This is a genomic window from uncultured Kriegella sp. (genome assembly GCF_963975415.1).
GTDB lineage: Bacteria > Bacteroidota > Bacteroidia > Flavobacteriales > Flavobacteriaceae > Kriegella.
This window is the reverse complement of sequence record NZ_CAXBGN010000009.1, coordinates 57,672-115,342: the sequence shown is the minus strand read 5'-3', so window position 1 is coordinate 115,342 and position 57,671 is coordinate 57,672. Positions and strand designations below refer to the sequence as shown.

48 protein-coding genes (2 of these 48 cut by a window edge) are annotated in these 57,671 nt (G+C 40.2%); 32 read left to right on the top strand and 16 right to left on the bottom strand.

Going from position 1 to position 57,671, the window contains the following annotated elements; genetic code table 11:
• Positions 1–280 carry the 3' end of a lysophospholipid acyltransferase family protein gene (locus AACZ88_RS17945; RefSeq protein WP_339713219.1) on the top strand. The gene continues 536 nt to the left of window position 1, outside the view, so only the last 280 of its 816 coding nucleotides appear in the window; its start codon lies beyond the left edge, outside the window; the stop codon is at positions 278–280.
• 68 nt (positions 281–348) lie between these two features.
• On the opposite strand, the gene AACZ88_RS17940 is transcribed toward AACZ88_RS17945, so the two are convergent.
• Together AACZ88_RS17940 and AACZ88_RS17935 are read right to left on the bottom strand one after the other, a co-directional pair.
• The gene (locus tag AACZ88_RS17940; protein ID WP_339713217.1) at positions 349–993 is read right to left on the bottom strand and encodes a hypothetical protein; all 645 of its coding nucleotides are present in this window, start codon (positions 991–993) and stop codon (positions 349–351) included.
• Between the two features lie 4 nt (positions 994–997).
• Positions 998–1,492: an RNA polymerase sigma factor gene (locus AACZ88_RS17935; RefSeq protein ID WP_339713215.1), complete on the bottom strand. Its 495-nt coding sequence runs from the start codon at positions 1,490–1,492 to the stop codon at positions 998–1,000.
• A 195-nt stretch (positions 1,493–1,687) separates the two neighbouring features.
• Between AACZ88_RS17935 and AACZ88_RS17930 the strand changes: the two genes are divergently transcribed.
• Together AACZ88_RS17930 and AACZ88_RS17925 are read left to right on the top strand one after the other, a co-directional pair.
• Complete coding sequence (locus AACZ88_RS17930; protein ID WP_339713213.1) at positions 1,688–2,989, top strand: NAD(P)/FAD-dependent oxidoreductase; 1,302 nt, start codon at positions 1,688–1,690, stop codon at positions 2,987–2,989.
• Between the two features lie 103 nt (positions 2,990–3,092).
• A complete protein-coding gene (locus AACZ88_RS17925) occupies positions 3,093–3,593 on the top strand; it encodes a hypothetical protein (RefSeq protein WP_339713211.1) in 501 nt (166 codons plus the stop codon).
• 17 nt (positions 3,594–3,610) lie between these two features.
• On the opposite strand, the gene AACZ88_RS17920 is transcribed toward AACZ88_RS17925, so the two are convergent.
• The gene (locus AACZ88_RS17920) at positions 3,611–4,507 is read right to left on the bottom strand and encodes a site-specific tyrosine recombinase (RefSeq protein ID WP_339713208.1); all 897 of its coding nucleotides are present in this window, start codon (positions 4,505–4,507) and stop codon (positions 3,611–3,613) included.
• A gap of 351 nt (positions 4,508–4,858) precedes the next feature.
• Between AACZ88_RS17920 and AACZ88_RS17915 the strand changes: the two genes are divergently transcribed.
• The 4 genes from AACZ88_RS17915 (at position 4,859) to AACZ88_RS17900 (ending at position 8,022) form a co-directional block, all read left to right on the top strand.
• A complete protein-coding gene (locus tag AACZ88_RS17915; RefSeq protein WP_339713205.1) occupies positions 4,859–5,461 on the top strand; it encodes a porin family protein in 603 nt (200 codons plus the stop codon).
• Between the two features lie 203 nt (positions 5,462–5,664).
• A complete protein-coding gene (locus tag AACZ88_RS17910) occupies positions 5,665–6,180 on the top strand; it encodes an outer membrane beta-barrel protein (RefSeq protein WP_339713202.1) in 516 nt (171 codons plus the stop codon).
• Positions 6,181–6,580: 400 nt separating this feature from the next.
• Positions 6,581–7,006: a type II 3-dehydroquinate dehydratase gene (gene aroQ / locus AACZ88_RS17905; protein WP_339713198.1), complete on the top strand. Its 426-nt coding sequence runs from the start codon at positions 6,581–6,583 to the stop codon at positions 7,004–7,006.
• A gap of 209 nt (positions 7,007–7,215) precedes the next feature.
• Positions 7,216–8,022, top strand: a complete 807-nt coding sequence (locus AACZ88_RS17900; RefSeq protein ID WP_339713195.1) for a hypothetical protein — start codon at positions 7,216–7,218, stop codon at positions 8,020–8,022.
• A gap of 18 nt (positions 8,023–8,040) precedes the next feature.
• Here AACZ88_RS17900 and AACZ88_RS17895 read toward each other — a convergent pair whose 3' ends face one another.
• The 5 genes from AACZ88_RS17895 to lpdA all read right to left on the bottom strand — a co-directional run bounded on the left by AACZ88_RS17895 (position 8,041) and on the right by lpdA (position 13,061).
• A complete protein-coding gene (locus tag AACZ88_RS17895) occupies positions 8,041–9,171 on the bottom strand; it encodes a sialidase family protein (protein WP_339713192.1) in 1,131 nt (376 codons plus the stop codon).
• Positions 9,172–9,342: 171 nt separating this feature from the next.
• Positions 9,343–10,161 carry a glycoside hydrolase family 16 protein gene (locus tag AACZ88_RS17890; RefSeq protein WP_339713190.1) on the bottom strand — a complete coding sequence of 273 codons (819 nt, stop codon included), beginning with the start codon at positions 10,159–10,161 and terminating at the stop codon, positions 9,343–9,345.
• A 2-nt stretch (positions 10,162–10,163) separates the two neighbouring features.
• Positions 10,164–11,156: a hypothetical protein gene (locus AACZ88_RS17885; protein ID WP_339713188.1), complete on the bottom strand. Its 993-nt coding sequence runs from the start codon at positions 11,154–11,156 to the stop codon at positions 10,164–10,166.
• Between the two features lie 151 nt (positions 11,157–11,307).
• A complete protein-coding gene (locus tag AACZ88_RS17880; RefSeq protein WP_339713186.1) occupies positions 11,308–11,589 on the bottom strand; it encodes a DUF3817 domain-containing protein in 282 nt (93 codons plus the stop codon).
• A gap of 80 nt (positions 11,590–11,669) precedes the next feature.
• Entirely contained in the window at positions 11,670–13,061 is a 1,392-nt protein-coding gene (gene lpdA, locus AACZ88_RS17875) for a dihydrolipoyl dehydrogenase (protein WP_339713184.1), read from the bottom strand.
• 177 nt (positions 13,062–13,238) lie between these two features.
• On the opposite strand from lpdA, the gene AACZ88_RS17870 reads away from it, so the two are divergent.
• On the top strand, positions 13,239–13,460 hold the full coding sequence (locus AACZ88_RS17870) for a DUF2007 domain-containing protein (RefSeq protein ID WP_339713181.1): 222 nt from the start codon (positions 13,239–13,241) through the stop codon (positions 13,458–13,460).
• A gap of 163 nt (positions 13,461–13,623) precedes the next feature.
• On the opposite strand, the gene msrB is transcribed toward AACZ88_RS17870, so the two are convergent.
• On the bottom strand, positions 13,624–14,112 hold the full coding sequence (gene msrB, locus AACZ88_RS17865) for a peptide-methionine (R)-S-oxide reductase MsrB (RefSeq protein WP_339713178.1): 489 nt from the start codon (positions 14,110–14,112) through the stop codon (positions 13,624–13,626).
• 162 nt (positions 14,113–14,274) lie between these two features.
• The gene (locus tag AACZ88_RS17860; protein WP_339713175.1) at positions 14,275–14,817 is read right to left on the bottom strand and encodes a collagen-like protein; all 543 of its coding nucleotides are present in this window, start codon (positions 14,815–14,817) and stop codon (positions 14,275–14,277) included.
• 190 nt (positions 14,818–15,007) lie between these two features.
• Here AACZ88_RS17860 and AACZ88_RS17855 point away from each other — a divergent pair, with 190 nt between their 5' ends.
• From AACZ88_RS17855 to AACZ88_RS17830, 6 genes are all read left to right on the top strand, one after another.
• Positions 15,008–16,942, top strand: a complete 1,935-nt coding sequence (locus AACZ88_RS17855) for an alpha-1,4-glucan--maltose-1-phosphate maltosyltransferase (protein ID WP_339713172.1) — start codon at positions 15,008–15,010, stop codon at positions 16,940–16,942.
• A 3-nt stretch (positions 16,943–16,945) separates the two neighbouring features.
• Positions 16,946–18,580, top strand: a complete 1,635-nt coding sequence (locus tag AACZ88_RS17850) for a trehalose synthase (protein WP_339713168.1) — start codon at positions 16,946–16,948, stop codon at positions 18,578–18,580.
• Positions 18,581–18,745: 165 nt separating this feature from the next.
• Entirely contained in the window at positions 18,746–20,641 is a 1,896-nt protein-coding gene (gene glgB / locus AACZ88_RS17845) for a 1,4-alpha-glucan branching protein GlgB (RefSeq protein WP_339713165.1), read from the top strand.
• A gap of 336 nt (positions 20,642–20,977) precedes the next feature.
• Complete coding sequence (locus AACZ88_RS17840; protein ID WP_339713162.1) at positions 20,978–23,377, top strand: glycoside hydrolase family 31 protein; 2,400 nt, start codon at positions 20,978–20,980, stop codon at positions 23,375–23,377.
• 37 nt (positions 23,378–23,414) lie between these two features.
• Positions 23,415–24,224: a M48 family metallopeptidase gene (locus tag AACZ88_RS17835; protein ID WP_339713421.1), complete on the top strand. Its 810-nt coding sequence runs from the start codon at positions 23,415–23,417 to the stop codon at positions 24,222–24,224.
• A gap of 68 nt (positions 24,225–24,292) precedes the next feature.
• Positions 24,293–25,651: an MFS transporter gene (locus AACZ88_RS17830; RefSeq protein WP_339713159.1), complete on the top strand. Its 1,359-nt coding sequence runs from the start codon at positions 24,293–24,295 to the stop codon at positions 25,649–25,651.
• Positions 25,652–25,673: 22 nt separating this feature from the next.
• Here the strand turns inward: AACZ88_RS17830 and AACZ88_RS17825 are convergent, their stop codons facing one another.
• The 4 genes from AACZ88_RS17825 to AACZ88_RS17810 are packed head-to-tail and all read right to left on the bottom strand — an operon-like array spanning position 25,674 to position 28,632.
• Positions 25,674–26,399, bottom strand: coding sequence for a head GIN domain-containing protein (locus AACZ88_RS17825; protein ID WP_339713156.1), 726 nt, complete (start codon positions 26,397–26,399; stop codon positions 25,674–25,676).
• Positions 26,400–26,448: 49 nt separating this feature from the next.
• Positions 26,449–27,537 carry a hypothetical protein gene (locus AACZ88_RS17820; protein WP_339713153.1) on the bottom strand — a complete coding sequence of 363 codons (1,089 nt, stop codon included), beginning with the start codon at positions 27,535–27,537 and terminating at the stop codon, positions 26,449–26,451.
• Positions 27,521–28,084 (bottom strand): hypothetical protein, encoded by a 564-nt coding sequence (locus AACZ88_RS17815; protein ID WP_339713150.1) that lies wholly within the window; start codon positions 28,082–28,084, stop codon positions 27,521–27,523. The genes AACZ88_RS17820 and AACZ88_RS17815 overlap by 17 nt, the downstream gene beginning before the upstream one ends.
• Entirely contained in the window at positions 28,081–28,632 is a 552-nt protein-coding gene (locus tag AACZ88_RS17810) for an RNA polymerase sigma factor (protein WP_339713147.1), read from the bottom strand. The genes AACZ88_RS17815 and AACZ88_RS17810 overlap by 4 nt, the downstream gene beginning before the upstream one ends.
• Before the next feature lie 222 nt (positions 28,633–28,854).
• Between AACZ88_RS17810 and AACZ88_RS17805 the strand changes: the two genes are divergently transcribed.
• The 4 genes from AACZ88_RS17805 (at position 28,855) to cmk (ending at position 43,065) form a co-directional block, all read left to right on the top strand.
• The gene (locus AACZ88_RS17805; RefSeq protein WP_339713144.1) at positions 28,855–35,076 is read left to right on the top strand and encodes a galactose oxidase-like domain-containing protein; all 6,222 of its coding nucleotides are present in this window, start codon (positions 28,855–28,857) and stop codon (positions 35,074–35,076) included.
• A gap of 307 nt (positions 35,077–35,383) precedes the next feature.
• Positions 35,384–39,616, top strand: a complete 4,233-nt coding sequence (locus AACZ88_RS17800) for a PQQ-dependent sugar dehydrogenase (RefSeq protein WP_339713142.1) — start codon at positions 35,384–35,386, stop codon at positions 39,614–39,616.
• Between the two features lie 221 nt (positions 39,617–39,837).
• The gene (lon, locus tag AACZ88_RS17795) at positions 39,838–42,288 is read left to right on the top strand and encodes an endopeptidase La (protein WP_339713418.1); all 2,451 of its coding nucleotides are present in this window, start codon (positions 39,838–39,840) and stop codon (positions 42,286–42,288) included.
• 66 nt (positions 42,289–42,354) lie between these two features.
• Complete coding sequence (gene cmk, locus AACZ88_RS17790) at positions 42,355–43,065, top strand: (d)CMP kinase (protein WP_339713139.1); 711 nt, start codon at positions 42,355–42,357, stop codon at positions 43,063–43,065.
• A 35-nt stretch (positions 43,066–43,100) separates the two neighbouring features.
• Here cmk and AACZ88_RS17785 read toward each other — a convergent pair whose 3' ends face one another.
• Entirely contained in the window at positions 43,101–43,481 is a 381-nt protein-coding gene (locus AACZ88_RS17785) for a LysM peptidoglycan-binding domain-containing protein (RefSeq protein ID WP_339713136.1), read from the bottom strand.
• A gap of 263 nt (positions 43,482–43,744) precedes the next feature.
• Between AACZ88_RS17785 and rpsA the strand changes: the two genes are divergently transcribed.
• From rpsA to ppk1, 9 genes are all read left to right on the top strand, one after another.
• Positions 43,745–45,589, top strand: a complete 1,845-nt coding sequence (gene rpsA, locus AACZ88_RS17780) for a 30S ribosomal protein S1 (protein WP_339713133.1) — start codon at positions 43,745–43,747, stop codon at positions 45,587–45,589.
• Between the two features lie 132 nt (positions 45,590–45,721).
• On the top strand, positions 45,722–46,261 hold the full coding sequence (gene pyrR, locus AACZ88_RS17775; protein ID WP_339713130.1) for a bifunctional pyr operon transcriptional regulator/uracil phosphoribosyltransferase PyrR: 540 nt from the start codon (positions 45,722–45,724) through the stop codon (positions 46,259–46,261).
• A gap of 3 nt (positions 46,262–46,264) precedes the next feature.
• Positions 46,265–47,191 (top strand): aspartate carbamoyltransferase catalytic subunit, encoded by a 927-nt coding sequence (locus tag AACZ88_RS17770; RefSeq protein WP_339713127.1) that lies wholly within the window; start codon positions 46,265–46,267, stop codon positions 47,189–47,191.
• A 6-nt stretch (positions 47,192–47,197) separates the two neighbouring features.
• Positions 47,198–47,530, top strand: coding sequence for a ribonuclease Z (locus AACZ88_RS17765; protein WP_339713123.1), 333 nt, complete (start codon positions 47,198–47,200; stop codon positions 47,528–47,530).
• A complete protein-coding gene (locus AACZ88_RS17760) occupies positions 47,527–48,000 on the top strand; it encodes a DUF3291 domain-containing protein (protein WP_339713120.1) in 474 nt (157 codons plus the stop codon). Before AACZ88_RS17765 ends, AACZ88_RS17760 begins: the two co-directional genes overlap by 4 nt.
• Positions 48,001–48,012: 12 nt before the next feature.
• Positions 48,013–48,921 (top strand): ribonuclease Z, encoded by a 909-nt coding sequence (locus AACZ88_RS17755; RefSeq protein WP_339713117.1) that lies wholly within the window; start codon positions 48,013–48,015, stop codon positions 48,919–48,921.
• Positions 48,922–49,088: 167 nt separating this feature from the next.
• The gene (gene pdxH / locus AACZ88_RS17750; protein ID WP_339713114.1) at positions 49,089–49,736 is read left to right on the top strand and encodes a pyridoxamine 5'-phosphate oxidase; all 648 of its coding nucleotides are present in this window, start codon (positions 49,089–49,091) and stop codon (positions 49,734–49,736) included.
• A 137-nt stretch (positions 49,737–49,873) separates the two neighbouring features.
• Positions 49,874–50,362 carry a histidine phosphatase family protein gene (locus AACZ88_RS17745; protein ID WP_339713111.1) on the top strand — a complete coding sequence of 163 codons (489 nt, stop codon included), beginning with the start codon at positions 49,874–49,876 and terminating at the stop codon, positions 50,360–50,362.
• Positions 50,359–52,440, top strand: a complete 2,082-nt coding sequence (gene ppk1, locus AACZ88_RS17740) for a polyphosphate kinase 1 (RefSeq protein ID WP_339713108.1) — start codon at positions 50,359–50,361, stop codon at positions 52,438–52,440. The genes AACZ88_RS17745 and ppk1 overlap by 4 nt, the downstream gene beginning before the upstream one ends.
• Positions 52,441–52,854: 414 nt before the next feature.
• On the opposite strand, the gene AACZ88_RS17735 is transcribed toward ppk1, so the two are convergent.
• Complete coding sequence (locus AACZ88_RS17735; protein ID WP_339713415.1) at positions 52,855–53,436, bottom strand: tRNA-(ms[2]io[6]A)-hydroxylase; 582 nt, start codon at positions 53,434–53,436, stop codon at positions 52,855–52,857.
• Between the two features lie 158 nt (positions 53,437–53,594).
• On the opposite strand from AACZ88_RS17735, the gene AACZ88_RS17730 reads away from it, so the two are divergent.
• The 5 genes in view from AACZ88_RS17730 to eboE are tightly spaced (at most 2 nt apart) and all read left to right on the top strand, a layout consistent with a single transcriptional unit that may run on beyond the window.
• Positions 53,595–54,452, top strand: coding sequence for an EboA domain-containing protein (locus tag AACZ88_RS17730; protein WP_339713106.1), 858 nt, complete (start codon positions 53,595–53,597; stop codon positions 54,450–54,452).
• Positions 54,453–54,454: 2 nt separating this feature from the next.
• A complete protein-coding gene (locus tag AACZ88_RS17725) occupies positions 54,455–55,363 on the top strand; it encodes a TatD family hydrolase (protein WP_339713104.1) in 909 nt (302 codons plus the stop codon).
• The gene (gene eboC, locus AACZ88_RS17720; protein ID WP_339713101.1) at positions 55,363–56,253 is read left to right on the top strand and encodes a UbiA-like protein EboC; all 891 of its coding nucleotides are present in this window, start codon (positions 55,363–55,365) and stop codon (positions 56,251–56,253) included. Before AACZ88_RS17725 ends, eboC begins: the two co-directional genes overlap by 1 nt.
• Positions 56,250–57,416: a 3-dehydroquinate synthase gene (locus AACZ88_RS17715; protein WP_339713099.1), complete on the top strand. Its 1,167-nt coding sequence runs from the start codon at positions 56,250–56,252 to the stop codon at positions 57,414–57,416. The genes eboC and AACZ88_RS17715 overlap by 4 nt, the downstream gene beginning before the upstream one ends.
• Before the next feature lies 1 nt (position 57,417).
• Positions 57,418–57,671: the start of a metabolite traffic protein EboE gene (gene eboE, locus AACZ88_RS17710; RefSeq protein ID WP_339713096.1), read on the top strand. Its footprint extends 940 nt past the window's final position; 254 of the gene's 1,194 nt are visible here — the first part of the coding sequence; the start codon lies at positions 57,418–57,420; its stop codon lies beyond the right edge, outside the window.

Below are 57,671 nucleotides of genomic sequence, written 5' to 3'. Positions count from 1 at the left end.
GTATAGGCCAATTGTAGTGCCCGTGGTTATCGATGGTTTTAGGCGCTCGTTTGACAAAAAAGGGCTCCGAGTAAAGAAAAAGGGTATTTTGCAGTCGATGGTCATTAAAGAACCTCTAGAAATTGATTATGAGAACGAATCTTTTGATTCGATTATCGAAAAATTAGAATATGCCATAGAGCAACATCCTTCTTTCTTAAAAGTAATTTCGAAAGCCGATTTATTGGCTTATGAGCAAGAGAACGAACTGCGAAGATATCGTAACAGTAAGAAAATTTAATTTAATCTCTTTTGATATAACCTGCCTTCAACGGGTAGGTCGCTAAGTAATCTACTATATTTGAAAGCTTAAATTTCAAGTTGTCTTAATTCTTCATAATTCTTTTTAAGTCTTTTCAACAAAATACCATAAAGAAGTTTGTAAAATAGCCAGACCAAAAGCAGCAGTATCATAACCATTACCAAAGTGGCTCCAATAGTCAAAATCCAAAAAATAGTTTGGTTGCCTGCATGTTCTGCGGCATCAAGAATTTTTTTACTGTCGGGCCCATAGCGTACACTGCCGTAAAGACCTGTTACAAGCGATACGGTAAATATGGCAATATTGAACCAAACATACTGGGTGACCGTTCGCTTCACACTTAAAATGGTTTTCATTAACTTTTTTGATGAATCGGTGAACGAAATTTTCCGGTAGTTCGAATAGAACTTGAAAATAAAGTAGAGTAGCACCGCATAGTTGATCAAGGTAACGGTCAAGGTAATCTCATAAACATGTAGCGTTCTAAACAGTTCCCATGATTCGGCATCGGTGAATACCAAATTTATGGTTGCCCAAAACACGAATTCAATAATACTGATATAGAACATCCACTTTACAATGGAAGAAGATTTCTTCCAAATCATTTTGTAGATGTCTTCGTATGACAATTTAGGAAGGTGTTCTTCCTTTTTCTGCCAATCCTTTTTTAACAATTCTAACTCATCCATCATGTCATCAAGGATTCAAGATTGTTCGTAACTTATTTTTTATGCGGTTCATTTTTACACGGGCGTTTACTTCGGTAATTCCCAAGGTTTCTGCTATCTCGGTATAGTTTTTATCTTCGAGATAAAGAAAAATCAATGCTTTTTCGATATCTCCCAATTGTTTGACCGCTCCGTATAATAGTTTTAACTGTTGCTCTTCCGTTTCGTCATATGTGTCGGCCTTAATTTTAAAAACTACTGATTCATAGTCTTGCGTTTGAATGGTACGTTTTGATTTACGGTATAATGTAATTGCCGTATTTAATGCCACTCGATACATCCATGTACTAAACTTCGATTCACCCCGAAATTTTGGATACGCTTTCCATAATTGAATCGTTATTTCTTGAAACAGGTCTTGATGTGAATCCCTGTCATTAGTATACAACGTACACACCTTGTGAACAATGTTCTGATTGTTCTCCAGTTCTGTCACAAATTGATGTTCCAGTTTTTTGTTCACGTTAGTAGTTGTTCTCTATTAGTAGGTATAGTTCTTTTTTGTTACAAGAAATATAGATGTTTTTGATCACGATATCTTTTTTTTGATAACGTCGGTTGTATTTTTGGCGTAAATATAAAGAAGTGTTTTACAATTGAAATGGTCTTGTTTAGGCCGGCATTTCTTATTGTTTACTTTTATCGCTTAATTTGAAGTATGAATATACCAAGGTCTAGTTACCCAAGAATAGTGATTATAGGTGGTGGGTTTGCAGGTATTGCACTTGCAAAAAAACTCAGCAACAAAGAAGTACAGGTTGTACTTTTGGATAAGCACAACTATCATACTTTTCAACCACTTTTATATCAGGTTTCTACTGGTGGCCTTGAACCTGATTCTATTGCGTACCCCATTCGGAAAATTTTAAAAGATTACCCTAATTTTTTCTTTCGTTTGGCAGAAGTACAGCAGGTCATTTATGCCGATAAGACTCTTATAACGAATATTGGAACCCTACATTTTGACTATTTGGTACTTGCGACAGGATCGGAAACCAATTTCTTTGGAAATGTAGAACTACAAAGAAACAGTATGGCCATGAAGACCATACCCCAATCATTGAACCTTAGAAGTTTAATATTGGAGAACTTTGAACAGGCGTTGTTGACCGATGAGTATCATGAACGCGACGCACTCATGAATTTTGTAATCGTGGGGGGAGGGCCTACAGGAGTGGAATTAGCGGGTGCCTTGGCAGAGATTAAAAAAGGTATTCTTCCTAAAGATTATCCTGATTTAGACACGCGCAGGGTGCAGATCAACCTCATACAGTCGGGAGACCGAATTCTGAAAGAAATGAGCGAGAAAGCTTCTCAAAAGGCAGAAGATTTTTTGGAAAGTCTTGGTGTACAGATTTGGAAAAATGTTCGAGTGACCCATTACGATGGAAAAACGGTAAGCACCAAATCTGATGTCTCATTTGAATCGGCGACCTTGGTATGGGCGGCGGGAGTTAAAGCTGCATCGATTAAAGGTTTGGATGCAGAAGATTTATTGACAGGAGGCAATCGAATGAAGGTCAACGAGTTTAATCAAGTTGAGGGTTTCGAAGGTGTTTTTGCGATAGGTGATGTGGCGTGTATGCAAACAGAAGACACCCCAAGAGGTCATGCCATGATGGCTCAACCGGCCATGCAACAGGGGAGGCATTTGGGTGATAATATCCTCAAATTTTTAGAAAACAAGCCAATGCACCCCTTTGTTTACAAAGATAAGGGGAGCATGGCTACCGTAGGAAGGAATAAAGCGGTTGTCGATTTGAAGAATATGCGATTTCAAGGGGTTTTTGCTTGGTTTGTGTGGATGTTCGTTCATCTATTCTTTCTCATCGGGTTTCGAAACCGTATGGTAGTTTTTGTGAACTGGGTTTACAATTACATCCGTTTTGATCGCGAGGCGCGATTGATCATTCGTCCTTACCAACGCGATTACTCACAATTTAAGGAAGACGACAAATAAAATAGTCGACCAATACGATGTTAAAATTCTGATAATCTTTCAGGTACTTGCGGCTACTATATTTTCAATTGATAACTTTCAATCATTGTAGATTCGAATTGCTATGCTAAAAACGTGGACTATTCTTGCTTTTTTGATTTTTGGTGCTAACGTCTACGGTCAGCGGTCACATGTTGTTCTTGATAGTAAGGGCAAGCCTCAAAACAACCTTGATATTGATAGTTTTTCTTACCCAACTTTTTTGAACGGGGAACGGCATGCTTCTTTTTTAGTTGATTACGAGCTCTCTGAGGCACTTCGGGTAGAACTTGAAGGTTTTTATGATACGTATTTATTAGGTGATGTTTTTAAAGTATCAATAGCACCTAAATGGTATGTTTTTAAAAGAATGTATTTCTTTTCTGGCATGGAATTGGAAAAAGACTTGGATAAATATGGAAATGAACCGGCGCAGCCTCGTTTAGATTTGCTGAACGGCGTTGGTTATGATGTCGATGATAATTTTACAATTGAAGCTAGACACGATTTACAGTTCAATAAAACGGGTTATGGCCAGTTTACCACCCCCGTTATGTTCTCGGTCGGTGGAAAGTACAAGTTCTGATTTTTAGGCTCAACTTATTATTTCCTCGGATGGTATTTGTTCATCACCTCTGCCAAATGGGTTCTATCAACATGTACGTATACCTCGGTGGTTGTAATGCTCTCATGGCCCAACATTTGTTGAATCGCACGTAAATCGGCCCCGTTTTGCAATAAATGTGTGGCAAAGGAATGTCGAAATGTATGCGGACTTATACTTTTGCCCAATTCTATTTTTTCAGCAAGTTGTTTGATGATCGTAAATATCATGGCACGTGTCAATTGTCTGCCCCGTCGATTTAAAAAAAGAATATCTTCAAAACCTTTTTGAATTTTTTGATGTACCCGAACCTCATTACGGTAGATAGCTATGTATTTTTTGTTAATAGGGCTGATGGGAACAAAGCGCTGCTTATCACCTTTGCCGGTTACTTTAATAAAATCTTCATCGAAATACAGATCTGATATACGCAGACCGATAAGTTCAGAGACCCTTAGGCCACAACCATACAGGGTTTCCAGCATGGCGCGATTACGCTCTCCTTCGGGTTTTGATAAATCAATACCTCCAATGAGGTCATTGATTTCGGTTTCTGACAGGGTGTCGGGTAATTTACGTCCGATTTTGGGCGATTCTATTAAATCCATAGGATTATCTTTTCTGTAATCCTCAAAGATCAAATAATTGAAAAAACTCTTAAGTCCCGAAATTATACGGGCTTGTGACCTTGGGTTGACGATTCGGGCAATTTCATAAATGAATTGTTGTACCGTTTCCTTTTGTATTTGACTGGGGGTCTCGGTAATATTGTGGTGATACAGAAAAAACACTAGTTTTTCGACATCTTGTCGATAGTTAATTATAGAGTTTTCGGCGAGTCCTCTTTCTATTTTTAGATAGTGACCAAAATCCTGTAGTGCATGTTCCCATTTCATGAAGGCAAAGATACTTAGTATTGCCTTTCCATTATCGTACTTAAACACGCAACTTATAAATGTTGTCCAGGTTTTAGACCACCTATGAGGCCTACATCACAGAATGACTTTGTTGGTTGTTATCGGTCGAACGGGGCTGTCGGTTTACGACTGCTTTTTGAAAAGGTCATATACAATTTTAAATTGCAACATCACCCATTTCATACAGAAGAAATAGATTGTATCTAACGATTTTTTTATTAATTTTCACCCAAATTTCAGGGGTAAATTGAGACCTTTGATTAATGAGTAAAAAAGTACCTTTTATATATGAAAAAAAATATTATTACTAACAATCTAAAATTTAAGCGCATGAATAAGCAAAATTTTTGTTTCGTTATTGCCATTATTTTCTTCGGAGTACAACAGATGATGTCCCAAACCATTGTTCAAGGAACTTCTTCGATGAGCAGAAGTGATTTGGCATTCGCTGCAAAAGCGGGTTTTAACCTTTCTTCCTTAGGAGGGGATAGTAGGTACGACTACGCGGCTAAACCCGGTTTTCATATTGGTGGATTGGTAGAAATTCCATTTTCAGATGAAATCTTATTGCAGCCGGAGGCATTGCTGTCATTTCAGGGTAACGGTGCTTATTTCGATGAAGACATTAATCTACTTTATTTGTCAATACCATTGATTGCCAAATATAATGTTTGGGATGAGCTTTATGTTGAGGCGGGCCCACAATTAGGGCTTCTATTGTCAAATAATATTGATCGAGAGACTTATGGTAATTCCTATGTTAATGATCCCGATGTAAATTCTTTAGATGTAGGTCTAGCCATTGGGGCAGGTTATCGTTTAGATGAGAATTTTTACTTTCAGATTCGTTTTAATCCAGGCTTCGTTAATGTGATTGAAGACTTCAAGTCAAAGAACCGAGTGATGCAACTTTCGGCGTGCTACTTTTTCTAGTGAACTAATTTTCAAAATATAGAGAGAAGCCGCTTTAAGCGGCTTTTTTTATGACGTTGTTTGGGCAAATGCCTGAAACATTTGGGGCGACGTTTTTGCAAATAGGGCTTCCTACAACTGTTTTTTGTTCTTTTGCAACAAAAATTGTGGGAAATTTAATCAACGGGCTAGTTTTATCGTAACCAAACTTTAAGACTATACCCATGAAGCAATTGATTTTTGCATTGATTTTTACATTTTTGGGCACTTCCTTAAGTGCACAAGAAGGATTTAAGATTGGTGTCCAAGCCGGACTCCCTCTTGGTGATTATAACGATTTGGTCGGCGTCGTCATCGGAGCCGATATGGGTTACATGTGGGCCCCTAACAAAATATTCGACTTAGGAATAAAAGCCGGAATAATCCATGGATTTGCCGAAAGGTTCAAAGAAGAGGTCGTGACCGTAAAGTTACCTAGTATTCAGTTTGCACCATTGGCCGCTTCGGTACGTATTTGGCCCTCACGTTCTTTTTCTTTAGGAGGGGATATCGGTCAAGCCTTCGGTCTCAATGAAGGTAACGACGGGGGATTGTATTATCGTCCACAAATAGGCTTTCAAACAGGCGCTCAGTCTGAATTCAACTTCTCGTATACGGCCATTCAGAATGGTGATGATACCTGGTCGACCGTGACCATAGGATTTGTTTACACCTTTTTATCTGCACGGCATTTTAGGTAGTTTTTTAAATATTTTCAAACCCTCCGCCCCGACAAAGGGGTCGGGACACCTCCCTTTATTTTAAGGGAGGAGCCACTTGAGTTGAACTTTTGAACAGCTATAGATTTTAAGTCGGAATTCAGCTCCCCTCTTTTTAAAGTTAGGGATTGGTTTTCAGACGAGATTAGGGAGTTCGTTTTTTTAATCTGTTTTCTCAAACCCTACGACTCGACAAAGGGGTCGGGACACCTCCCTTTATTTAAAGGGAGGAGCCACTTGAGTTGAACTTTTGAACAGCTATAGATTTTAAGTCGGAATTCAGCTCCCCTCTTTTTTAAAGTTAGGGATTGGTTTTTAGAGGAGATTAAGGAGTTCATTTTTTAATCTTTTTTTATGGGTAAGTATTTGCTATTTTTATGGCATGAAGATTATAATAATTAATGGCCCCAACCTAAACCTACTAGGAAAGCGTGAACCCGAAGTTTATGGCAAGCAGACATTTGAAGACTACTTTTCACAACTTCAGTTTAAATTCAAAGATTTACAGCTCGAATATTTTCAATCAAATATAGAAGGAGAGCTTATTGGAAAGATTCAGGAAACGGGTTTTTCATACGATGGCATTGTTCTAAATGCGGCAGCATATACCCATACTTCCGTTGGGATCGGTGATGCTATAAAAGCAGTGGAAACACCAGTGGTCGAAGTACATATCTCCAATACTTTTAAACGTGAAGAGTTTCGGCACACTTCCTATATTTCACCAGGTGCAAAGGGTGTTATTTTAGGTTTCGGACTCCAAAGTTATGATTTGGCGATTCAAAGTTTTTTGGAAGGAGCCGAGTAGTCATAGCCATATGGTTTTCAGCAAGGACTGTTCTATGTGAGAGCATAAATATTCACTGATTGCAGCTGATTTTGCTTAAAGTCATTGAAGTGTTTTTACATGCTATGAAAAATAGAATGCTAGTAAAGAGTCTAAAAGTATTAAAATACCTCTGTATTTATTATCTATCTGCAAAGATGATCTGTTTTGCAATACCGAAGTTTCTTTTTATGCAATTCAGAATTTTACATTGGCAATCGTATGCCCCTTTGGTAGAGATTTCAAAGCACCAGCACATGTGGTCGTTTTTTGGTAGGTCGTATCATTATAATTTATTCATTGGCCTTACGGAATTCCTTATTGGCGTACTGATTGTTTTTAGAAGAACAAGGTTGATTGCTTTGTTGCTGGCACTTGGTGTTTGCCTTAATATCTTAGTTCTAAATATTGAATTTGACGCTGATTTTGCTATCAATCATGTATTGTTCGATTTGACAATAATTACAGTGCTGTTATACGATTACGGTAAAGGGTTATATAGATATTTTATACAAATAGGAGGGAAATTCGATAATTCGATGGTCGCATTGGAAAGTAAGTTTATGACACGACTTCCTTACTTATTTATTTTTTTTCTTTCGGTCTCGTACTTCATATTTGCGTTTGGTATCAAAAAAAAGTATGCTGTAAATGAGAATATTGTGGGTGCATATCACATACAGGATATAAAAATTAATGATTCAATACGGGACCTTGGTCAAGGATGGCAGACTAAAGATCCCATGCTTTTCATCGAGTATAACAATCAATTTGTATTGTCCATCACAGATACTTTAGTTATGGGCAGGTACATTCAGAAAGAGGATAGTATTACAATTTATATGGAATATCCCAATCAGTTCGATTTAAAATCAATAAAGGGTTTGATGAAAAATAGTAGTTCCATTATTGGAACAACGGGTAAGAATCAGACTTTTCAAATGATATATGAAAAAGTAGATGGCCGGAATAATTATTTAAATAATCTCTACGAATAGTTTTTAGTAGGGCACCATTTAAGGGGTTGTTGATTCGTTATAAATCCAATCTAAACTTAATCGAGTGATTTGAGTGGTCGACAGGCCGTTGCCCGTTTCTCTGTCTCCAGCGCAGTGGCCTAAAAGCACATGGTCATCAATAAAGTTGATAGCGGTGTAGCAGTACCAACCATTGGGGTCGTTCTCAAGGGTTTTACTATTTTCCCAACTTTTTCCTTCGTTTTTAGAAATGGCGAGATTAAATGGGGTACGTTTTCCTCCATTGCGGCCTCCCTCATAGTTGTTGTTCCAAACCAACAATAAATCCCCTGTTTGCGGAATTCGTTTAATGGAGGCTGGAGAAAGCGGCGATTTTATATTCCCAGCAACTATCGGGGACCAGGTTTCTCCCGAATCTTCGGAATACGAGAAATATTGAACGCCTGCATCCGTTCTGCAAAAGAGCATTAATTTGTTACCTTCCAATACGACCACCCCCGGTTCTTGTAAAACAACCCCTTCAGCATTAGATACCTGTGTCGATTTGCTCCATGTTTTTCCGAGGTCATCGGAATAATAGCTAAAAATTGCCGCTTTCGCCTTCAAACGTGAATTCTCAAAACTATGAAGTGCTGCGGGGTAGAGGATGCGGCCGCTAGGCAATTGTACAAACCTGTCATTGTTGACCACATGATACCCCTCGTCTTGCATACATCGAATAGGGTCGCTCCATGACAAAGCCTCGTCGGTTGAAATGCGCATATAGGGTATACAATCGGTTTCGGTATTCTTCTTCAAGTAAAACAGCGCGATATTTCCATTGGTCAATCGCAATAGGGAAACTGACATCACATTCATGCCCCCTTCGTTGGGAAGAATAGTTACATCGTTTTGCGTCCAGGTTTTACCGCCGTCATCGGAATATCTTCCAGCCAAATAGGCCTTGGCGTGATCACCGTCACCACTGGTAAAATGAGTATAGACGAATAATATACGGCCATCTTTAAGCTGTATGAAGTCGCCCTCGCTATTTCTTGGGTTTTCTGCCGATGGAAGCAATTGTAGGGCGATTTCCTTGCCCTTTTCTTTCGTTGGGCTGGTTTTGCAACCCATAAAAACTATGGAAATAAATAAGAGGAATAAAAATCGTTTGTTGGTATAGTTACGCATGAATCTATATTTTAAGGATACCTGTCTTGTTTTGGTCTTTAGGTAAAAGTAGACAAACACTCCATTACGACAAAGCGGCCGTTAGTATTGAATTATTTATCGGCTATTTAATTTTTGTTAGCATCCGGCTTCCCGCTTTTTTAAACAGGGCTGGGCTTACCATTTCGTATATTATTTCTGGTATACTCTCACGTAATCTACTTCAAACACATCAGGAAACTGTGTTTTTTCAATTTCCTCTAGGTTGCCCGGATATTCCATGCTTAGAATCATGTATTGTTCGATATTCGATATACCTTGGGTTACTTCGTAGAACTTATAGCCATTGATATAGAAAACGTATTTATCAGACGTCCATTCTAGACTAAAAGTGTGAAATCCTTCGCTAACCCCTTCAAGATAACTTTGCATTCCACGGGTAGTTTTTTGATTAGGCCCATAGGCCCAATGTACGTTATGTGATACGATATCTTTGCCCAGTTTTTTAAAAAACTCCATAACGTCGATTTCGGCACCAAAGATAGCAGGATCTTCCCCTTTCGATATTTTTGTGGATTGTAACCAAAATGCCGCCCATATCCCTTGCGATTTTTGAAGTTTTGCCCTGCATTCGTAATACCCATATTTGGGCATATAAAGTCCTTGGGTCCCGACGGCACTCCCTAATAGTTTATCGTCTTGTTTGAGTGCAAAAAGTTTTAAGTATCCGTCTTCTACTTTAACGGCATCCTCAGAAATATGGGCAATGGCCCTTGGTCCCACACCCCGCACCCTCCATTTGGTAGTGTCAAGTCGAGTACCGTTAAAGTGGTCTTCCCAGACCAAATTGTAACCTAGCTTTTCGGGGGTATACTGTTCCAAGGAAACCGGACCTTGGGCTGGTCTTTGAGCCATGGTCAGGGCCGTAATAAAAAAGAGTAAAAGCGTAATGCCGTACTTCTTTATTTGACATCGGTCCTTCAGGTGTTCGCCTATGAAGTTTCTTTTCATAATTATGGCGTTTTTACGTTCCGATTCGGAAACCATCCCTTAAGAAATTCATTTAATGTACCATCAAAACTTGCTTCCGCCAAAAATTCAGTCCCTCTTTGATTGCCCCAAGAATAGTTGATAATCAATTTTCCTTTGAACTCGCAAAAATCGATATCGGAATTATTTCTGTTTTCTGCACTAGCGATTTTTTCTTGAAATGCTTTTGTTAGTTTCGTATTAGCAATTTTTTTGTCCTCGGCAGAAGCTTTAAGCACAGGGTTAAAAGGGCTCGCATCCCAATGGATTAAATCTTTTGAACGAACTACCCGCATTTCGTAGCCATTATGTGCCTCTAGGTAAAAATTATAATAGTAACCGTCGAGATATCGTAAACAATGGGGGGCGGTATATCTGTCTTTTGCATAATTGTGGTCGGCAGATAATACTTCCCATGTTTTAAGGTCTTTTGAGATGGCAAAGTTGGCCGTGAACCGCTCTCCTGCTTTTTCTTCTGGTTTTCCAATTTCGAACATCAACACATATTGGTCCTCAGCCCAGGTAAGTGAAGTGTTGAATATTCCGTATCCGGGTAGTTCGAAAGCCTGCCAGTGTTTCCATATTTCTAAATCATCAGAGGCGAAAATGTGTATTTGCTCTCCATCCCACTTGTTAACGGCGGTGACGTAGACGGTTCCTTGATGTTCGAATGCACTCCCCAGGTGAAATCCTTTGGCGAACGATGGAGTGGGTTTTCCTGTTTTTCGGTTTATGAATCTGAAATATGAATTTTCCGTTGGGTTGTCATAATACTTTCCCCTAACATATTCAAACCGATAAACTTCATCGTTAAAAACGATTGGGGTGGTTTCGACCAAATCTACATCTATGGTTCCTGATTTAATAATTAAGGGGCGTTCTTGAGTAGTCGTAACTTGTCGCGTCGTTTTGCACGACACCACCAAAAGGAGACTTGGAATAAGGAACTTGAATGAAATATTCTTCAAAATTTTCAAGGTATATTTTGATTTAAGGGACTACCTATATTTGCGGGAAATACTTCTGGAGATGTCCGGATTATAACAAATATACTAACACTGGGCGTACCTGCGAAAATTTCGAAATACGGTGCTTTGAGAGAAGCTTATAAAGTAAAATGGTTTATTGTTAACGCAAAGGATGTAGATATTTTTTATCCACATAAAAAGTGGCAAAGGGAAGTAATGATGCCGTAATTAGTACGATAAGCCTTTTAATACTCCATTTCTTTTCCATCCAAAAAACAATGGCCAGAATTACATAGACAATGAAAAGGAAACCATGGGCATACCCCACCCACTTGTTAGGCTGTGGTATTTCTGCCCAGTACTTTAGGGGCATGGTTATGGCAAAAAGCGCAAGATATGAAATGCCTTCAAGAATGGCCGCTATTCTGAACGTTGTAAGCATATTTATGAAAGGATAAATTGTTGGGTTTAGGCGCAGTAGAAGACCATGTGGTTTTCTACTGCGCAAAGCCAACTGTATTTCTATAAGTGTATTACTTCATCATAAGCATCGGCAACAGCCTCCATTACGGCTTCACTCATAGTGGGGTGGGGGTGAACCGCTTTCAAAACTTCATGACCTGTTGTTTCCAATTTTCTGGCGACCACAGCTTCTGCAATCATATCGGTAACACCTACACCAATCATATGGCAGCCCAACCACTCACCATACTTGGCATCGAAGATAACCTTGACAAAACCATCTGAAGCTCCTGATGCCTTGGCCTTACCACTGGCCGAGAATGGAAATTTACCAACTTTAATATCGTGGCCGGCTTCTCGGGCCTGTTTTTCGGTAAGTCCTACCGAGGCTACTTCAGGCATACAATAGGTGCAACCAGGAATATTACCATAATCGAGTGCCTCGACATGCATTCCTGCAATTTTTTCAACACAAAGAATACCTTCGGCAGAAGCAACGTGGGCCAAAGCCTGCCCTGGTGTAATATCACCAATGGCATAGTACCCGGGAATGTTCGTCTGGTAGTAGTCATTAACCAAGACTTTGTCGCGGTCGGTGGCAATACCTACAGCTTCGAGTCCGATATTTTCAATATTCGATTTAATGCCAACGGCTGAAAGTACGATGTCAGCATCTAGAACCTCTTCTCCTTTAGCCGTTTTTACATAGGCTTTAACACCGTCCCCAGAAGTATCGACTTTGGTCACTTCTGAAGAGGTCATTATTTTCACACCTGCTTTTTTAAAGCTTCTTTCCAATTGTTTCGAAACATCTTCATCTTCGACTGGAACTATATTTGGCAAAAATTCTACCACCGTAACTTCGGTACCCATGGCATTATAGAAATAGGCAAACTCGATACCTATGGCACCACTACCTACAACAATCATTTTTTTCGGTTGCGTGTCCAATGACATGGCTTCGCGATAACCGATGATTTTTTTACCGTCTTGTTTTAAACTGGGAAGCTCTCGGCTGCGGGCTCCGGTAGCAATAATAACATGATCGGCACTGTATTCAGATTCTTTGCCCTCGGCATCTTTGACCGATATTTTCTTACCTGACTTTAAGGTACCGTACCCTTTAATGACTTCAATTTTATTTTTTTTCATCAAAAACTGTACGCCTTTGCTCATTCCATCGGCAACATTTCGACTTCTTTTGACAACCGCATCAAAGTCTTTGTCGACGCCATCTGCTTTTAAGCCATAATCTTCTGCATGTTTCAGATATTCAAATACTTGAGCCGATTTCAATAAGGCTTTGGTGGGAATGCATCCCCAGTTTAGACACACCCCTCCGAGGCTCTCTTTCTCGATTATAGCAGTTTTAAAACCCAGCTGTGAGGCTCTTATGGCGGTTACATATCCGCCGGGACCACTACCCAAAACAATAACATCGAAATTGCTCATATTTTTGATTTTTTATTATCTATAAGAAAGCGCAAAAGTACAAAATCAAATGGAAAGACCACGTCAAAAAATAAATTCGCAATAGAATAAAGCCACTGGCAGCGTATCATCAACAATAGGATTGCGTTCTAATACACAGAACAATTTTTTTTGTATCTTTTGGGAAGAAAAAAGAATATGAATCAGGAGTATAAAAAAATCTTTACTGGAAATTTTCTAATGGCCCAACGCATTGTTGAAAAACTACAGGAAATTGGAATAACCCCCGTTGTTAAAGATGAATCTAAATCGGCGCTACTTGCAGGATTTGCCTCTACTATGCAAGGTGACCAAGAGTTATACGTAAATGATGATGAAACCGATCGCGCCTTAAAAGTTCTGTCATCGGTCTTGCCTTAATATCGCCAAGCGCCGACAGCGTTTAAAAATAGCACTTTTCTTACGGTATGTCTAATGCTGACTTTATCAATATGGTCACAACTAGGTGGGTGTCCATTATTTTTTAGGCATCGTATTTTTCTGCGCCTGTATATTTGATGTGTCGCCCAAACGTTTTTCCTTTTTACTTTGCGTTTGGAACAAAATTTAACGCAGCTCCATTGATGCAATGTCTCAAACCCGTTGGTTTTGGGCCGTCATCAAATACATGGCCGAGATGGCCGCCACAGTTGGCGCAGTGTTCCTCCGTTCTTTTGTAGCCAATTTTATAATCGACATCATAAGCCACATTGCCTTTAATTTCTTCATAAAAACTTGGCCATCCGGTACCTGATCTGAACTTGGTTTCACTCTTAAATAGTTCGGTGCCACACCCTGCGCATACATAAGTTCCAGATTCCTTGTTTTCGAGCAACTCACTAGTGAAAGGGTTTTCCGTGGCCGCCTTCCGTAATATATGAAACTCCAGATTGGAGAGTTCTTTACGCCACTCAGCTTCAGTTTTTGTAATAGGGAAAGTTTTGTCTTTTTTTGAGGCGGTTTTCTTTTTTTGGGAAATGCCAATACAACTCGAAAAGAGCATGCAAAGTATAACGAATGTTTTAGCGTACATTTTTTAAATTTTAGTTATTTGGACGTAGGCAAAGGCAACTTCTTTCAAATAGTTACGAAATTAAGGCCGAAATAGTTTTAGAGGTCTCAATAAAATCACAAAAAAGCCCAGACTCTATTAAAAGCGGGGCCTTTTTTATGAACTCTTATCGGTATTCTAATTTTATCTTATTTTTTGAACATCGCTTTCTTCCAATCCTAAGCTGTTCATAACCGCGTTAATGTTCGACTTATCCATTTTAGAAGATAGGCCCAAGTTTGCGGGCACTACAAATACCCTAAATACTTGGTCCAATACTAAATCAGAGGCTACAAGGTCAGATTCGAACTCGGGTTCAACATATAATTTGTAGTCGTCTTGCGTGAAATCAAAGTTATAGAATAACAGACCATCGTCAGTCATAAAGGGTTGAGGAAGTTGACGCCAAACATCGACACCATTGTCGACCTCTTCCAATCGATATACTAAAATGGCATCGTCAGGAAAAAGTTCGATACTATGTACTGAAAAGGGTTCTCCGAATTCAAAAGTTCCCGAATTATCGAGCAGGTCGACCTGTACTTCAAAAGCAATAGCTTCAAATTCTGAACCATCGGCACCATCAAGACCATCGGCCCCATCAAAACCGGGAGGTCCGGCCGGGCCTTCGCAGGCAACAAAGAATAAGGTTAAAAATGCGCCAAGTACTAAAGTTATTTTTTTCATAATATGATTTTTTATTAAAGTTTGTAAATATAGCAAGCGATTATTTCTTAACCACTCTTTTAAGAAACGTTTCAAAAAGCGTTCCAAAAATGTTTTTTTCCATAGCGCCGCCCTTTTCAAATTTCTTGGGTTGTCTCTAATGTTTTAACTATTAATTCCTATTTTTAACAAAATCAATCCAACCAAAATTATGCTACAACAACGTGTAGTTATTGAAAATATAAACCCGCAATTGCAGTGCGGAGCTTTTTTTATTAAGCGAATAATCGGGGAACAAGTGGACGTGTATGCCGATGTGTTTCCCGATGGACACGATATCCTACAGGCCGAAGTGTTATTTAAACATGAGCTTGAAAAAAACTTCAATGAAGCTAGAATGAAACATCTGGGCGATGATGTACACAAGGCTTCCTTTACGGTGGAGCAACAGGGTTTTTACGATTATAAGGTGCGCGCTTGGGTTGATCATGCCTTGAATTGGCAACACGGTATCGAAGCAAAGTTAAAAGATGGGCAATATGTAAGGAGCGAACTTTTAGATGGAATTCAATATCTGGAATACATTATAAAAAAGCTTCCGGCAAAAGCGAAGACCGAATTACGCGAATGGGTCGGTCAGTTTCAAGACGCGTCGCAGTATGAGTTGGCTACTTCTAATGCAACATCCAAAAAATTACACCATTTGTTTTTAGAATTTCCGCAGCGGAGTTTTGCGAAGATCAGTAAAACACTTCAAGTGTATGTAGACCGTAAAAAGGCCAATTTCAGTACATGGTATGAATTTTTTCCGCGTTCAACATCGCCACAATATGGTAAGCATGGTACGTTCAAAGATTGTGAGAATCTTTTGCCTCGGATAGCGAATATGGGCTTTGATGTGCTTTATTTTCCTCCGATACACCCTATAGGAGAAGTTAATCGCAAGGGAAAAAATAATACTACCAACGCCCAAGAAGGAGATTCAGGTGTGCCATGGGCCATAGGGTCAAAGCTTGGTGGCCATAAGGCAATACATCATGAATTGGGAACGGAAGGAGATTTTAAGCGTCTAGTCAAAAAAGCGCTGGAAAGTGGAATTGAAATAGCTATGGACCTCGCCTTTCAGGCCGCACCCGACCACCCTTACATTTCAAAGCACCCTGAATGGTTTAGAAAACGACCAGACGGGACTATTCAATATGCTGAAAATCCGCCTAAGAAGTATCAAGATATTGTCAATTTTTATTTTGAAACACCGGCCTATAAAGAATTGTGGAATGAGCTTTTAGAGGTGACCCTGCATTGGGTAAAGTGCGGTATTTCTATCTTTCGCGTTGACAATCCGCATACAAAACCGTATTATTTCTGGAACTGGTTGATTGCCGAGGTAAAGAAGAAACATCCTGATGTACTTTTTTTGGCCGAAGCTTTTTCACGCCCTAAGGTTATGCAGCAGTTGGCCAAACAAGGCTTTTCGCAATCGTACACCTATTTTACTTGGCGGGTCGAGAAGCATGAGCTGATTGAATATATGGTTGAGTTGACCCAATCTGAAATGAAGGAGTACTATCGCCCAAATTTTTGGCCCAATACACCCGATATCAATCCGTATCACCTTCAAGGTGCCAATGAAGCGATGCACCTTGCCCGCTATGCGCTGGCAGCGACCTTGTGCGGTAATTTAGGTATTTATGGCCCGGTTTTCGAATATATGGTGTCAGATGCCCTGCCGGGAAAAGAAGAGTATTTGAATTGCGAAAAATATGAAATCAGACACTGGGAGTGGACACATGAAAATAAATTGACCTATCTTATTACACGATTAAACGTGACGAGAAAGAATAACAGCTCGTTTCAACAAACCAATAACATTATGTTTTGCGCTTTAGAAAATGATTACCTTATCGCTTTCTATAAATGGAACGATGATCGAACCAATGAAACTTTAACCGTTATCAATCTAGATTCTCATAATTCGCAACATGGTATGGTGCAAATGCCATTAGAAGCGCTAGGAGTATCGGCGGGGCATCCTATGGTAATGAAAGACATGATAACCGATAACAGTTATACATGGAGCTCTGAATGGAACTATGTTGAACTGAGTCCCGCATTACCCTTTCATGTATTCCACATAAATAAGTAGTTTATGCCCAAGAAAAAGAAAGATTCCGTTTTGCAACCTCCCTATACGTTTGATACCGTATGGGAAGAACTCATTGATGATGAGAACTTTGTTCGGGTCTTTCTATCTGATGTACTCGAAAATTATATCATTCAGCAGCGATGGTATGGGGGTAAGGCCAGTAAACTAAAGTATATAGAGTTACAGGAGTATTTTAGAATTCAGCAGCGCGAAGAGGTTTATTACGGGCTACTGCTTGAAGTGAATTTTGAAGAAGCCTTTTATCAGCATTACTTTTTGCCGATTGCTTTTGTTTCTGATGAAACTTTTGCAGAAAAAGATAGGATTTTGCCCCTTACCATTAGGGGTCAAGAGGGTTTTATTATCGATGCCCTGAATTTGGAGGCGTTTCGAAAACTGGTTTTTGAAAGAATTATGACGGCAGTTCCGAACGATACTACAAAAGTTAGGTATCATAAAAGTGTCAATTTTAATGATACGGAGTATGTTTCGTCCCGTTTTATGGGGCTCGAGCAGAGCAATACTTCGATTATCATTAATGATAAATATGTGATCAAGTTCTTTAGACGGATTTATTCCGATAAGAATCCCGATTATGAAATGAGCAGGTTTTTATCTGAAAAGAAAGGATATCAAAACACACCCTCTTACCAAGGGAGTATTAATGTGATCGATTCAGATGAGGTAAACATAACCATTGCCTTGATGCAAGAACTGGTAGCGAATCAAGGGGATGCATGGGATTATATGTTGAAGGAACTTAAAAAAGTATTTGCAAATCTTGAGTATAAACGCATCAATATTGATGCGCTTCCCGAAACTAAGATTTTTTCAAAGTTGGGAATCAACGATGTGCCTCCTGAAATTATCGATTGGGCGGGCCTCAATATTTTTTTGAAGTTACAGATGCTGGCAAAAAGAACGGCCGAAATGCATATAGCTTTAGGTTCTGAGTTCAGTGACACGGCTTTTACGCCTACCCATTTTAATGGTGATTATGAGGTTTGGCTGAAGAATAGATTGTTGTACCAGTTTCAAAACAGGCTGAATATTGTAGAAAACAATATTCACCGATTGGATGGACTTTCTTTAGAATTGGCCAAAGAATTTTTAGAGCGCAAGAACGAAATTCGAAAGCGCTTTGTAAACTTTGACTGGACCAAGCTTAAGGGGGAGCGCATTCGTATTCATGGTGATTATCATTTAGGGCAAATTCTGATACAGGATGATGATTTTTATCTCCTTGATTTCGAGGGGGAACCTGAAAGTACCATTCGTGATCGGAAGGTCAAACAGCCGCCTTTGAAAGATGTTGCGGGTATCTTCAGGTCGTTCCACTATGCGATATACGCCACTATTTTTGACGATACTGGCACTTATCCGCAACCTCAAAAACAACTGTTTAAGGCAGGGGAGTTGCTGTACCGTTATTTCATAGGCGTTTTTATGGGAAGCTACGTAGGGCTTATTCAAAAAAACAACTTGAATATAGGCTATATTCAAGAGCGCATATTCATTTTAGAATATTGCATGCTCGAAAAAGCAGTTTATGAATTGGGTTATGAAATGAATTCAAGACCTTTGTGGGCCGTAATTCCTCTAGAGGGTATTATGAGTATTATTAATGAGAAGGCTTAATGGTTTCTACTTTTGGATAAATGAAACTAAATGGGGATTTTAAATTTAAAATGACGAATATTTAATGTCAATGTGGTAAAAGTTTTCTTGATTTTAAAAAAGAAGATAGCATTAATTTAATGTTGACAATTTCGAACTATAAATAACAACTAATAACAAAAAAACATGGGCAAAGTAGTACCGCACAGTTTATTTTCCGAGTTTGATATTGACCTTTTCAAAGCAGGAAAACATTTTCAGCTTTACGAAAAATTAGGTTCTCACATCATTGAATTAGATGGAGTAAAAGGTACTTACTTTGCGGTTTGGGCGCCAACTGCAAAATCGGTTTCGGTAATCGGAGATTTCAACTATTGGCTAGAAGGTGACCATAAGCTTAATGTGCGTTGGGATGCTAGTGGTATATGGGAAGGGTTTATTCCGGGAATCGATAAAGGCACACTTTACAAATATAAAATACACTCGAACAATGCGGATATACAGACGGAAAAGAACGATCCCTTTGCTAAATATTGCGAACATCCACCTAAAACAGCATCCATAGTTTGGGATGCCGAGTATGATTGGAAAGATAAAGAATGGATGGGGTATCGGGCTGACAAAAATGGGTTGGACAAGCCTTACTCTGTATACGAGGTGCATTTGGGCTCATGGAAACGAAAGGCCGATAATACCTTCCTATCTTACGTCGAATTAGCCCAAGATTTGGTTAAATACGTTAAAGAAATGGGTTTTACCCATGTGGAGTTTATGCCTATAATGGAGTATCCGTATGATCCTTCATGGGGGTACCAACTTACCGGTTATTTCGCACCGACTTCACGGTTTGGTAAGCCAGAAGATTTTAAGTTTCTTGTCGATAAGCTACACCAAAATGATATCGGTGTAATTCTTGATTGGGTGCCTTCACATTTTCCCGAAGATGCTCACGGACTTGGTTTTTTTGACGGTTCTCATTTATATGAGCATCCCGATAGAAGAAGGGGTTATCATCCTGACTGGAAGAGTCTTATATTTAATTATGGAAGAAATGAAGTACGTGCTTTCTTGATCAGCAATGCTCTGTTTTGGCTCGACAAATATCATGTAGATGGTTTGCGGGTAGATGCGGTTGCCTCAATGTTGTATTTAGATTATTCAAGGGAAGATGGAGAGTGGGAACCCAATATGTACGGTAACAATGAGAATTTGGAGGCGATGTCTTTTTTGAGGGAATTCAATGAAGCGGTTTATGGTGGTTTCCCTGGAGTGCAGACAATAGCGGAAGAGTCCACAGCATTTACGGGGGTGTCACGGCCCGTAAAGTATGGTGGCCTTGGTTTTGGTATGAAGTGGATGATGGGTTGGATGCACGACACCTTAGAATATTTTAAAAAGGAACCGATTTACAGAAAACACCACCAGAATGATTTGACATTCAGTATGACCTATGCTTTTACCGAGAATTTTATGCTGCCATTTTCGCACGATGAGGTGGTGTACGGAAAACAATCTTTGGTATACAGAATGCCAGGTGATGAATGGCAGCGTTTCGCCAATTTACGGTTGCTTTTTGGTTACATGTTTACCCATCCAGGCACCAATTTGATATTTATGGGTGGGGAGTTCGGTCAAACTTCTGAGTGGAATTTCCAACAGAGTCTTGAATGGCACCTTACCCAATACGCTTTTCATTCAGGCATACAAGAATTGATAAAAGACCTGAATCAAACTTATAAGACATATCCCGCGTTGTATGAAAAGCAGTTTAGCCCAGAGGGCTTTGAATGGATTGATTATGGTGATCATGAGAATTCAGTGTTGACCTATATTCGTAAAGGCCATGATAAGAAGAACGATGTTTTGATAGCTTGTAATTTCACCCCGGTACCTCGGGAAAATTATCGTATAGGCGTTCCGAAATCAGGACAAATAAAGGAAATTTTCAATAGTGACGCCAAAAAATATGGAGGTAGTGGTGTTTCCAATAATGCGATAAAATTATCTACCAAGGCTTGGCATGGGCGAAAAAGATCTATGGTAGTGACTATACCGCCTTTGAGTATCCTTATTTTTCAGTAGTTTTAGTCTTCGTTAATGCGGCTCTCCATTGCGTTCATAGTTTCTGAAATATTGATGGGGCGTATCGACTGTCATGGTTTACACGTGTGAAAACGATGGTATTGGTGTGGTAGCGTTGGTATCGACAATTCTATGGCTGTGTTGTGGGTTTTAAATCCAAACAGATGTAAGATTACAAATCTTGCCATTATCTTAAAAATAGATTTCTTCGCTCGTAGAATAATTACACACATTTAAGTCTTACGAAATCGTAATAGTTGATAATTGCTAATATCATTTATTAGCAATCTCGGTTAAAGTCCGTAATTTAGGGGGCTTTTAAAATGTAACCAAACTATGATAACAAATACCGAGTTGGAATATAAGGGGAATTTATACCCTAATAAAATAGTGGATTTTTTACAAGAGGCGGATAAGCTTTTTTTCACAACGGCTAACGGTGTTATACTGCAAATAACTATTTTACGGGATAGTGTACTCCGGTTTCGGTATGCCACCGAAAATGTTTTTGAACCCGATTTTTCATATGCGATTAATGATGATGCGGGTATTGGGTACAATCACCTAAATGTAGTTAAAACAGATACGGAGTATATTGTAGAAACATCGAAAGTAAGGGTTCTTATCGATATCAATACAGTTCGTGTGCAGATTTCCGATTTAGACGGAAATATTATTAATGAAGATGAACTTGGCTTTCATTGGGAAGAAAATTATGAATACGGGGGCAATGTGGTTAAAATGAGTAAGATCACACAAAGCGCCGAGAGTTTTTATGGCATGGGTGACAAAGCCACTCATTCGAATTTAAAAGGGAAAAGAGTTAACAATTGGGCAATGGATCAATATGCTTTTGGTAAAGACCAAGAGCCATTGTACAAGGCGATTCCTTTTTATATGGGGCTTCATAATAATATAGCCTATGGGTTATTTTTTGATAACACGTTCAGGTCTTATTTCGATTTTGCCCATGAACGTCGAAATGTTACTAGTTTTTGGGCCGATGGAGGTGAGATGAACTACTACTTTTTTTATGGCCCTAAAATGCCTGATGTGGTTAAATCTTACACCGACCTAACGGGAACACCCGAGATGCCACCACTATGGGTTTTAGGGTTCCATCAATCGAAGTGGAGTTATTATCCGGAGAAAAGGGTCAAAGAGGTCACAAAGAAATTTAGGGATTTAAAGATACCTTGCGATGCGATTTATCTAGACATCGATTATATGGAGGGTTTCAGGTGTTTCACTTGGAACAATAACTATTTTCCAAACCCTAAAAAAATGGTGCAAGAGCTTAGCGATGATGGGTTTAAGACTGTTGCAATAATAGATCCGGGAATTAAAGTAGATAAAGATTATTGGGTTTATCAACAGGCCAAAGACAATGATTTCTTTTGCAAAAGAGGAGATGGCCCATATATGCGTGGAAAAGTATGGCCGGGAGAATGTAATTTTCCCGATTTTACAAATCCTGATGTTCGGGAATGGTGGGCCACACTTTATAAAGAGTTGATCGGTGATATTGGGGTCAAGGCCGTTTGGAACGATATGAATGAACCGGCCGTGATGGAGGTGCCTACTAAAACCTTTCCGCTAGATGTACGGCACGATTACGATGGGCACCCATGTAGCCATAGAAAAGCGCACAATATCTATGGTACCCAAATGGCACGGGCGACTTATGAAGGGGTAAAGAAATATGTGTATCCAAAGCGACCTTTTGTAATTACACGGTCAGCGTATTCCGGTGCTCAGCGATTCACTTCAACGTGGACAGGTGATAACGTGGCGACCTGGGAGCATTTATGGATTGCCAACGTGCAGGTGCAGCGTATGTGTATGAGTGGTTTTTCGTTTGTGGGGTCTGATATTGGTGGATTTGCCGAACAACCCAATGGTGAGTTGTTTGCCCGATGGATTCAATTGGGTATTTTTCATCCATTCTGCAGGGTGCATTCAAGTGGTGATCATGGTGACCAAGAACCTTGGTCGTTTGGTACTGAAGTGACGAATATCGTAAGAAAGTTCATTGAGTTAAGGTATCAATTGCTCCCTTATTTGTATACGATGTTTTGGAACTACCATAAAGATGGTACACCGATGATACAACCGCTGGTTCATTACGATCAAGAAGATACGCAAACGCATTTTCGAACAGACGAGTTCATCTTCGGTAAGCAAATCTTAGTATGTCCCGTTCAAGAACCAAATGCCCAAGGTAGAAGAATGTACGTGCCTCGCGGAAAATGGTATAATTATTGGACAGAAGAAACAATAGTAGGGGGGAAAGAAAGATGGGTTATCGCTGATATAGATAAGATTCCTCTCTTTATTAAAGAAGGAGCTATTATTCCGAAATACCCGGTACAACAGTATGTTGGAGAAATTGAAATAACCGAGCTCGTTTTGGACGTTTACTTCAAGATTGGATCTGAAAGCTCAACGGTTTATGAAGATGGGCAAGACGGTTTTGATTATAAAAAAGGGCGTTACAGTTTGCGAAAGTTTAGGTTGCGTGGTAAAGAGAACGAACTGATTATTCAACAATTTAAAGACGGTTCTTTCATTACTCCGTACAAAAACTTTACTTTTAAATTACATGGCCTACCGTTTAAAATAGTGAATGTTGAGGTTGATAACGAAAAAGTAGCTTTAAAAGATTTAAAATTGAATGGTAATAATACCATAGAGATTTGTAAAGATTTTACCGAATTACACATTACGGGAGAATAGTTTTTTTTGTATTTTAAAAAAGTAAATACTTAAAATGATGAAAAAAGTACTGTTAATAATTGCATTTTTTATAGGCGTATCCGCTTGTAAGGTCAACCCCTTTACGGGAAAGAAGGTGTTGAATTTTTATCCGAATAGTCAATTATTCCCCACGGCTTTTGCCCAATATGACCAATTTTTGACCGAAAATAAGGTGGTTACGGGCACAGCTGATGCTAAAATGATAACTAAAGTGGGGCAACGTATTTCGTCTGCTGCCGAGCGTTGGTTAACGGCCAATGGCTATACCGGTTATCTCAAAGATTACAAATGGGAATACAACCTTGTCAACGATGAAACGGTTAATGCTTGGTGTATGCCGGGTGGTAAAATTGTTTTTTATACCGGTATACTTCCTATTACACAATCTGAAACAGGTGTGGCGGTCGTGATGGGACATGAGGTGGCGCATGCATTGGCCGATCATGGGGCGCAACGAATGAGCGCAGGTACACTACAGCAAGTGGGTGCGGTTGCTGGTAATATCGCCATTCAAGACCCTCAAAAATTGAGTATTTTCAATCAAGCCTATGGCATTGGTTCCCAAGTTGGTATTATGCTTCCTTTTAGTAGAAGCCATGAGACCGAGGCCGATCGAATCGGTTTACAAATTATGGCAATTGCTGGTTATAACCCTAATGAAGCCGCCGAACTTTGGAAACGTATGAAGGCCAATAGTGGAGGAGAAGCGCCACCAGAATTTATGAGTACGCATCCTTCCAATGACACGCGTATCAATAATTTGACCGAATGGGCACCCCTTGCGCGTGAAGAGGCCAAAAAATTTGGGGTTACCTCGTTCCAATAATGATAATATATAAAAAGTAGAAATAGGGAAAAGACCGTTCCTTTTGAAGGACGGTCTTTCTTTTTGGTATGGCGAAATCGACACCGATAAAAGGAAGTAAAAAGCTTTTGAATGCATGGGCCTTTTACGATTGGGCCAATTCAACATATAGTTTGGTTATCAGTTCGGCGATTTTCCCCATATTCTATGGAGCCCTGTTTCGGGTACGCAATATTGAAAAAGTAGCAATTTTTGGAAACGAAATTGCGCGTGCCCCATTAATTAGTTATGTGACCTCCGCGGCTTTTTTGTTCATCGCATTATGTATCCCGTTGTTGTCAGGTATTGCTGATTACCTCGGCAATAAAAAGACGTTTCTTAAATTTTTCTGTTACCTGGGTGCCTTGTCATGCATAGGTCTTTACTGGTTTTCACTCGATAACATTTATCTCGGTCTGACTTGTTATTTTTTCGGATTAGTCGGTTTCTGGGTCAGTATGGCTTTCAATAATTCATATTTGCCCGATATTGCTTTTCCTGAGCAACAAGACCGAATAAGTGCGAAAGGTTTCTCTTTGGGGTACATCGGTAGTGTGGTCTTGTTAGTATTCAATTTGGCCATGGTCATGCGTCCCGAATTATTCGGGATTACGGATGATTTAGGGGAAGCAGCAGAAATAAAGGCTATGAAGTATTCTTTTATATCGGTGGGGGTATGGTGGATTATCTTTAGTCAATATACTTTTTTTCATTTACCAAAAGGATATAAAAGGGAGGGTATTCGTAAAAACATTGTGCTCAATGGATTTAGAGAACTAAAAGCAGTATGGAGACAATTGGGCGGCGAAATCAAATTGAGGCGTTATTTAGGTGCTTTTTTTGTCTATAGCATGGCTGTGCAAACGGTTATGCTTATTGCTACCTTTTTTGGGGAAGAGGAAATTAATTGGGGTTCCGATTCAGAACGTACCGTTGGCTTAATCGTAAGTATTTTGGTTATTCAGATCGTGGCCGTTTTCGGCGCGACGTTTACGGCCATGGCATCCAAGACTTTTGGAAATATAAAAACACTAATTGTGGTCAATATTTTATGGGTCTTGATTTGTGTGTACGCTTATTTTGTGGTTACACCAACTGATTTTTATATTGCTGCCGGATGCGTCGGCGTTATAATGGGTGGCATACAAGCGTTGTCAAGATCCACCTACTCGAAATTTTTACCCGAAACCACCGATACTACTTCTTTCTTCGGATTTTACGATGTGGCCGAAAAAATTGGAATCGTAATAGGAACCTTTATGTACGGTTATGTAGCCCAAGTAACCGGAAATATGCGAAACGCAATTATTTTTCTGGGACTATTCTTTTTAATAGGAATGTTTATGTTGACACGGGTAGAAAAGAAAGAAAATGCAAAAGAAAAGCCTCTAGTAAAAAGAGGCCTTTAAACATGATGCTTGCGCTTTTCTACTATCCCTTTGAAATATCACCGGATCCCGAAGTTTTAGTATCCACCTTTGTTGGGTTTCCTCGATATTTTATATCTCCCGACCCTGAAACACGTGCCTTCAACCTATTGTGGGCAGTGACATTTATATTCGCCGACCCTGATACGGAGGCATCAACATTCTCTGCATTGAGTTCATAAGCCTCGATGTCTCCCGAACCAGATATGCTTACTTCGAAATTAGAAGCCTCTCCGCTTAAGTTCATGTCGCCAGATCCCGACATCGCTGCGGATATTTGGTCTGTTTCAACATCAAGGGTTACATCTCCTGAACCTGATATGGCTACTTGAAGGTTATTGCTCTTAAGTTTTTTTCTTCCGATAATATCCCCTGAACCCGATAGCGCGATAGATTTTATACTTTCTACCGGAATGGTAATATGTATACCCTCTTTCCAAGAAGAAGGTTTTAGATTGTATCCTTTTTCTACCCTAACCGATAAATGCCCATTTTTTACGTCGGTTACAATATGTTCCAAAAGATTATCTTCCCCGGTAAGGGTAAGTTGTCCTTCACGGCCATCTACCAGTTCGACGTCAAACCAACCGGAGACTCCGATTTCTTCATAATCGCCAGTGGTTCTTTCTATGGTAACTATGTTTCCATTCCCAGCTACCTTTTTGCCCCATTGTGCCGTGCAAGACGAAATACTTAGCGTTACTAAAACTAGTGCAGTTAATTTTTTCATGATTTTACGTTTTTGTAGCCCCGATCTTATCTCGGGTCTTGATTGGTATTTAGTTTTTATGTAATGATATTCCACCGTAATCACTATCGATGGTTAGAACGTTGCCACTATTAGCTTTTCCGTAAAAGCCCTTATAATACTTTTCATTCGACTTCTCGGTACTGGTATGGATTTCAAAATTTTCTGTGCCGCTAACTCCGGCATAGGAAGTCCTGATTTCAAAATCAAAAAAATACTTCGGATGATACCCAATTTTAACACCGGTATAATCTGATGATATGGCTAAATTTCCGGCACTTTCGGTCATTTCTTCAATTTTCAAATTTCCGTAATCTGCTTTGATTTCGATATTACCATAAACTTTTCCAAGTTTTACGCTAATGTAATCGCCCGTACCTTGTATGTTGTTCGCCTTTTTGATTTCAATATTTCCATAATCACAGATGTATTGAAGATTTTCCATTTCGGTGACGGTAGTACTGGTATAGTCGGCATTGATTCTAAGATTTCCTGCTTTATCAATCGTAAAACCTGAATAGTCAGCCCTGATTTCACCACTTTTGATATAGCCGATATGCGATTCTGTCGTGTAATCGAAGTTCAGGTTATTGTTTCTTCCATGTAGTTCCCCGATCTCAAGTCTGCCATAGTCACAACTGATTTTGGCATGCCCATCAATACGATCTAGATTAATGCCGCCATAATCGTTGTTGAGGTCCACACTGTTTTTAATCGGTAATTTGATGGTGTAATTTACTTGCATATTGACATTATTGCTTTTGCCCCAGTTCCAGCTCCAATCACTCTTGTTATTGTGAAAAAGGGTTTTGGCCGATACTTCGTTCGTATTCGCTTCAAAATCGATAGTAATCTCATCTAACTTCTTTTGTACTTTTTCCTCGTTGTTGCCATTGGTCTTGATGTGAACTTCTATGAGAACCTTGTTTTCGTTCCACGAGGAGATATGAAGGTTTCCGTAGCTATTATTCACTTTAAGTAAAGCATCGGCGTTCACATTGAACTCTTTTTTTATGATTTTTTCTTTGGTGTACTTCCCTTTTAGTCTGCCGTCGGCTGCCGAAAGGCCTATCGGGATTACCAGCAGAAGAACAGTTATAGATTTAAATAGTATTTTCATTATTGTTGTTTTTTATGATTTTAATTGTTTCGATTTGGTTCAGAACGTCGTTCAATAGATCCATGCGAGTTTGAAAATTGGTAATCATTGCACTGAGAATCAATTTGCTGTTACCACCTTGAATTAGGTTTTGTTCTAATTGGTTATAGTCTTTCTCTAATTTTTTTAGCTGTAACAAGGTGTCATCTATTATTTTTTTTGTTTCGGGAGAACCTTCCTTTTTCAATTTTTTCACCTGTTCCTCGATTAGGTTTGCAAAATAAAATTGGCTATTGGATGCTTCGGGCGATATACGGGCAACTTGTTCTTCAATAGTAGGTTCGGCATTTGTAATATAAGTACCTATGGAAATAATTAATGTCAAAGAGGCTGCAATTGAAAGTGCTTTTAACCATGGTGTTCTTCCCTTTCCCATGGTTGAAATAGATTTTCTCTCAGAGTTCAGTTTTTCGAAAAAGCGTTCTTTATGGCCTGATGCCGGTTCGTTATGATCCAGGGATTCCCGCAGTTCGGCAAATAGGTTTTCAAGGTTTTCTTTTTTCATCATTGAGCGATTAGTAGTTTTTTCCGTAGACTTTCCTTGGCCCTCGAAATAGTAGTTCTGCAATTGGCGTAGCTAATATTCATAATTGAACTGATTTCTTCATAGTCATAACCCTCGATTAAATATAAGGTCAAAGAAATTCTGTAGTTTTCTTTTAACTTTCCCATCGTTTCCATTACCTTTTGAGCCTTCAGTTCGGTAAATGATTGGGAGATAACCACATCATTGTCTTTGACCTTGTGAATAATTGATTCTAGGGCAACTTGATTCATTTTTTGCTGCTCCCTATAACTTTTTATGCTGTTGTTGATGACAATTCTTTTTAACCACGCTCCAAAGGCGACCTCTCCTTTAAAAGTATGTAGTTTGGTGAATGCACTCAAGAATGATTCTTGCATGACATCTTCGGCTTCATCGTTCTTTTTTATAATTCGAAAGGCCGTGTTGTACATAGCTCTGAAATAGCGATTGTAAATCTCCATTTGCGCACTTTGGTCGTTTTTAAGACACAGTTGTATTAATGCATCTATATTTTCATTTTTTAGGCTCAAAAGACGAATGGTTTGTTTTATAGATGATCTGATTCTCTAATTGTTACAGTTTAATGTAAAAAGAAATTTGTATTGCACTTTATCGATAATTTAAACCAATAAATCGATTAAATCGGTAGGTTGGTCGAAAAAACAATCTTTCCCATTAACTTTGAAATTCGAGTGATTCCCCTTGTAAATACAATACTTAAACCAAATTTTAACTGCATTAATCTTTTCTGAATGGGAAATCTTTACACTTATCGAACTTTAGTACTTCTCCTTTGCAATTTTTATTTCTTAGCATTGACGGCCCAAAACCCTTCGGACGATGGCCAATGGAGTCCACCTGTTTCTTTTGGAATAGTTCCAGTGGCTGTAGCCAACCTTCCCGACGGAAAACTTTTGACGTGGTCTTCCCAGTTCAGAGGTACCTTTATTGCCGAAGGTGATGGAGCTACTTTCACAGAAATATTTGACCCTTTTCTAGGTGCCCACGGTCAAGCCTTGGGTGAGTTTACGTCCAATACCGATCACGATATGTTTTGTCCGGGTATTAACAACCTTCCTGATGGTCGTATTTTATCCGCTGGGGGAACCACAAGTGAACGTACCAGTATCTATGACCCACTGACCGGTGTATGGAGCGTGGCCGACGAAATGAATATCCCTCGTGGATATCAAGGTAATGTGACACTTTCAGATGGTTCGGTTTTTACCCTTGGAGGATCATGGAGTGGCGGGGAAGGCAATAAAGATGCCGAACTTTGGTCTCCTTTAACAGGTTGGACACTCTTGCCCGGGTTGCAAAACGAATTGCTTTGGAACAGTAATGACCTATCACAAGAGGGAAGGGGTATTTATAGAGTAGATAATCATGCATGGTTATGGCCTGCACCCAATGGAAAAGTATTTCATGCGGGGCCAGGTGAGCGTATGCATTGGATCGATGTTGAGAATGGTGGGTCATTTACGAATGCGGGTCAACGAGGTAATGACACGTATTCCATGAAAGGTACTACCGTTATGTTCGATGTTGGAAAAATCTTAAAAGTTGGTGGATCAAGGTCTTACGATAGCGATACACCCGCAAAAGACAATTCTTATGTTATTGATATAAATGGAGCTTCCCCTATAGTAACTGCAACCAACAATAACCTCTCCTATTCACGTACTATGCATAATAGTACGGTACTGCCAAATGGAGAAGTTTTGGTTACTGGTGGTTTAGATATCGCCCAGGTGTTTACCGATGTTGGGGCGCGGCTTACAGCGGAAATGTATAACCCGACCACAAATACTTGGCGCAATGTCGCCGGAATGACTATAGCAAGAACTTACCATAGCGTAGGTATACTTATGCTCGACGGCCGCGTTTTTGTTGGTGGCGGGGGGCTATGTTCCGGTCCTAATCCCGATTGTGTAAATCATTTTGATGCAGAAATTTATAGTCCTCCTTATTTGTTTGATGCAGGGGGTAACTTGGCTACTAGGCCCCAGATCGTTGGTATTACGAATTCTGCTTCTCCTGGAACAGGTAGTTATGGGGAAACTATCGTAGATTATGGAGAAACCTTAAATATTACGACAGACACTAACGTTAGTGACTTCAGTCTAATCAGGTTTTCGGCTGCAACCCATAGTACGAACAATGAGCAGCGTAGAATTCCTTTGACTACTACTCCAGGAACTTCACATGCTTTGACTATTCCTAACCGAAATTTGTTGCCGCCTGGGTATTATATGCTTTTTGCAATGGACTCAAATGGTGTCCCTTCAATTGCAGCCACAGTTAAGATCGGAAATGCTACTACCCAAGACTACAATCCTAATTTGGTACTCGATCTAAATTTTGATGAGGGCACTGGGGTAAACATCACCGACAACTCTCAGTATAATAATAATGCTATCATAAAAGAACATGATGATAATGGCAACGAGGTGACTCCAAACGGGAACTACTGGAATACTAACGGTGTTTTTGGGGGTGCCTTGGAAATGGATGGGCTCGAATTTCAAAGTAATACCATTGTAGAAATTCCCCGTTCGGCATCATTGACTTCGATTGTCGATAATATAACAGTGATGGCTTGGGTAAATAGAGACTCCGGGAGTGTTATACCACAAACGGGAGCCGTTTCCAACGTAAATATTTTCGGGCATGATTACCCCAGTATTTTCTTTGGTTATCATAACTCGTTATACAAATGGTCGTTCAGAACTGAAAATGGCCTGCTTGAGTGTTATGCAGGCTATGACCCGATGAACACATGGAATCATATTGCGGCCACTTACGATGGTGAGGTCGCAAGACTTTATGTCAACGGTGTTGAAATCTGTACCAAAGATATGGCAGGGAGTATAACACTCTTGAACAATGGAACCGAATATGAAACTTTTACCAGTTCGGGGTTTTATGACATACGGCCAGGTCCGGTCAAGCCCTACGGTAACGCCAGTGGTATTTCAGATGAGTTGGATGGTCGTTTAGATGAGTTGAAAGTCTTTAATAAGGCTTTGGGTTCCGAGGAAATTGTCAACTATTACAATTTGGGTAAACAGACTGGAAACCCTCAAATAGTAAACTGCCCCCCAAATACGATTATAGCCGAATATAAGGTCGATGATGGTGAGTGGCAGACCGGAAATTACATCAACGTAACTGCAGGCCGTGAAGTGTTCATACGGGCCCAAACAAGCGGAGAATATTTTGTGACTACACCACAGGTTAATGGTTCGACTTTTAGTTCAGTAAGTGATTTTCCAAATTTTGAGGATACAACAGCTTATAAGATCGACACCTATGTTGATAGAAACGGAAATCTCGACAGAAACAATGGTATAGTTGATGGATCCAATAGGGGCCAATTTGTGCTTACGACGGCAAACGGATGTGCTACGGTATTTAATTTAGAAGTTTCAGGAGGCTGTGATCCAGGTGATACAGTTGTATCTCCTGAATGGAGGTTGACTGATTCGGCTCCGGCATATGAAACAGGAAACCCGGGGCAAGACGTAACTATTTATCCGGTAGAAGGGGATAATGTTCGCTTAAGTATTCAGCCCAATGGTTTGAAATTTAATGTGACAAGACCCAATGGCACTGTCCAATATAATGTAGCCGGTGATTACACTATCAATAGTATATCACAATCCGATTCAGGTACATATCGCCTTGAATCTGAGCAAGGGTGTTCGGTTTTTATTACCATATCTTTTAATAACCCGATTTGTGATAACGGAGGCTTGATACCCGAATACACGATAAATGGGGTTGTTGGTAGTGGTAGTGGAGATGTGGTAGTTGATGAAGGGGAGGAAGTTATTTTGAGTATGTTGCCCGAAGGTGTTGATTTAACGATAACGTTGCCTGATGGAAGCACGGTAGGTGACAATCATAATTTAGGAAATGTTACTCCCGCCCAAAGTGGTATATATACATTTACCTCCGGACAGAATTGTGTGGAGACTATAAATTTGCAAGTAAACGATGCAGCCAGTTGCCCACCCGGAAGTATTATTCCGGAATATAGAATAGGGGGAACATGGCTTTCGGGAGAAGAAGACCTACACGTTGATGTGGGAACAGATGTTACTTTAAGTATGATTCCGAACGGAATAGGTTTAACCATAACGCTACCTGATGGGAACACGGTAGGGGACAATCATTTGCTTGGAAAAGTCAGTGAATCAGATAGTGGTAAATATTTATTGACCTCTGCAAATGGCTGTAAAACTACGCTAAACCTCACAGTTGGAGGGTGTCCTCCTGGTAGTTTTGTGCCCCAATATGTGGTAGAAGGAGTTTCGGGTAGTGGAAATACACTGACTGTTGATGAGGGACAAAACGTTATGCTTGGTTCGGCAGAGGATACGACTGGTCTTACCATTAGGCTACCGAATGGAACTATTGTCAATGGAGGTTATGATTTAGGAAGTGCTTCTCCTTCGCAGTCGGGCAGTTATAATTTTATTTCGGCCGATGAGTGTATGGCAACCTTTTTTCTACAAGTGAACGCCTCTGAAAATTGTCCTTCTGGAAGTGTTATTCCAGAATATATTGTCGATGGATTGACGGGTAGTGGAGGTACCCTTAATGTTAACCAAGGACAAGAAGTAATTTTAAGTATGTTGCCCGATGGGGTCGGTCTGACAATTACATTACCCGATGGGAGTACTGTGGGTGATAACCATAATTTAGGAAATGTCACTCCCGCCCAAAGTGGTATGTATACCTTTACCACGGCCGATGGGTGTGTTGAAAAGCTAGATTTTCAGGTACAACAGATTCTGAATTGTCCTCCTGGTGATATTCTTCCTGAGTATAATATAGATGGCCAATGGGCCTCAGGGGAAACTGAACTGCAAGTGGAAGAAGGTGCCCGGATTACTTTAAGTATGATACCTAATGATATTGATCTCACGATCACGCTTCCCAACGGGAGTACGGTTGGTGATAATTACTATATTCCGAGCGCAGGTGTTTCACATAGCGGAGCATATCTGTTGACTTCGGCCGAGGGTTGTCAAATAACCCTTAATCTTACGGTAGGAGATTGCGTTCCGGGCGCCGTGGTCCCCGAGTATACGGTCGACGGTACTACGGGCAGCGGTACGGGCACCCTTGTGGTCGACGAGGGGGACTCCCTTGTCCTTGGCACGGTCTCCGGGGCGTCCGACGTGACGATCGGTCTTCCCGGCGGCGGTACGGCCACGGGCTCGCACGACCTGGGTTCTGTTTCCCCTTCTGATGCTGGCACATATACCTTTACCACTGCGGCGGGCTGTTCGGCCACGCTCGATTTGGAGGTCAGCCCTTCCGGCTGCGCTCCGGGCTCGGTTGTCCCCGAGTACACGGTCGAGGGTACTACGGGCAGCGGTGCGGGCACCCTTGTGGTCGACGAGGGGGATTCCCTTGTCCTTGGCACGGTCTCCGGGGCGTCCGACGTAACGATCTCGCTCCCGGGCGGCGGCACGGCCACGGGCTCGCACGACCTGGGGCCTGTGTCCCTTACCGATGCGGGCACGTACACCTTTACGAGCGCTGCGGGCTGTATAGCGACGCTGTCCGTGGAGGTGAACCCGGTCGACTGCCCTCCCGGCAGTGTGCTTCCCGAGTACAACCTTGACGGGGTCTGGGACAGCGGGGCAACGGAGCTTACCGTTGCCGAGGGCACCCGGGTGGTGCTGAGCATGGTGCCCAACGGCGTCGGCCTTACGATCACGCTCCCCGACGGGAGCACGGTCGGGGACAACTATTCCCTTGGCAGGGTCGATGTCGCCGATAGCGGCAGCTACCTCTTTACCACTGCCGGGGGCTGCCAGACGACGCTTGACCTGACCGTGGGCGACGGCTGCGTTCCGGGCGCCGTGGTCCCCGAGTATACGGTCGACGGTACTACGGGCAGCGGTACGGGCACCCTTGTGGTCGACGAGGGGGACTCCCTTGTCCTTGGCACGGTCTCCGGGGCGTCCGACGTGACGATCGGTCTTCCCGGCGGCGGTACGGCCACGGGCTCGCACGACCTGGGTTCTGTTTCCCCTTCTGATGCTGGCACATATACCTTTACCACTGCGGCGGGCTGTTCGGCCACGCTCGATTTGGAGGTCAGCCCTTCCGGCTGCGCTCCGGGCTCGGTTGTCCCCGAGTACACGGTCGAGGGTACTACGGGCAGCGGTGCGGGCACCCTTGTGGTCGACGAGGGGGATTCCCTTGTCCTTGGCACGGTCTCCGGGGCGTCCGACGTAACGATCTCGCTCCCGGGCGGCGGCACGGCCACGGGCTCGCACGACCTGGGGCCTGTGTCCCTTACCGATGCGGGCACGTACACCTTTACGAGCGCTGCGGGCTGTATAGCGACGCTGTCCGTGGAGGTGAACCCGGTCGACTGCCCTCCCGGCAGTGTGCTTCCCGAGTACAACCTTGACGGGGTCTGGGACAGCGGGGCAACGGAGCTTACCGTTGCCGAGGGCACCCGGGTGGTGCTGAGCATGGTGCCCAACGGCGTCGGCCTTACGATCACGCTCCCCGACGGGAGCACGGTCGGGGACAACTATTCCCTTGGCAGGGTCGATGTCGCCGATAGCGGCAGCTACCTCTTTACCACTGCCGGGGGCTGCCAGACGACGCTTGACCTGACCGTGGGTGTACAAGCTGCTAGTGCGTTCGAAAGCAGTAAAGAAAGCGTTACTAGTGATTACAAGAAAAATAGTAATGATATTTTGGTCTTTCCCAATCCGACTACGGGAATATTGCAATTGAATTTGATTAATTATATGGGCTATTCGCTACGTGTTAATGTGTTTAACAATTCTCAGCAGAATGTAATGGAACATGAATTTGATGAAAACCATAGTGCCAATGAAATATTGATTTTCGGAGATCATATGTCAGAAGGACTCTATCGCGTAGTAATTGAAGGTCCAAGAGGTAACATTATTCAATCAGTGATACTGACACGGTAAGAAGGCATCTTTGATGCTTATTCGCAATACGATATAAAAATCCGTTTCAAGGAAGAACCATAACCTTGAAACGGATTATTGTTAATGGCCCCCTCTTCACTTTAATTATAAGAGAATAACCCATATGTTTTATTGAGGTAGTTCAATTCTTACCTAATTGTTAACAAATGTTAACGTTTTGCTGGTTTCATCGATTTTTTCTGATTTATTTAGGTTATAGGGGTCTTTTTTGTGTTATTCATCGTACTAATAATACATTTAAACGATTTTACAATTTTTTTAAGTAAAGCATAACCTCCGAATGCAGATGAAAAAAACCACTATTCTAGGACTACTATATTTTGTACTAGTTCCTTTTTTAAAGGCTCAAGATCCTGTAACTTATGAACAGGCATTTCCCAATTTAACCTTCGAATTCCCACTAGAAATTCAAAATGCCGGAGATGGCAGTAACCGATTATTTGTTGTAGAACAATCAGGAAAAATAAAAGTTTTTGAAAATGAGGAAAATACTTCGGTACAGCATACATTTATTGACATAAAAAACAAAATTACTTTTTCTTCAGGTCAGGAAATAGGATTATTGGGGTTAGCTTTTCATCCAAACTATAATCAAAACGGCTATTTTTATGTTTATCATACGAAGTATGGAAATACTGTGGATTATACCCAAGCGATAGTTGTAGCTAGATATCAAGTGAGTAGTAGCAATCCTAATCAAGCGGACACCTCAAGTAGGGTAGAGTTGTTTGAATTTCAAAAGACTTACAATAGTAATAACCACAATGGAGGGAAAATAGCCTTCGGCCCTGATGGATATTTGTATATAGCAGTAGGTGATGGCGGCGGTTATTCAGATCCGAACAAGAATGCCCAGAATTTAAATGTTGCTTACGGAAGTATGCTGAGAATAGATGTAGATCTAAATGGCAATAACCCCAAGGCCGCCAATGGAAATTATGAAATTCCCAGCGATAACCCAAGAGTTGGAAAAAGTGGGATGGATGAAATATATGCTTGGGGCCTCCGAAATACTTGGAAATTTTCTTTTGATTCGGAAACTAACCGACTTTGGGGTGCCGATGTTGGTCAAGATGCCTACGAAGAAATTAACTTGATTACAAAGGGAGGTAATTACGGTTGGAACAGATATGAAGGTAGTTCAACAGAGAGTAGTTCCACAAGTTTAGCTACTAGTCCTGATGTTAAACCAGTTTTTCAGTACAATCATGATAATGGAGATGTATCTATTACTGGTGGATATGTTTACAGAGGGGCAAGCAATAATACAGCGCTTCAAGGAAAATATGTTTTTGGTGATTACCTTTCTGGAAGAGTATGGTCTCTGAATTATAATTCAGGCGATAACTCGGCGACATCAGAATTGTTGTTCAGAACTAACGGACAATATATTTCCAGTTTCGGATTGGATGAATCAGGGGAAATATATTTCAGCGGCTATGGGTCCGTTGCCAAGATTTTTAAGATTGTTGGAGGAAATGTTGACCCATCTCCAGATCCCACCACGGTTGCCATAGATGGTGTAGGTGATTGGAGGGCATTTGAGAATGGCACCAATGGCATTGTTGAATCAATCGTCGTAGATGGAGATAATGTATATGTAGCCGGTAGCTTTTCTCAAATAGGTTCTTTGACGGCCAATAATATTGCACACTATAATGTTAACGAAGGATGGAAAACTTTATCTGTTGGTGCTAACGGAAAGGTGGCAGCTTTGGCCATAGCGCCCAATGGAAATTTATACGCTGGAGGCGAGTTTACATCAATTGGCGGTGTTTCGGCAAACAATGTTGCGGTTTGGAATGGTTCTTCTTGGGCTGCGATGGGTTCAGGGACGAATGGAACTGTTGCGGAAATAGCAGTGGATAATCAGAACAAGGTTTATGTTGCCGGTGGGTTCGAATCTGCTGGTGGAAAACCTGTTAAGAACATTGCATTTTGGTTTAATGGATCATGGTCTTCTCTTACAGATTCGAGTACGGGGGATAACGGAACCAACAACGAAATACGTGCTTTGGCTATCGATGAGAACAATTTACTCTATGTTGGAGGCAATTTTGATGTGGCAGGAGGAAAAAGTGCGTTAAGAATTGCAACTTGGAACGGTACTAGTTGGGATACATTGGGAGATGGCACAAACGGATTTGTTCAGGCCATTGTGACCACCCCGGATTTTATTTATGCCGGAGGTAATTTTTCTATTGCAGGAGGAAAAACCGTAAATCGAGTAGCAAGATGGGCAAGAACCTCTAAAACTTGGGAGTCTCTTGGAAATGGTGTTAGTGGGAATGTAAATGCGATGGTCTATAAAGATTCACATCTTTATGTTGGTGGAAACTTTGAGACAGCGGCTAATGATTCCAATACCAATTATATTGTTAAAAATGTTTCTTGTTGGAGCGCATCCAAAGGGTGGGAAGCCATGGGGCCATCAAAAGAAGTAGGTGTGAATAATTTGCTCAGTACCATAGCATTCTCAGGGGATGAAGAACATATCTTCGCTGGCGGTAATTTTAATACGGCTGGTGAGGCAACCGTTCAAAATATGGCAGTTTGGGGGCAGGCATTTGACTGTTCCGATGAACGATCGAATGTTGAGTTTAAGCTTGACAATGGTGATTGGGTTAGTGGTGACGCTGAAATCACGGTTGACGAAGGTACAACAGTAGAACTTAGATTGTCAACAAGTGCAGAAAGCTATATAGTTGTATTGCCAAATGGAAATGGAGAAGTAAATGGCGGGCATAACCTTGGGGCAGTTGCTATTGAGGATGAAGGAATATATGAATTTAGTACGATCTCGGGTTGTGTGACTACGTTTCGCATAAATGTAACCAAAAGTGATATTTTATGTGATGATGATAGTATAATTGCAGAGTATCAGTTAAATGGAATATGGCAGAGTGGCAACGGTAGTTTACAGGTCGATCTAGGCGATAGAATTGTTCTTAGTATGCTGCCTAATGGTATTGGATTGACCATAACGCTTCCTGATGGTTCTACCGTTGACGATAATTATCAACTTGGCTCGGTTACTGAGGCCGATAGCGGTGCCTATGTGTTTACTTCAGAACAGGGTTGTACTGCCACGTTGAATTTGGTAGTGGGTACATCTTTAGAATGCGATGTGGCTTTAGCTCCCGAGTATAACCTAAATGGTATTTGGCAAAGTGGGACAGCGGACTTACAAGTAGAATCGGGGTCCAAAATGATAATGAGTGCTATTCCTAACAGTGAGAGCATAAGCATTACTTTGCCAGACGGTTCCATTGTGGGAGATAATTTTAACTTGGGGCAAGTTTCGGAAACCGACAGCGGAACTTATTTAATTACAACTGTAGAAGGGTGTACGACACAATTGAATCTTACCGTTGGCAGTGGTACTATTCCAACAGAATGTGATGGAGAATTGATTCCAGAGTATAACTTGAACGGTATTTGGCAAAGTGGGGAAACTGATCTACAGGTAGAAGCTGGAGATTCAATGATATTAAGTATGTTGCCAAATGGAATTGGATTGACCATTACTTTGCCTGATGGTTCGACTGTAGGCGATAATTATTTGATCAGGTCGATTACCGAAGACGCTAGTGGAAGCTATGTATTTACTTCCGCTGAAGGATGTTCAGAAACTTTTAATCTTTCGGTATTATCTGGGGTAGATGGTGAGTGTACATCATCGAATATAATCCCGGAATATCGTATCAATAACACTTGGTATAACGGAAGCAGTGAAATTACCCTAGATGTCGGAACAGGATTATTGCTGAGCATGTTGCCAAATGGAAAGCCATTGGCGATAACACTTCCCGATGGTACAGTGGTAGGGGATAATTACTATTTAGGGAGGGTATCGGTGGCCGATAGTGGTACATATATTCTAAGTTCCGAAGGAGAATGTAGGGCACTTACTATAGAAGTGAAAGATTTACCAAATTGTTCTACAGGGGAAACGGTTCCCGAATACAATGTTGGAAACGCTTGGTCAAGTGGCGACAACTTTCTACAGGTAGAGGAGGGGGAAGATTTGATTTTGAGTATGCAGCCTAATGGTATTGATTTGACGATTACTTTGCCTAATGGAAATAAAGTAGGGGATAATCACGTAATTAGAAATATCTCATCTTCTGATGCCGGTGTCTATATATTAGAGCCGGCCAATGGTTGCAAAACGACCTTACAGCTTTTTGTGACTCCAGACGTCGGCGTTAAGGCTGTAAGTTTAGCGGGTAAAGTTATTGCTGATGACTTCTCTGAAGTTTCCAGAGACCTTATAACGGCATATCCTAACCCTACGGCGAACACGGTCTTTATTGAACTAGGAGCGACGAATAACACATCCTTTGAATTGGTCATTTATGACATGAAGCAACAACAGGTGTACTCAGAACAGATAGAAAATAACCTGTCAAACCGTCTTGAAGTAGACCTTAGTGCTTATAGTGAAGGTATTTATTTCGTTTCTATTCGCGATAAAAGAGGAGAAGTCTCGATTCAGAAAATAGTGAAAACCAGATAATTTTCAATTTAAAGATATACTCTAAAGAAGCCCTTGTGATTAACCAATGCAAGGGTTTTTCTCTTTTTGCGACAAAGGTGGCATAACAATTGTTTTATGTACCACGAAAAAAAGTTGCATATGCCCGGTTGTAACCATAACAGGGCTTTTCGACAAATGATGTTTAATTTTATAAATCGATATTCTGTTTAAAAAATGACAGAATGACCGAATATATTGATATGGGAGATTCCAAATTTTCAAATTTTGACAATATGTCTTTGCAAGGAATAGACGAGGATTCTGAATTGATTCCTTTGCTTACTGCCGAAGACGAAGAGCAAATGAACGGTGAAAGCTTACCGGAAACATTGCCGATACTGCCTTTGCGCAATACCGTTCTATTCCCCGGTGTGGTAATTCCGATTACTGCCGGCAGGGATAAATCTATTAGCTTGATTAAAGACGCAAATAACGGTTCAAAGGTAATCGGCGTAGTTTCCCAAAAAGATGAGGGTACCGAAAACCCTGATATTAAAGATATAAATACCTTGGGTACTGTTGCTCGTATTCTTCGTGTACTGCAAATGCCCGACGGGAATACTACAGTGATTATTCAAGGAAAAAAGCGTTTTGAAATAGCCGAGGTTTTGACAAAGAAGCCGTACATGACGGCTACGATAAGGGAAGCACAAGAGCAGAGGCCCAATCGTAATAGTAAAGAGTTCAAGGCTATAATTGAATCAATTAAAGAATTGGCACTGCAGATAATTAAAGATAATCCGAATATACCTAGTGAAGCATCTTTTGCTATTAAGAATATTCAGAGTAATTCGTTTTTGATAAATTTTGTCTCATCTAACCTGAATTTAAACGTAAAGGAAAAGCAAGAGCTATTAGAGATATCAAGTTTGAAAGAACGTGCCTTGACCACCCTGAAGTATATGAATACCGAGCTCCAAAAATTGGAACTTAAAAATGATATTCAGTCCAAGGTTCGTAGTGATATGGATCAGCAGCAACGCGAATACTTTCTGCACCAGCAAATGAAGACCATTCAAGAAGAATTGGGGGGTGTTTCGTATGATGAGGAGATTGATGAAATGCGGATCAAGGCCAAAGAAAAAAAATGGGGAAAGAAAGAAAAAGAGCATTTCGAGAAAGAAGTAGCCAAGATGCAGCGTATGAATCCCCAAGTTGCCGAATACTCAATTCAACGAAATTATTTAGATCTTTTCTTGGATCTTCCTTGGAATGAATATTCGAAAGATAAGTTCGATTTGAAAAAAGCGGAAAAGATCTTGGATAGAGACCATTATGGTTTGGAAGATGTCAAGAAAAGAATTATTGAGTATTTGGCGGTCTTAAAACTTCGGAATGATATGAAATCGCCTATTCTTTGTCTATATGGCCCTCCAGGGGTAGGTAAAACCTCTTTGGGTAGATCAGTGGCCGAGGCACTCGGTAGGGAGTACGTGCGTATGTCATTGGGCGGGCTTCGTGATGAAGCGGAAATTCGTGGTCATCGAAAGACCTATATTGGTGCAATGCCAGGACGGATCATTCAAAGTGTTAAGAAAGCAGGTACGTCCAACCCCGTTTTTATTTTAGATGAAATAGATAAACTTGCAAGTAGCCACCAAGGTGACCCATCATCGGCCATGTTGGAAGTATTGGACCCCGAACAGAATGCCGAATTCCATGACAACTTTTTGGAATTGGGATATGACCTTTCAAAAGTTATGTTTATAGCAACTGCGAACAACCTCTCCACGATTCAGCCAGCGCTGAGAGATAGAATGGAGATAATAAACGTTACAGGGTATACGATTGAGGAAAAAGTAGAAATTGCAAAAAGACACTTGTTGCCCAAGCAGTTAAAGGAGCATGGCCTGAATGCGAAACACTTGAGAATTGGCAAACCGCAATTAGAAAAAATTGTAGAAGGATACACGCGTGAGTCAGGTGTTCGAGGTTTGGAAAAGCAAATCGCCAAAATGGTTCGCTATGCGGCAAAATCGATAGCCATTGAAGAAGAGTATGATGTAAAAGTGACCAATGCAGATGTAGAGAAAGTTTTGGGTCCCGCAAGATTGGAACGTGATAAGTACGAAAATAATGAAGTGGCCGGGGTAGTGACCGGGTTGGCATGGACCAGTGTTGGTGGTGATATACTTTTTATTGAATCCATATTGTCCAAAGGTAAAGGAGCGATGAATATCACCGGAAATCTGGGAAAGGTGATGAAAGAATCTGCCACAATAGCCATGGAGTATATCAAATCGAACGCCGATAGGTTCGGAATCAATTCTGACGTTTTTGCGAATTATAATGTTCATATTCATGTGCCGGAAGGGGCGACTCCAAAAGATGGTCCGAGTGCGGGAGTTACTATGTTGACTTCTTTGGTATCTCTGTTCACTCAGAAAAAAGTCAAAAAGAGTATAGCTATGACGGGTGAAATTACGCTAAGGGGAAAGGTTCTTCCAGTTGGCGGAATTAAGGAAAAAATATTGGCCGCAAAGCGAGCACGAATAAAGGAAATTATTTTATGTAAAGACAATGAACGGGATATTCTTGAAATTAAGCAAGATTATCTGAAAGGATTGACCTTCCACTATGTTGAAGATATGCATGAAGTAATTGATATAGCTTTGACGAACCGTAAGGTTAAAAATGCCAAAAAACTCTGACATAAGACAAAAACTATTCCTTAATAAATAATTCAGGAACAATTTATTTCTGCTTATTTTTGACTAATGGCAAAAATCACAATTGCAATAGATGGTTATTCATCTACAGGAAAAAGCACCATTGCTAAACAATTGGCAAAGACGCTCGGGTACGTATATGTTGATACTGGTGCGATGTATCGGGCAGTAACGCTCTTTGCCATGCGAAATGGTTTTGTTGGCGGACAAGATGAAAATATTGGCGCTCTAGTAAAACTGCTTCCTAAAGTAAAGTTGAAGTTCGTGTATAATGAAGCATTGGGATATTCTGAAATATACCTTAATGGAGAGAATGTAGAGCGTGAAATTCGTACGTTGGAAGTTTCCAAACATGTTAGTCGCATAGCCGAAATTGAGGAAATACGCCATATGTTGGTAGATATCCAAAAAGATATGGGCACGGAGAAAGGTATTGTTATGGATGGTAGGGATATTGGAACGGTGGTCTTTCCGAATGCCGAATTAAAGATTTTTATGACCGCATCACCTGAAAAAAGAGCTTATAGGCGTTACAAGGAACTTTTGGACAAGAAGGAAAATGTCACCTATGAAGAGGTGTTGGCCAATGTTGAAAATAGAGATCGAATAGACTCGAATAGAACATTTTCCCCGTTGAAAAGGGCTGATGATGCCATACTATTCGATAACAGTGATATGGGGTTGGAAGAACAATTTGAGCGCATGTATAATCATGCACTTCGCATAATCGAGAAACAAAAAGACCTGTCGATTTCTTAAGAAACAACAGGTCTTTTCTTGCAAAATCTCTTTTTTTAAAGATTAGGAATTACCAAGACCTGATCCGGGTGTATGACATCAGGGTTTTTTAAGAGATTGGTGTTGGCTTCAAATATTTGTTTATATTTCATCGGGTCGCCATAATAGTGTTTGGCTATCTTACTTAAAGATTCTCCGCTTTTCACAGTATGCGTTGCATAAACGGAAGTATCCGCAACAGTAATGTTGGCCTTTATGTCGGAAGGGTTTTCTCCGCCAATTTCTTTTATTTTATCCCAAATTAGATTTTTCTCATACTGGTTTTGAGCCTCTCCCTTTACCTTTAAAACTCCGTTTTCCTCGGTTACATTTCCATCTTTTATACCTAATTCCTCCCCAAGATTTAAAACGGGTTGGTACTTTGCTTTAACACTCATAGTTGTTTTTGTTTAATGGTTAATATTATTGGGTTCAAGATAATGATTCTTAAGGTTTTTAGCGGCGAAATATGTAAAATAGTGGCGCACAAAAAAAGCTTTGTTAAAATAGATTTGCCAAACCATTTATATATTGTATTTTTGCACTCCTTTTTAACAAAGAATCAAGAGGAAAAGGAAGCAAGTCAAAAATCATATAACACCTTTCATGATAATTGTTTAGCTCTTGTAGCATCATGGAATACAAATTTTAGACCAGTAAAATGGCAGAAGAAAAAGAAGCCGCCCAGGTAGAAGAAACTACCGAAGCAGTACAGGAAGTTAAAGAAACGAAAGAGAGCGCTCCCGCTCAAGATCCTCAAGAATTTTTAGAAAATTTTGATTGGGAGAAATACGAGCAAGGTATTGAGCGTGTTGAAGATTCCAAATTGGAAGAATTCGAAAAGTTGGTAACCGAAAATTTTGTGGATACCGCAGATGAAGAGGTTGTCGAAGGAACGGTAGTATACCTTACCGATAGAGAGGCTATTATAGATATCAATGCTAAATCGGAAGGGGTGATTTCCCTTAACGAATTTCGATATAACCCCAATTTAAAAGTTGGAGACAAGGTCGAAGTTTTAATCGATATACGCGAAGATAAAAGTGGTCAGTTGGTGCTTTCCCATAGAAAGGCCAGAACTATTATGGCTTGGGACAGAATCAATGGTGCCCATGACAAGGAGGAAATCGTTAGTGGCTTTGTTAAGTGTAGAACTAAAGGTGGTATGATTGTCGATGTTTTTGGAATTGAGGCTTTCTTGCCCGGTTCTCAAATCGATGTGAAGCCTATACGTGACTATGATCAGTATGTTGGGAAAACTATGGAGTTCAAAGTGGTTAAAATCAACCATGAATTCAAAAACGTAGTAGTATCGCACAAAGCATTGATCGAAGCCGATATTGAAGAACAGAAAAAAGAAATTATCAGCCAGTTAGAAAAAGGACAGGTATTGGAAGGTGTTGTCAAAAACATTACTTCTTACGGTGTCTTTATCGATCTTGGTGGTGTTGATGGTCTTGTTCATATTACTGATCTTTCATGGAGCCGAATCAACCACCCGAACGAGGTTGTTGAGTTGGATCAGAAATTGAATGTTGTAATATTAGACTTCGACGAAAACAAATCTAGAATTCAGTTGGGTCTTAAGCAATTGGAGAAACATCCATGGGATGCTTTGAGTGACGATATCAAAATCGGCGACAAAGTGAAAGGAAAAGTGGTTGTAATCGCTGATTATGGTGCATTTATTGAGGTGGTCGAGGGCGTTGAAGGCTTGATCCACGTATCAGAAATGTCATGGTCAACACATTTGCGTTCGGCACAAGACTTTGTGAAAGTCGGTGATGAAGTTGAAGCGGTTGTACTCACTTTGGATAGGGAAGATCGTAAAATGTCTCTTGGTATCAAGCAATTGACTCCTGATCCATGGACTGATATTACCACAAAATATCCTGTTGGTTCTAAACATAAAGGAATTATTCGAAACTTTACTAATTTCGGCGTTTTTGTTGAATTGGAAGAGGGTATCGATGGTTTGATTTATATTTCTGATCTATCGTGGACCAAGAAAATAAAACATCCTTCAGAATTTGTTAATGTAGGAGATAATATTGAAGTCGAAGTATTGGAGTTGGATGTTGAAGGTCGTAAATTAAGTTTGGGCCACAAGCAGACCACCGAAAACCCATGGGATAAATACGAGCAAGAGTTTGCCGTTGATACCGTACATAAAGCTTCGTTGACCGAGATAGTTGACAAAGGGGCCGTAATTGAGTTTAACGACGATATTACTGCATTTGTACCGCAACGTCATATGGAAAAAGAAGACGGTAAAAAACTGGGCAAAGGCGAAGAGGTCGAATTCAAAATCATTGAATTCAATAAAGACTTTAAGCGTGTTGTGGCAAGTCATACCGCTATCTTTAGGGAAGAAGAGCAACGAAATGTAAAAGCTGCCAAGAAGAGGGCCGCTTCTACAAATGAAGAAGCTAAAACAACCCTTGGCGATGCTAACGAGCAATTACAAGCATTGAAAGATAAAATGGAAGCCGCGAAAAAGAAGTAAATTTCCTTTTTGCTTAATAAGTTTAAGAGCCTTGGCGTTTTTCGCCAAGGCTCTTTTTGTTTCACCATAGCGGCACATTATTTCGAGAGAATTCCCTATTTTTGTAGCTCCATTGCGTTGATGATCTACTACATGAGTCAAAAAGTCTTACTGTCTTCAAAAGAAATAAGCATCATACTTCACCGTTTGGCCTGTCAACTCCTTGAAAATCATTTGGATTTCAGTAATACGGTTCTGATCGGAATACAGCCAAGGGGTATTTTTTTAGCGGAACGATTGACGAAAATTTTGAAAGAAGAATATGGTGTTAAGCATATTGATCTTGGTTTTTTAGATATAACCTTTTATCGTGATGATTTTCGGCGGGGCGATAAAACCTTGGAAGCGAACAAGACTAAAATTGATTTCTTGGTCGAGGATAAGAATGTAGTTTTTATAGATGATGTACTGTATACTGGCCGAAGTATTCGCGCCGCATTGACGGCCATACAATCTTTTGGCAGACCGGCAGAGATAGAATTGCTAACACTTATTGACCGTCGCTTTAGCCGGCATTTACCGATACAGCCTAATTACAGGGGAAGACAGGTCGATGCTATAAATGATGAGAAGGTTAAAGTTATGTGGAAGGAAAATGATGGTGAAGACGTTATATATTTGATAAATACTTAAGAAATGAGTGAATTGAGTGTAAAACACTTGTTGGGAATTAAATATCTGAACAAAAAGGATATTCAACTCATTTTTGAAACTGCAGACCATTTTAAAGAAGTTATCAATCGGTCTATAAAGAAGGTTCCCTCTTTACGTGATATCACCATTGCCAATATTTTTTTTGAGAACAGCACCAGAACAAAATTATCTTTTGAGTTGGCAGAAAAAAGATTATCTGCCGATGTTATAAATTTTTCCGCAGGTCAATCCTCCGTGAAAAAGGGAGAGACCCTTATCGATACCGTAAACAACATTCTTTCTATGAAGGTTGATATGGTGGTCATGCGTCATCCTAATCCAGGAGCGGGTATATTTTTGTCAAAACATGTAAAGGCCTCTATCGTCAATGCTGGTGATGGGGCCCATGAGCATCCTACACAGGCATTATTAGATTCGTACTCTATTCGCGAAAAGTTGGGTGATGTTGGTGGTAAAAATGTGGTGATCGTTGGAGATATATTACATTCAAGGGTTGCTTTATCCAATATTTTTGCGCTCAAACTCCAAGGAGCCAATGTCAAAGTATGTGGCCCTAAGACACTATTACCCAAATATATCGAATCTTTGGGGGTAGGGGTCGAGACAGATTTGAGAAGGGCATTGAACTGGTGTGATGTAGCCAATATGTTGCGTATACAGAATGAACGTTTAGATATCAGCTATTTTCCTACCACGCGTGAATATACCCAGCAATTTGGCGTAAATAGGGCAATGCTCGATAGTTTGGACAAGGAAATCGTAATTATGCACCCCGGGCCGATCAATAGAGGAGTCGAAATAACCAGTGATGTGGCCGACTCTAACCAGTCGATAATACTTAATCAGGTAGAAAACGGCGTTGCCATTCGAATGGCTGTGATTTATTTATTAGCTTCAAAGATAAAATAAGAAGATATGATTTTCGATAAAGACGGAACCACCACTTTGGTTTTTCAGGAAAACATTTCATTGCCAAAATTTTTAGAAAATTTACAAGGCGCATATGTAAATATTAAAAATGATAATATCATTGTAAATCTTTTCTCGTTTACCAAACTTACGGCAGGGGATGTCTTAGAATTTTTAGATTTTTCAAATACCCACAGAAAGGCAAAAAAATCATTTGTTTTAGTTACGGATAGGGTTTCGTTCGACGAGGTGCCCGATGAAATCTGTGTAGTGCCAACAATTCAAGAAGCTAGGGATATTATAGAGATGGAAGAGATAGAACGAGATCTCGACCTATGAAAAACTACCACTTGGCCCAAGTGAATATAGCGCGATTGTTAGCCCCGATCGATAGTCCTGTTCTGCTTGATTTTGTGAATAACCTAGATAGGATCAATAAACTAGCGGAGCAAAGTCCTGGATTTGTTTGGCGATTAAAGGGTGATGACAATAATGCTACTGCCCTAAGAATTTTTGAAGATGATTTCCTTATTGTCAATATGTCGGTTTGGGAATCTAAGGATGCACTGTTCCGTTTTACATATAGCTCCGAGCATGTTAAGGTCTTAAGGCGGAAGAAAGAATGGTTTTATAAAATGTCGGATATGCACATGGCACTGTGGTATGTCAAAGAGGGGCATGAACCTTCTCCTGACGAAGCTAAAAAACGATTAAAATACCTTAACGAAATGGGTGAAAGCCCATATGCCTTTACCTTTAGAAGCAAATATTCGGTTGCTGACGCAAAAGGCTTTGAGGAGCAAAACTAAGAACATTAAATAATGAAAATCAATATCTTAGGGTGTTATGCGGCGACCCCACGTACATTGACCAATCCGACTTCTCAGGTACTTGAAATTAAAGATCATCTTTTTTTAATCGATTGTGGTGAAGGCACACAAGTGCATCTTCGCAAAAATAAAATTAAGTTTTCCCGAATCAACCATATTTTTATCTCACACCTCCATGGAGACCATTTTTTTGGTTTACCCGGATTGATTTCTACCTTTCGCTTGTTGGGAAGGGATAGAGAGATGCACATCTACGGGCCCAAAGGAATTAAGGAGGCGATGACACTTTTGCTGAAGCTTGGTGATTCATGGACCAACTATCAGCTTGTTTTTCACGAACTTACTTCAAAAGAGCCTGAGCTTATTTATGACGATGATAAAGTAACCGTAGAGACCATTCCTTTAAATCATCGGGTCTATACAAACGGTTTTCTTTTTAAGGAAAAGTTGGCCGAACGTAAGTTGAATATTGAGGCTGTCGCCAAGTATAAAATAGATAAAGCATATTTTCAGAATATCAAAAACGGAAAGGATATCGAACTCGATAATGGTTCGACAATACCGAATGCAGTCTTGACTTTTAATCCCGCAAAGCCAAAAAGTTATGCTTTTTGCAGTGATACAAGCTATAAACCTGCCATCGTTCCTCAAATAAAGAATGTAGATGTACTATACCATGAATCTACCTTTCTAAAGTCTGAAATACATTTGGTGGCAAAGACAAAGCATACGACGGCCACTCAAGCTGGTTTAATCGCAAAGGCCGCAGATGTAGGTACCTTGATTTTGGGCCATTACTCCACACGGTATAAATCCATAGAACTCTTTAAAGAGGAGGCGCTTGAGGTCTTTGAAAATGTCGAGTTGGCAGATGATGGTAAAGTATTCGAATTTAAATGAGTCATTTTAGGCCTTTTGGTGCTCCATACTATTTCCTTCTGGTGGTAAACTCCCTTTTTTACAATTAACCCGGCTTAGGTAATTATTGTAATAATATGTGACAACTCTTTTTCATTCTACGATCTTTTTACAGAACTTTACATGTCTAGTACCGGTAAATTAAAGACATGCAAAAAGACCTAGGTGATTATAGAAAATCGTACGAGAAGAGTGCCTTGATGGAAGAAGCTATTTCCGACAACCCCATGGAAGTCTTTCAAAAATGGTTTTACGAAACAGAGGCTTCGGAGGCTGTAGAAGAGCCAAACGCCATGACGGTTTCGACTATCGGGCTTGATGGCTTTCCGAAAAACAGGGTGGTACTTTTAAAAAAGTTTACCTACGAGGGATTCATTTTTTATACCAATTACAACAGCGAAAAGGGAAAGGCGATTGCCAAAAACCCTAACGTTTGTATTTCTTTTTTTTGGCCAAATATGGAACGGCAGGTTATCGTTAAGGGAAAAGCCGAAAAGATAGCCGAAAACTTGTCCGATGGCTATTTTGAATCTCGGCCCGATGGAAGCAAATTAGGGGCGATCGTTTCTGAGCAGAGTAGCGTGATCCAATCACGGGAATCATTGGAATGGAACTTGAAAGAGCTTGAAAAAAAGTATGAAGGCAAGGAAATAGAAAGACCCGACTATTGGGGTGGTTATATTGTAAAACCTGTATCTATCGAGTTTTGGCAAGGCAGACCAAATCGGCTGCACGACCGCATACGTTTTACATTGCAAAATGACTTCGACTGGAAGATGGAGCGGCTGGCACCATGAAAGCAAGAGATTATTATTGAGTACATTATTACAGATATATTTTTTGATGATTGTAAGATCTTATCTGATTCTGTAATCTTAAAACCCGAGATTCATAACTATTGGTAACTGATTGTTCAACATTAAATTTTGGTTAAATGAAAACACTGATTTTGGTTCGACATGGTAAATCTTCATGGGAGTATTCTGTCAATGATAAAGATCGACCATTGCAAGAAAGAGGTATCAATGATGCCTTTTTGGTCAGTTCTTCCTTTAAATCCCAAGATGTAAAAATTGATGCAATTTATTCGAGTCATGCGAATAGGGCGTTGCACACCTGTATGATATTTTTAAGGGAATTGAACTTTGATTTTAGTAGATTTCAGCCAACGAAATGGTTATACGATTTCTCAGGTGATTACGTATTGCAGTTCATCAAAGAACTGGATAACAACTTTGATGCCGTAATGATTTTCGGACATAATCATGCCTTTACACATATTGCCAATTCTTTAGGAAATACCTATATTGACAACGTTCCGACTACCGGATTGGTGGCCTTGGAATTTGCCACGGACGATTGGGCCATGGTCAACAAAGGGGTAACAAAACAAACTATTTTTCCAAAACATTTAAGAGGATGATGAAAACCAAAAATCAATATGTAAATCGAGAAATTAGTTGGTTGTGGTTTAATGAAAGAGTATTGCAGGAAAGCGCCGATAAAAATGTTCCTTTGATAGAGCGTCTTCGATTTTTGGGTATATTTTCCAATAATTTAGATGAATTCTTTAAAGTGAGATATGCCACGGTAAAACGTATTGTCGAAGCCGGTAAAACGGGAAAAAGTGTTTTAGGCGGTGAGAAGGCCAAAGACATTCTTGCCGAAATCACCCAAATTGTAATTAAGCAGCAAAGCGAAAGTGTACGGGTGCTAAGAACGATAGAAAAAGAACTGGAGGCCCAGAACATTTTTATTATTGATGAAACCGAAATAGCGCAATCTCAGGAGGAGTTTTTGAAAAAATACTTCTTGGAAAATGTGAGTCCGGTTTTGATGACGATTATACTGAACGATTTGACCGAGTTTCCAGTATTAAAGGATACCGCGGCTTATCTGGCGGTGAAAATGGTGATGACAAATGGTGATATTAAAAAAGCTAAAGAAGCGAATCATATTCGCTATGCGCTAATTGAAATCCCCAAGGGCATTGGCCGTTTTATAGAGCTTCCGAAGGAAGGAGACAAGAATTATATTATTATTCTAGATGATCTTATCCGCTATTGTTTAAGAAACATTTTTAATATGTTTTCTTACGAATCGATATCAGCACATATGATAAAGATTACGCGGGATGCCGAGCTCGATATGGATAATGATTTGAGTAAGAGCTTTATCGAAAAAATATCGTCAAGTGTAGAACATCGCAAGATAAGCGACCCGGTTCGATTTGTGTATGATAAGAATATTGCGAAAGATACGCTCCGTTTTCTAAAGGATAAAATGAACATAGAAGATACCGATAGCGTAATTCCGGGAGGCAGGTATCACAACCGTAGGGATTATATGGGCTTTCCTAGTTTGGGAAGACAAGATTTACTGTACGATAAGATTAAGCCACTGCCCGTAGTGGGGTTAAGTATGGAGGGAAGTCTTTTTGAGCGAATAGCCAAAAAAGATTACTTGCAGTATACTCCGTATCAAACATTTTCTTACGTTATCAGATTTTTAAGGGAAGCGGCCTTAGATCCAAAGGTTAGAAGTATTAAGATTACGGTATATCGTTTGGCCAACGATTCTCAGGTGGCAGCGTGTCTTGTCAATGCGGTTAAAAACGGAAAGCAGGTCACCGTACAGATCGAGCTACAGGCACGTTTTGACGAACAGGCGAATATCGAGTACGCCGAACAACTACAGGCAGAGGGGGTCAAGTTGATTTTTGGAGTTCCGGGATTGAAGGTACATAGTAAAATATGTGTAATCGAACGCGAAGAACATGATCAAATAAAACGATACGGATTTGTCAGTACGGGTAACTTTAACGAATCGACGGCACGCATTTATACAGATTATACATTATTCACCGCCCACGATGAGATTCTAAAAGAATTGAACAAGGTCTTTGACTTCTTTGAGACCACCTATAAGATAAACAAGTATAAGCATTTGGTTGTTTCGCCCCACTACACTAAAAGTGTTTTTAAAAACCTTATTGACAAGGAAATTCAAAACGCCAGGGAAGGCAAGGAAGCCTATATTAAAATAAAGATGAACAGCTTTACTTCCTATAAAATGGTGGATAAATTGTATGAAGCCAGTAATGCTGGGGTGAAGATTCAATTGATTATAAGAGGAATTTGTTGTTTGGTGCCTGGGGTCGAGGGTATGAGTGAAAATATCGAGGCTATTAGTGTCGTAGATAAGTTTTTGGAGCATCCCCGTGTATTTATCTTTGCAAATGGAGGTAATCCGAAAATATATATTTCTTCAGCCGATTGGATGACCAGAAACTTAGATTATCGTGTAGAGGTAGGCTGCCCTATTTATGACGAAGATATCAAGCAAGAACTCATAGATACTTTTGAGATTTCATGGACAGATAACATGAAAGCTAGGGTTTTTTCTGAAAAACAAGATAATGCCTATCGAAAGAATAACAAAGAAAAGGTTCGGTCACAATTTGCTACCTATGATTATTATTTAAAGAAACAAAACACATAATATTTCTCTTGAAGGTTTGAAAACTTGTGGTAATCAATATAGGTTCAAATGTTACAGGGGCATTGAAACATATAGTTATTGACGGGAAGTGTAAAATAGTCCGTTTTCAAAAAAGGCTCTTTTTTAAGTGCCCGTTAGATCGGCTAAAGATTCTTTTATCGTCGTTGAGGTTTCCTAGAATAGTGCGGAGTGAACGATGTAACTTTCAAAATTTTAAGGTGTTGGTCGGTGTTCGCTAGATTCAGAGGGTTATGGTTTATGGCATCTTCCCGATGCGGGAGACTAACCATAGTATCGAGTCGTTGAAAAAATCAAAAAGATGCTTATTCCTGAAATCTGACTTTCAGATAGCCTTATAAAGGCGCTCTAACAAATGAAGAAATAGCATTTGTCAAAAATGGAAGCTGCTACTTGTTACCCGTGAATGCTCTCGGTCTTTCCCAAATTTTTCATTATTTCAGCTTCATAGTCCAGAAGATTTTGCCATTTTATATCTACTTCCTCCCGATTACCATATTTTCGGGCGAATCTTAAAAACATGACATAATGTGTGGCTTCGCTCACCATGAGTTTATGATAAAAATCGGCCAATGACTTGTCTTTTAGTTGTTCCGATAATAACCGGAAACGCTCACAACTCCTAGCTTCTATTAGGGCGGCATATAGTAAACGATGTGTCAATTGTGTAGTTCTACTTCCACCTTTAGGAAAAAATTTTAATAATTGTAGTACATATTCATCTTTCCGGTCGCGTCCTAATGTTTGACCTCTGGCTATGATCAAATCGTGCACCATTTTAAAATGAGCCATTTCCTCCCGTGAAAGGGCAATCATTTCTTCAACTAAATCGGTGTATTCTGGAAAACTGATAATCAATGATATAGCTGTGCTCGCCGCCTTTTGTTCGCAGTATGCATGATCCGTCAAAATCTCATCGATATTCTTTTCGACAATGTTTACCCATCTGGGGTCTGTCGGTAATTTTAACCCTAACATCATTTGTTACCTTTAACCGCAAAAATAGAAATAATGTCCTTAAGTTAGCAACACTGTGTTTTAGGGTAGCTATTTTTATTAGATTGGTTATCTTTGAGTGTTACTTTTAAGTGATTCGGGAGATTTTGATTTCTTTATATTGAAATAGACAATATCATATGCAGATAGATAGTATTGAACAGCAATTGAAAATGATTGTTGAATCAAATATTGAAGCAGAAAATTACAATTGGTTAGAAGGTAAAATAAATACCATTATAGCAAATAAGTCGACCAAAGACTTATTTATGACATACAGTCTTATCGCTTCTAAAATAAAATTGAAAAATGATTTGAATACGGCTATGGTCTCTAATGACCTTGGTCGTTATTTAGAAGTTCAGAAAGCCAACTTGCGAGAATTGAGTAGACTTTACTTATTAACAAAGGTTACCAATGCGGATATTGAATTTTTTACACCAAAAGTAGCCAATATCATTCAGGTGGCCGATACTGGTGAACTAGCGACATTTCTCAAATTTTTGATAGTATTGCCTCAATGCGAAAAATATAAATCGGTCGCTGTCGATACTTTGCGTACCAATATCGCTACGGTCTTTGATGCTATTGCGCTTAACAATCCATATCCCGGAAAGTATTTTGACGATAATCAATGGAACCAGATGTACTTAAAGGCTGCTTTTATGCCGCGTGATTTAAGTAAGATATGGGATGTTGATAAAAGAGCCAACAGTGAATTGGCTCGAATAATATCAGATTACGCCCATGAACGTTGGGCAGCGTCTCGAGAAGTAAACCCTTATTTTTGGAGACCCGTGGGCAGTTTTTTGAATGACATACTTTTAAAGGATATGGAACGGTTGTTTTTAAGTTCAGATCTAATAGAGAATAAGGCGGCAGCATTATGCTGTCATCGTTCTAAAAATCCCAAAGCAAAATCCTTGTTAAACTCCCACTTAGAATTAAAAGAGCAAATTGAAAATAACTCCCTTAGCTGGGAAACCTTAAAAGATTGAAGATGGATGACAAAATGATGTTTATTGACCCACATGTGCATATGACATCACGAACTACCGATGATTATCAAGCTATGGCACAAGCAGGTGTCGTTGCTATTATTGAGCCTTCTTTTTGGTTGGGCCAACCCCGTACCCAAGTCGGGTCGTTTCAAGATTATTATAGTAGTTTGGTAGGGTGGGAGCCTTTTAGGGCTAAACAGTTCGGTATACAGCATTACTGTACTATTGGTCTAAATTCGAAAGAGGCCAACAATGAAGTGCTAGCTGAACAAGTGATGGAACTTCTACCGTTGTACTTCCATAAAGAAAATGTGGTCGCCGTTGGTGAAATAGGTTATGACGACCAAACTCCGGCCGAAGACAAATATTTTCGAATGCAATTGGAAATGGCTAAGGAGTTGAATATGGTCGTACAGATTCATACCCCACATAGGGATAAGAAGTCAGGGACCATAAGGAGTATGGAGGTTTGTTTAGAGCACGGCTTGGATCCTTCTATGGTTATTGTGGACCATAACAATGAAGAAACGGTCAAAGATGTATTGGATCGTGGATTTTGGGCCGCTTTCACTATTTATCCCGAAACAAAAATGGGAAATGAGCGTATGGTCGCTGTAGTCAAGCAATACGGAAGCAAAAATATTATCGTTGATAGCTCTGCCGATTGGGGGGTTAGCGATCCACTTGCCGTACCGAAAACGGCATCTTTGATGTTGCGTTCTGGAGTGTCTAAGTCCGATGTGGTCAAGACGACCTATCAAAATGCACTAGACGCCTTTGGGAAAAACGGAAAGATGAAAGAATCGGATTGGTTACAGGCGGAAGGTATCAATCAAACGCAACTATTTAATGACAACAGTGTACTGAGAGGGCAACAACCTCGTGTCGATGATGACTTGATTAAATAATGAGTTCTTCTTTTCTTGGTTATATTCGATTAATGCGACCGGCCAACTTGCCGACCGCTGCAGCAGATATTTTGGCGGGAATGGCAATGGCCGGACTTTATTCGGAATGGGGCTATCATGATTTTAATTATGCCAATGTTCTGTGTCTCGTGACGGCATCCATCCTTTTGTATGCCGGGGGTGTCGTTTTAAACGATGTCTTTGATTATAAATTAGATAAAGTCGAACGCCCCGAACGCCCTATTCCCAGTGGAATAGTATCGTTGGTCAATGCGGCTTTATTTGGAGGGGCATTATTGGTAATAGGAGTAATCTGTGCTTTAATGGTCAATAATCTTGCAGGTGTTATAGCCCTGTTTTTGGCCTTGGCGATTCTGTTGTACGATTCCTTTTCAAAAAAATATGGAATTCTTGGTCCGCTGAATATGGGTGTCTGTAGGGGTTTGAATCTTTTATTGGGGATGTCCGTTTTTGGCAGTTTGGAATATTGGTACTATGCCCTAGTTCCCATCGTTTATATTGCGGCGATTACCTTGATAAGTAGGGGTGAAGTACACGGTGACAATAAAAAACATATCGTTCTTGCCGGTGTATTATATGCAATCGTGATTGTGGCAGTTTTGAGCTTATTTGTCTGGGGCAAAGAAAATGTGCTACAGGCAATTCCCTTTCTTATTTTATTTGCGATTATGATTTATCGGCCTTTAATTGGGGCCTTTAGGGACAACTCGCCCAAAAACATAAAGAAAGCCGTTATTGGGGGTGTATTATCTTTGATTCTGTTGGATGCATCTTTGGCCGTGGCATTTTCGCAATGGTGGTTTGCCTTGCCCATAATCTTATTATTACCTTTGTCTATCTGGCTTTCAAAATTATTTGCAGTTACATGAATAAAAACCCGATTTCGCAGTCCTTTGCGGTGAAGTACGAGTACAAACTCTATTTTACCGATAATCTTTTTTCGTTGGAGAATGCATTGTTCAAAACGGTCGTAGAACAGTTCAAAAATAATGGCCCCGTTAAATTACTATTTGTAATTGATGAAGGGGTGCACAATAATCATCCTGATTTGATACAAGAAATGGAAAGTTATTGTGGTGCTTTTCCTGATTCGCTCCAATATACCGAAAATTTAGTAGTACCGGGAGGGGAAAGGAGTAAGAACGACCATATGCATGTAGAAAGAATATTAAAGGCAATTAATTCTGAACGAATTTGCCGGCACTCTTTTGTGGTGGCCATTGGTGGTGGGGCAGTTGTAGATATGGTAGGTTATGCTGCGGCTATTGCTCACCGAGGCGTTAAGCTGATTCGTATTCCAACTACCGTGTTATCACAGAATGATGCTGCAGTAGGGGTGAAGAACAGTATTAATATTTTTGGAAAGAAAAACTTTTTGGGCACTTTTGCCCCACCTCAAGCTATCATTAATGATGGTAATTTTTTAAAGACCTTGCAGCATCGTGATTGGATCGCAGGTATTGCTGAAGGCATCAAAGTGGCTTTGATAAAAGATGCACAGTTTTTTGATTATATCGCTCAAAATGCCAAAAAGTTGGCAGGTAGAGATGATGAATCGATGCACTATTTGATTTATAGGTGTGCCGAAATGCATATGCACCATATCGCCAATGGCGGCGATCCTTTTGAGAGCGGCTCTTCACGACCCTTGGATTTTGGCCATTGGGCCGCCCATAAATTGGAACACATGACCCATTATCGTCTGCGTCATGGTGAGGCAGTCGCCATAGGCATGGCCTTAGACTTGACTTACTCCAAAAATATAGGACTAATTGATGAGAAGACCTTGACATCTATATTAGAGGTAATGGACAGCGTAGGGTTTGATTTGACTATTCCTTTAGACAATGATAGGGAGCGTGAGGAATTACTTAGGGGTATTCAGGAGTTTCGTGAGCATTTAGGTGGGGAATTGACGATTACGTTAATATCGGAAATAGGAAAAAAGGTCGATGTCCATGAAATTGATATGACTAAAATGCGGTCGGCGATCTTTGAAATGAACGAACGCGCTAAGTTAAAATTGGTCTAATATGAGAATTGTAGATGCGTATCACTTAAGCTATTGCTCGAATATTCATCCAGGAGAAAATTGGGAAGTAACTTTTTCCAATCTTCAGAAATACCTTCCGATTATTCGCGAGCAGGTAGCTGGTGATAGGCCGTTCGGAGTTGGTTTACGTTTGTCGAATACGGCCAGTGAAGAATTGGGCTTGGGAGAGACGCTAACGAATTTTAAAAATTGGTTATCCGAAAATAATCTTTATGTCTTCACTATGAATGGTTT

Bases quoted from the DNA above. Each gene is read 5' to 3' on its own strand.
- AACZ88_RS17770 (WP_339713127.1), top strand. From the start codon at position 46,265: ATGAGTGAATTGAGTGTAAAACACTTGTTGGGAATTAAATATCTGAAC.
- AACZ88_RS17920 (WP_339713208.1), bottom strand. From the start codon at position 4,507: ATGAAATGGGAACATGCACTACAGGATTTTGGTCACTATCTAAAAATA.
- AACZ88_RS17745 (WP_339713111.1), top strand. From the start codon at position 49,874: ATGAAAACACTGATTTTGGTTCGACATGGTAAATCTTCATGGGAGTAT.
- AACZ88_RS17925 (WP_339713211.1), top strand. From the start codon at position 3,093: ATGCTAAAAACGTGGACTATTCTTGCTTTTTTGATTTTTGGTGCTAAC.
- aroQ (WP_339713198.1), top strand. From the start codon at position 6,581: ATGAAGATTATAATAATTAATGGCCCCAACCTAAACCTACTAGGAAAG.
- AACZ88_RS17890 (WP_339713190.1), bottom strand. From the start codon at position 10,161: ATGAAAAGAAACTTCATAGGCGAACACCTGAAGGACCGATGTCAAATA.
- AACZ88_RS17850 (WP_339713168.1), top strand. From the start codon at position 16,946: ATGCCCAAGAAAAAGAAAGATTCCGTTTTGCAACCTCCCTATACGTTT.
- AACZ88_RS17880 (WP_339713186.1), bottom strand. From the start codon at position 11,589: ATGCTTACAACGTTCAGAATAGCGGCCATTCTTGAAGGCATTTCATAT.
- AACZ88_RS17755 (WP_339713117.1), top strand. From the start codon at position 48,013: ATGAAAATCAATATCTTAGGGTGTTATGCGGCGACCCCACGTACATTG.
- cmk (WP_339713139.1), top strand. From the start codon at position 42,355: ATGGCAAAAATCACAATTGCAATAGATGGTTATTCATCTACAGGAAAA.
- AACZ88_RS17895 (WP_339713192.1), bottom strand. From the start codon at position 9,171: ATGCGTAACTATACCAACAAACGATTTTTATTCCTCTTATTTATTTCC.
- AACZ88_RS17860 (WP_339713175.1), bottom strand. From the start codon at position 14,817: ATGAAAAAAATAACTTTAGTACTTGGCGCATTTTTAACCTTATTCTTT.
- AACZ88_RS17730 (WP_339713106.1), top strand. From the start codon at position 53,595: ATGCAGATAGATAGTATTGAACAGCAATTGAAAATGATTGTTGAATCA.
- AACZ88_RS17800 (WP_339713142.1), top strand. From the start codon at position 35,384: ATGAAAAAAACCACTATTCTAGGACTACTATATTTTGTACTAGTTCCT.
- eboC (WP_339713101.1), top strand. From the start codon at position 55,363: ATGAGTTCTTCTTTTCTTGGTTATATTCGATTAATGCGACCGGCCAAC.
- lon (WP_339713418.1), top strand. From the start codon at position 39,838: ATGGGAGATTCCAAATTTTCAAATTTTGACAATATGTCTTTGCAAGGA.
- AACZ88_RS17840 (WP_339713162.1), top strand. From the start codon at position 20,978: ATGATAACAAATACCGAGTTGGAATATAAGGGGAATTTATACCCTAAT.
- AACZ88_RS17815 (WP_339713150.1), bottom strand. From the start codon at position 28,084: ATGATGAAAAAAGAAAACCTTGAAAACCTATTTGCCGAACTGCGGGAA.
- AACZ88_RS17910 (WP_339713202.1), top strand. From the start codon at position 5,665: ATGAAGCAATTGATTTTTGCATTGATTTTTACATTTTTGGGCACTTCC.
- AACZ88_RS17805 (WP_339713144.1), top strand. From the start codon at position 28,855: ATGGGAAATCTTTACACTTATCGAACTTTAGTACTTCTCCTTTGCAAT.
- AACZ88_RS17715 (WP_339713099.1), top strand. From the start codon at position 56,250: ATGAATAAAAACCCGATTTCGCAGTCCTTTGCGGTGAAGTACGAGTAC.
- msrB (WP_339713178.1), bottom strand. From the start codon at position 14,112: ATGTACGCTAAAACATTCGTTATACTTTGCATGCTCTTTTCGAGTTGT.
- AACZ88_RS17760 (WP_339713120.1), top strand. From the start codon at position 47,527: ATGAAAAACTACCACTTGGCCCAAGTGAATATAGCGCGATTGTTAGCC.
- AACZ88_RS17820 (WP_339713153.1), bottom strand. From the start codon at position 27,537: ATGAAAATACTATTTAAATCTATAACTGTTCTTCTGCTGGTAATCCCG.
- AACZ88_RS17785 (WP_339713136.1), bottom strand. From the start codon at position 43,481: ATGAGTGTTAAAGCAAAGTACCAACCCGTTTTAAATCTTGGGGAGGAA.
- lpdA (WP_339713184.1), bottom strand. From the start codon at position 13,061: ATGAGCAATTTCGATGTTATTGTTTTGGGTAGTGGTCCCGGCGGATAT.
- AACZ88_RS17735 (WP_339713415.1), bottom strand. From the start codon at position 53,436: ATGTTAGGGTTAAAATTACCGACAGACCCCAGATGGGTAAACATTGTC.
- AACZ88_RS17900 (WP_339713195.1), top strand. From the start codon at position 7,216: ATGCAATTCAGAATTTTACATTGGCAATCGTATGCCCCTTTGGTAGAG.
- glgB (WP_339713165.1), top strand. From the start codon at position 18,746: ATGGGCAAAGTAGTACCGCACAGTTTATTTTCCGAGTTTGATATTGAC.
- pyrR (WP_339713130.1), top strand. From the start codon at position 45,722: ATGAGTCAAAAAGTCTTACTGTCTTCAAAAGAAATAAGCATCATACTT.
- AACZ88_RS17855 (WP_339713172.1), top strand. From the start codon at position 15,008: ATGCTACAACAACGTGTAGTTATTGAAAATATAAACCCGCAATTGCAG.
- pdxH (WP_339713114.1), top strand. From the start codon at position 49,089: ATGCAAAAAGACCTAGGTGATTATAGAAAATCGTACGAGAAGAGTGCC.
- rpsA (WP_339713133.1), top strand. From the start codon at position 43,745: ATGGCAGAAGAAAAAGAAGCCGCCCAGGTAGAAGAAACTACCGAAGCA.
- AACZ88_RS17765 (WP_339713123.1), top strand. From the start codon at position 47,198: ATGATTTTCGATAAAGACGGAACCACCACTTTGGTTTTTCAGGAAAAC.
- AACZ88_RS17835 (WP_339713421.1), top strand. From the start codon at position 23,415: ATGAAAAAAGTACTGTTAATAATTGCATTTTTTATAGGCGTATCCGCT.
- AACZ88_RS17930 (WP_339713213.1), top strand. From the start codon at position 1,688: ATGAATATACCAAGGTCTAGTTACCCAAGAATAGTGATTATAGGTGGT.
- AACZ88_RS17870 (WP_339713181.1), top strand. From the start codon at position 13,239: ATGAATCAGGAGTATAAAAAAATCTTTACTGGAAATTTTCTAATGGCC.
- AACZ88_RS17825 (WP_339713156.1), bottom strand. From the start codon at position 26,399: ATGAAAAAATTAACTGCACTAGTTTTAGTAACGCTAAGTATTTCGTCT.
- AACZ88_RS17725 (WP_339713104.1), top strand. From the start codon at position 54,455: ATGGATGACAAAATGATGTTTATTGACCCACATGTGCATATGACATCA.
- AACZ88_RS17830 (WP_339713159.1), top strand. From the start codon at position 24,293: ATGGCGAAATCGACACCGATAAAAGGAAGTAAAAAGCTTTTGAATGCA.
- AACZ88_RS17915 (WP_339713205.1), top strand. From the start codon at position 4,859: ATGAATAAGCAAAATTTTTGTTTCGTTATTGCCATTATTTTCTTCGGA.
- ppk1 (WP_339713108.1), top strand. From the start codon at position 50,359: ATGATGAAAACCAAAAATCAATATGTAAATCGAGAAATTAGTTGGTTG.
- AACZ88_RS17940 (WP_339713217.1), bottom strand. From the start codon at position 993: ATGATGGATGAGTTAGAATTGTTAAAAAAGGATTGGCAGAAAAAGGAA.